62 protein-coding genes and 1 riboswitch (1 of these 63 cut by a window edge) are annotated in these 56,728 nt (G+C 53.5%); of the genes, 42 read left to right on the top strand and 20 right to left on the bottom strand.

Annotated elements, in window-relative coordinates:
* Together BLU70_RS02750 and BLU70_RS02745 are read right to left on the bottom strand one after the other, a co-directional pair.
* Positions 1-65: the 5' portion of a sporulation membrane protein YtrI gene (locus tag BLU70_RS02750; RefSeq protein WP_074691773.1), read on the bottom strand. The gene continues 388 nt to the left of window position 1, outside the view; the window shows 65 of its 453 coding nt (coding positions 1-65); it begins with the start codon at positions 63-65; its stop codon lies beyond the left edge, outside the window.
* Entirely contained in the window at positions 62-397 is a 336-nt protein-coding gene (locus BLU70_RS02745) for a YtrH family sporulation protein (RefSeq protein ID WP_040289790.1), read from the bottom strand. The genes BLU70_RS02750 and BLU70_RS02745 overlap by 4 nt, the downstream gene beginning before the upstream one ends.
* A gap of 158 nt (positions 398-555) precedes the next feature.
* Between BLU70_RS02745 and BLU70_RS02740 the strand changes: the two genes are divergently transcribed.
* The 3 genes from BLU70_RS02740 to BLU70_RS02730 all read left to right on the top strand — a co-directional run bounded on the left by BLU70_RS02740 (position 556) and on the right by BLU70_RS02730 (position 4,473).
* A complete protein-coding gene (locus BLU70_RS02740; protein WP_074691770.1) occupies positions 556-768 on the top strand; it encodes a hypothetical protein in 213 nt (70 codons plus the stop codon).
* 109 nt (positions 769-877) lie between these two features.
* Positions 878-3,769, top strand: a complete 2,892-nt coding sequence (locus BLU70_RS02735; protein ID WP_074691768.1) for a DEAD/DEAH box helicase — start codon at positions 878-880, stop codon at positions 3,767-3,769.
* A complete protein-coding gene (locus BLU70_RS02730) occupies positions 3,766-4,473 on the top strand; it encodes a hypothetical protein (protein WP_074691765.1) in 708 nt (235 codons plus the stop codon). The genes BLU70_RS02735 and BLU70_RS02730 overlap by 4 nt, the downstream gene beginning before the upstream one ends.
* Before the next feature lie 22 nt (positions 4,474-4,495).
* On the opposite strand, the gene BLU70_RS02725 is transcribed toward BLU70_RS02730, so the two are convergent.
* On the bottom strand, positions 4,496-4,696 hold the full coding sequence (locus tag BLU70_RS02725; RefSeq protein WP_074691762.1) for a hypothetical protein: 201 nt from the start codon (positions 4,694-4,696) through the stop codon (positions 4,496-4,498).
* Between the two features lie 173 nt (positions 4,697-4,869).
* Between BLU70_RS02725 and BLU70_RS02720 the strand changes: the two genes are divergently transcribed.
* The 7 genes from BLU70_RS02720 (at position 4,870) to BLU70_RS02690 (ending at position 12,343) form a co-directional block, all read left to right on the top strand.
* The gene (locus BLU70_RS02720; RefSeq protein ID WP_074691759.1) at positions 4,870-6,093 is read left to right on the top strand and encodes a DNA polymerase Y subunit UmuC family protein; all 1,224 of its coding nucleotides are present in this window, start codon (positions 4,870-4,872) and stop codon (positions 6,091-6,093) included.
* On the top strand, positions 6,090-6,332 hold the full coding sequence (locus tag BLU70_RS02715) for a hypothetical protein (protein ID WP_052012343.1): 243 nt from the start codon (positions 6,090-6,092) through the stop codon (positions 6,330-6,332). Before BLU70_RS02720 ends, BLU70_RS02715 begins: the two co-directional genes overlap by 4 nt.
* Positions 6,333-6,347: 15 nt before the next feature.
* Positions 6,348-9,452 (top strand): DNA polymerase III subunit alpha, encoded by a 3,105-nt coding sequence (locus BLU70_RS02710; protein WP_176780824.1) that lies wholly within the window; start codon positions 6,348-6,350, stop codon positions 9,450-9,452.
* A gap of 157 nt (positions 9,453-9,609) precedes the next feature.
* Entirely contained in the window at positions 9,610-10,737 is a 1,128-nt protein-coding gene (locus tag BLU70_RS02705; RefSeq protein WP_074691756.1) for a phospholipase D-like domain-containing protein, read from the top strand.
* Positions 10,722-11,285, top strand: a complete 564-nt coding sequence (locus BLU70_RS02700; RefSeq protein ID WP_074691753.1) for a phosphatase PAP2 family protein — start codon at positions 10,722-10,724, stop codon at positions 11,283-11,285. Before BLU70_RS02705 ends, BLU70_RS02700 begins: the two co-directional genes overlap by 16 nt.
* A gap of 187 nt (positions 11,286-11,472) precedes the next feature.
* Positions 11,473-11,832, top strand: a complete 360-nt coding sequence (locus BLU70_RS02695; protein WP_083341117.1) for a cupredoxin domain-containing protein — start codon at positions 11,473-11,475, stop codon at positions 11,830-11,832.
* A gap of 49 nt (positions 11,833-11,881) precedes the next feature.
* Positions 11,882-12,343: an OsmC family protein gene (locus BLU70_RS02690; protein ID WP_006447352.1), complete on the top strand. Its 462-nt coding sequence runs from the start codon at positions 11,882-11,884 to the stop codon at positions 12,341-12,343.
* Here the strand turns inward: BLU70_RS02690 and BLU70_RS02685 are convergent.
* The gene (locus BLU70_RS02685) at positions 12,340-12,684 is read right to left on the bottom strand and encodes a histidine triad nucleotide-binding protein (RefSeq protein WP_074691751.1); all 345 of its coding nucleotides are present in this window, start codon (positions 12,682-12,684) and stop codon (positions 12,340-12,342) included. The two genes, BLU70_RS02690 and BLU70_RS02685, sit on opposite strands and share 4 nt — an antisense overlap.
* A 112-nt stretch (positions 12,685-12,796) precedes the next feature.
* Between BLU70_RS02685 and BLU70_RS02680 the strand changes: the two genes are divergently transcribed.
* On the top strand, positions 12,797-13,711 hold the full coding sequence (locus tag BLU70_RS02680; RefSeq protein WP_244885094.1) for an aminotransferase class IV: 915 nt from the start codon (positions 12,797-12,799) through the stop codon (positions 13,709-13,711).
* A gap of 29 nt (positions 13,712-13,740) precedes the next feature.
* Entirely contained in the window at positions 13,741-14,046 is a 306-nt protein-coding gene (locus BLU70_RS02675) for a MazG-like family protein (RefSeq protein WP_074691746.1), read from the top strand.
* A gap of 39 nt (positions 14,047-14,085) precedes the next feature.
* Here the strand turns inward: BLU70_RS02675 and BLU70_RS02670 are convergent, their stop codons facing one another.
* Entirely contained in the window at positions 14,086-14,922 is an 837-nt protein-coding gene (locus tag BLU70_RS02670; RefSeq protein ID WP_244885093.1) for a deoxyribonuclease IV, read from the bottom strand.
* A 228-nt stretch (positions 14,923-15,150) separates the two neighbouring features.
* Between BLU70_RS02670 and BLU70_RS02665 the strand changes: the two genes are divergently transcribed.
* From BLU70_RS02665 to BLU70_RS02625, 9 genes are all read left to right on the top strand, one after another.
* Entirely contained in the window at positions 15,151-16,449 is a 1,299-nt protein-coding gene (locus BLU70_RS02665; RefSeq protein WP_074691740.1) for an MFS transporter, read from the top strand.
* A 93-nt stretch (positions 16,450-16,542) separates the two neighbouring features.
* A complete protein-coding gene (gene yfmF, locus BLU70_RS02660) occupies positions 16,543-17,826 on the top strand; it encodes an EF-P 5-aminopentanol modification-associated protein YfmF (RefSeq protein WP_074691737.1) in 1,284 nt (427 codons plus the stop codon).
* Positions 17,826-19,112 carry an EF-P 5-aminopentanol modification-associated protein YfmH gene (gene yfmH, locus BLU70_RS02655; RefSeq protein WP_244885092.1) on the top strand — a complete coding sequence of 429 codons (1,287 nt, stop codon included), beginning with the start codon at positions 17,826-17,828 and terminating at the stop codon, positions 19,110-19,112. The genes yfmF and yfmH overlap by 1 nt, the downstream gene beginning before the upstream one ends.
* Positions 19,113-19,157: 45 nt before the next feature.
* Positions 19,158-20,102, top strand: a complete 945-nt coding sequence (locus BLU70_RS02650; protein ID WP_083341116.1) for an MBL fold metallo-hydrolase — start codon at positions 19,158-19,160, stop codon at positions 20,100-20,102.
* A 107-nt stretch (positions 20,103-20,209) separates the two neighbouring features.
* Positions 20,210-21,283: a threonine synthase gene (gene thrC / locus BLU70_RS02645; RefSeq protein ID WP_040289775.1), complete on the top strand. Its 1,074-nt coding sequence runs from the start codon at positions 20,210-20,212 to the stop codon at positions 21,281-21,283.
* Entirely contained in the window at positions 21,280-22,263 is a 984-nt protein-coding gene (gene thrB / locus BLU70_RS02640) for a homoserine kinase (RefSeq protein WP_074691731.1), read from the top strand. Before thrC ends, thrB begins: the two co-directional genes overlap by 4 nt.
* 2 nt (positions 22,264-22,265) lie before the next feature.
* The gene (locus BLU70_RS02635) at positions 22,266-22,691 is read left to right on the top strand and encodes a hotdog fold thioesterase (RefSeq protein ID WP_074691727.1); all 426 of its coding nucleotides are present in this window, start codon (positions 22,266-22,268) and stop codon (positions 22,689-22,691) included.
* Positions 22,692-22,720: 29 nt separating this feature from the next.
* Positions 22,721-23,539, top strand: a complete 819-nt coding sequence (locus BLU70_RS02630) for an SDR family NAD(P)-dependent oxidoreductase (RefSeq protein ID WP_244885091.1) — start codon at positions 22,721-22,723, stop codon at positions 23,537-23,539.
* Between the two features lie 368 nt (positions 23,540-23,907).
* On the top strand, positions 23,908-24,996 hold the full coding sequence (locus tag BLU70_RS02625) for a Gfo/Idh/MocA family protein (protein ID WP_074691724.1): 1,089 nt from the start codon (positions 23,908-23,910) through the stop codon (positions 24,994-24,996).
* Between the two features lie 3 nt (positions 24,997-24,999).
* Here the strand turns inward: BLU70_RS02625 and BLU70_RS02620 are convergent, their stop codons facing one another.
* Both BLU70_RS02620 and BLU70_RS02615 read right to left on the bottom strand, forming a co-directional pair.
* Positions 25,000-25,749: a type 1 glutamine amidotransferase gene (locus BLU70_RS02620; RefSeq protein ID WP_074691720.1), complete on the bottom strand. Its 750-nt coding sequence runs from the start codon at positions 25,747-25,749 to the stop codon at positions 25,000-25,002.
* Entirely contained in the window at positions 25,709-27,079 is a 1,371-nt protein-coding gene (locus tag BLU70_RS02615) for a Mur ligase family protein (RefSeq protein ID WP_074691717.1), read from the bottom strand. The genes BLU70_RS02620 and BLU70_RS02615 overlap by 41 nt, the downstream gene beginning before the upstream one ends.
* A 142-nt stretch (positions 27,080-27,221) precedes the next feature.
* Between BLU70_RS02615 and BLU70_RS02610 the strand changes: the two genes are divergently transcribed.
* Both BLU70_RS02610 and thpR read left to right on the top strand, forming a co-directional pair.
* Positions 27,222-27,590: an arsenate reductase family protein gene (locus tag BLU70_RS02610; protein ID WP_244885090.1), complete on the top strand. Its 369-nt coding sequence runs from the start codon at positions 27,222-27,224 to the stop codon at positions 27,588-27,590.
* On the top strand, positions 27,591-28,184 hold the full coding sequence (gene thpR / locus BLU70_RS02605) for an RNA 2',3'-cyclic phosphodiesterase (RefSeq protein WP_074691711.1): 594 nt from the start codon (positions 27,591-27,593) through the stop codon (positions 28,182-28,184).
* On the opposite strand, the gene BLU70_RS02600 is transcribed toward thpR, so the two are convergent.
* The 3 genes from BLU70_RS02600 to BLU70_RS02590 are packed head-to-tail and all read right to left on the bottom strand — an operon-like array spanning position 28,139 to position 30,964.
* The gene (locus tag BLU70_RS02600; RefSeq protein WP_074691708.1) at positions 28,139-29,149 is read right to left on the bottom strand and encodes an MBL fold metallo-hydrolase; all 1,011 of its coding nucleotides are present in this window, start codon (positions 29,147-29,149) and stop codon (positions 28,139-28,141) included. The two genes, thpR and BLU70_RS02600, sit on opposite strands and share 46 nt — an antisense overlap.
* A gap of 12 nt (positions 29,150-29,161) precedes the next feature.
* On the bottom strand, positions 29,162-30,637 hold the full coding sequence (locus BLU70_RS02595) for an FtsW/RodA/SpoVE family cell cycle protein (protein ID WP_074691705.1): 1,476 nt from the start codon (positions 30,635-30,637) through the stop codon (positions 29,162-29,164).
* A gap of 54 nt (positions 30,638-30,691) precedes the next feature.
* Positions 30,692-30,964: a hypothetical protein gene (locus tag BLU70_RS02590; RefSeq protein WP_074692081.1), complete on the bottom strand. Its 273-nt coding sequence runs from the start codon at positions 30,962-30,964 to the stop codon at positions 30,692-30,694.
* A gap of 115 nt (positions 30,965-31,079) precedes the next feature.
* On the opposite strand from BLU70_RS02590, the gene BLU70_RS02585 reads away from it, so the two are divergent.
* Genes BLU70_RS02585 through BLU70_RS02575 form a run of 3 tightly spaced genes read left to right on the top strand, consistent with a single transcriptional unit; the run spans position 31,080 to position 34,326 of the window.
* On the top strand, positions 31,080-31,904 hold the full coding sequence (locus BLU70_RS02585) for a glycerophosphodiester phosphodiesterase family protein (protein WP_244885089.1): 825 nt from the start codon (positions 31,080-31,082) through the stop codon (positions 31,902-31,904).
* A gap of 47 nt (positions 31,905-31,951) precedes the next feature.
* On the top strand, positions 31,952-33,157 hold the full coding sequence (locus tag BLU70_RS02580; RefSeq protein WP_074691702.1) for an FtsW/RodA/SpoVE family cell cycle protein: 1,206 nt from the start codon (positions 31,952-31,954) through the stop codon (positions 33,155-33,157).
* The gene (locus BLU70_RS02575) at positions 33,154-34,326 is read left to right on the top strand and encodes an aminotransferase class I/II-fold pyridoxal phosphate-dependent enzyme (RefSeq protein WP_074691699.1); all 1,173 of its coding nucleotides are present in this window, start codon (positions 33,154-33,156) and stop codon (positions 34,324-34,326) included. Before BLU70_RS02580 ends, BLU70_RS02575 begins: the two co-directional genes overlap by 4 nt.
* A gap of 37 nt (positions 34,327-34,363) precedes the next feature.
* On the opposite strand, the gene BLU70_RS02570 is transcribed toward BLU70_RS02575, so the two are convergent.
* The gene (locus tag BLU70_RS02570) at positions 34,364-35,191 is read right to left on the bottom strand and encodes a hypothetical protein (RefSeq protein ID WP_074691696.1); all 828 of its coding nucleotides are present in this window, start codon (positions 35,189-35,191) and stop codon (positions 34,364-34,366) included.
* Positions 35,192-35,252: 61 nt separating this feature from the next.
* Complete coding sequence (locus tag BLU70_RS02565; protein WP_006447323.1) at positions 35,253-35,891, bottom strand: SpoIID/LytB domain-containing protein; 639 nt, start codon at positions 35,889-35,891, stop codon at positions 35,253-35,255.
* A gap of 140 nt (positions 35,892-36,031) precedes the next feature.
* Between BLU70_RS02565 and BLU70_RS02560 the strand changes: the two genes are divergently transcribed.
* The 5 genes from BLU70_RS02560 (at position 36,032) to BLU70_RS02540 (ending at position 40,230) form a co-directional block, all read left to right on the top strand.
* A complete protein-coding gene (locus BLU70_RS02560; protein ID WP_006447322.1) occupies positions 36,032-36,508 on the top strand; it encodes a YwhD family protein in 477 nt (158 codons plus the stop codon).
* A 30-nt stretch (positions 36,509-36,538) separates the two neighbouring features.
* The gene (locus tag BLU70_RS02555) at positions 36,539-37,999 is read left to right on the top strand and encodes an aminotransferase class I/II-fold pyridoxal phosphate-dependent enzyme (RefSeq protein ID WP_074691693.1); all 1,461 of its coding nucleotides are present in this window, start codon (positions 36,539-36,541) and stop codon (positions 37,997-37,999) included.
* 35 nt (positions 38,000-38,034) lie between these two features.
* Positions 38,035-38,502 (top strand): thioredoxin-dependent thiol peroxidase, encoded by a 468-nt coding sequence (gene bcp / locus BLU70_RS02550; RefSeq protein WP_006447320.1) that lies wholly within the window; start codon positions 38,035-38,037, stop codon positions 38,500-38,502.
* 59 nt (positions 38,503-38,561) lie between these two features.
* Positions 38,562-38,915 (top strand): HesB/IscA family protein, encoded by a 354-nt coding sequence (locus BLU70_RS02545; protein WP_006447319.1) that lies wholly within the window; start codon positions 38,562-38,564, stop codon positions 38,913-38,915.
* 82 nt (positions 38,916-38,997) lie between these two features.
* Positions 38,998-40,230, top strand: coding sequence for an HD domain-containing protein (locus BLU70_RS02540; RefSeq protein WP_244885088.1), 1,233 nt, complete (start codon positions 38,998-39,000; stop codon positions 40,228-40,230).
* Here the strand turns inward: BLU70_RS02540 and BLU70_RS02535 are convergent.
* Positions 40,215-40,808: a DedA family protein gene (locus BLU70_RS02535; protein ID WP_040289764.1), complete on the bottom strand. Its 594-nt coding sequence runs from the start codon at positions 40,806-40,808 to the stop codon at positions 40,215-40,217. The two genes, BLU70_RS02540 and BLU70_RS02535, sit on opposite strands and share 16 nt — an antisense overlap.
* Before the next feature lie 166 nt (positions 40,809-40,974).
* The gene (locus tag BLU70_RS02530; protein WP_052012339.1) at positions 40,975-41,310 is read right to left on the bottom strand and encodes a YunC family protein; all 336 of its coding nucleotides are present in this window, start codon (positions 41,308-41,310) and stop codon (positions 40,975-40,977) included.
* 146 nt (positions 41,311-41,456) lie between these two features.
* On the opposite strand from BLU70_RS02530, the gene BLU70_RS02525 reads away from it, so the two are divergent.
* The 4 genes from BLU70_RS02525 to BLU70_RS02510 all read left to right on the top strand — a co-directional run bounded on the left by BLU70_RS02525 (position 41,457) and on the right by BLU70_RS02510 (position 44,008).
* Complete coding sequence (locus tag BLU70_RS02525) at positions 41,457-42,539, top strand: M42 family metallopeptidase (RefSeq protein WP_006447315.1); 1,083 nt, start codon at positions 41,457-41,459, stop codon at positions 42,537-42,539.
* A 65-nt stretch (positions 42,540-42,604) separates the two neighbouring features.
* Positions 42,605-43,087, top strand: a complete 483-nt coding sequence (locus BLU70_RS02520) for a divergent PAP2 family protein (protein ID WP_040289763.1) — start codon at positions 42,605-42,607, stop codon at positions 43,085-43,087.
* 5 nt (positions 43,088-43,092) lie between these two features.
* Positions 43,093-43,596 carry an NUDIX domain-containing protein gene (locus BLU70_RS02515; RefSeq protein ID WP_244885087.1) on the top strand — a complete coding sequence of 168 codons (504 nt, stop codon included), beginning with the start codon at positions 43,093-43,095 and terminating at the stop codon, positions 43,594-43,596.
* A complete protein-coding gene (locus BLU70_RS02510) occupies positions 43,583-44,008 on the top strand; it encodes a DUF86 domain-containing protein (RefSeq protein ID WP_074691687.1) in 426 nt (141 codons plus the stop codon). Before BLU70_RS02515 ends, BLU70_RS02510 begins: the two co-directional genes overlap by 14 nt.
* A gap of 18 nt (positions 44,009-44,026) precedes the next feature.
* Here the strand turns inward: BLU70_RS02510 and BLU70_RS02505 are convergent, their stop codons facing one another.
* Together BLU70_RS02505 and BLU70_RS02500 are read right to left on the bottom strand one after the other, a co-directional pair.
* The gene (locus tag BLU70_RS02505; protein WP_237716470.1) at positions 44,027-44,578 is read right to left on the bottom strand and encodes a 3D domain-containing protein; all 552 of its coding nucleotides are present in this window, start codon (positions 44,576-44,578) and stop codon (positions 44,027-44,029) included.
* A gap of 88 nt (positions 44,579-44,666) precedes the next feature.
* The gene (locus tag BLU70_RS02500; protein WP_040289761.1) at positions 44,667-45,191 is read right to left on the bottom strand and encodes a C40 family peptidase; all 525 of its coding nucleotides are present in this window, start codon (positions 45,189-45,191) and stop codon (positions 44,667-44,669) included.
* Positions 45,191-45,333: riboswitch (cyclic di-AMP (ydaO/yuaA leader) on the bottom strand. Its footprint overlaps the gene before it by 1 nt.
* 189 nt (positions 45,334-45,522) lie before the next feature.
* Between BLU70_RS02500 and BLU70_RS02495 the strand changes: the two genes are divergently transcribed.
* Genes BLU70_RS02495 through BLU70_RS02470 form a run of 6 tightly spaced genes read left to right on the top strand, consistent with a single transcriptional unit; the run spans position 45,523 to position 50,882 of the window.
* The gene (locus tag BLU70_RS02495) at positions 45,523-45,915 is read left to right on the top strand and encodes a RidA family protein (RefSeq protein WP_074691684.1); all 393 of its coding nucleotides are present in this window, start codon (positions 45,523-45,525) and stop codon (positions 45,913-45,915) included.
* 2 nt (positions 45,916-45,917) lie between these two features.
* Complete coding sequence (locus tag BLU70_RS02490; protein WP_074691681.1) at positions 45,918-46,877, top strand: DODA-type extradiol aromatic ring-opening family dioxygenase; 960 nt, start codon at positions 45,918-45,920, stop codon at positions 46,875-46,877.
* A 16-nt stretch (positions 46,878-46,893) separates the two neighbouring features.
* The gene (locus tag BLU70_RS02485) at positions 46,894-47,724 is read left to right on the top strand and encodes an alpha/beta fold hydrolase (RefSeq protein WP_074691679.1); all 831 of its coding nucleotides are present in this window, start codon (positions 46,894-46,896) and stop codon (positions 47,722-47,724) included.
* Positions 47,721-48,986, top strand: coding sequence for an MFS transporter (locus BLU70_RS02480; RefSeq protein WP_074691676.1), 1,266 nt, complete (start codon positions 47,721-47,723; stop codon positions 48,984-48,986). Before BLU70_RS02485 ends, BLU70_RS02480 begins: the two co-directional genes overlap by 4 nt.
* Before the next feature lie 27 nt (positions 48,987-49,013).
* Positions 49,014-50,357 carry an aromatic ring-hydroxylating oxygenase subunit alpha gene (locus BLU70_RS02475; RefSeq protein ID WP_074691673.1) on the top strand — a complete coding sequence of 448 codons (1,344 nt, stop codon included), beginning with the start codon at positions 49,014-49,016 and terminating at the stop codon, positions 50,355-50,357.
* A gap of 33 nt (positions 50,358-50,390) precedes the next feature.
* On the top strand, positions 50,391-50,882 hold the full coding sequence (locus BLU70_RS02470) for an aromatic-ring-hydroxylating dioxygenase subunit beta (protein ID WP_074691670.1): 492 nt from the start codon (positions 50,391-50,393) through the stop codon (positions 50,880-50,882).
* A gap of 124 nt (positions 50,883-51,006) precedes the next feature.
* On the opposite strand, the gene BLU70_RS02465 is transcribed toward BLU70_RS02470, so the two are convergent.
* From BLU70_RS02465 to BLU70_RS02455, 3 genes are all read right to left on the bottom strand, one after another.
* Positions 51,007-51,909 carry a hypothetical protein gene (locus tag BLU70_RS02465; RefSeq protein ID WP_143027469.1) on the bottom strand — a complete coding sequence of 301 codons (903 nt, stop codon included), beginning with the start codon at positions 51,907-51,909 and terminating at the stop codon, positions 51,007-51,009.
* A 79-nt stretch (positions 51,910-51,988) separates the two neighbouring features.
* Complete coding sequence (locus BLU70_RS02460) at positions 51,989-53,857, bottom strand: transglutaminase domain-containing protein (protein WP_244885086.1); 1,869 nt, start codon at positions 53,855-53,857, stop codon at positions 51,989-51,991.
* A 293-nt stretch (positions 53,858-54,150) separates the two neighbouring features.
* Complete coding sequence (locus BLU70_RS02455) at positions 54,151-54,597, bottom strand: YfmQ family protein (protein ID WP_040289751.1); 447 nt, start codon at positions 54,595-54,597, stop codon at positions 54,151-54,153.
* A 436-nt stretch (positions 54,598-55,033) separates the two neighbouring features.
* Here BLU70_RS02455 and BLU70_RS02450 point away from each other — a divergent pair, with 436 nt between their 5' ends.
* Entirely contained in the window at positions 55,034-56,290 is a 1,257-nt protein-coding gene (locus tag BLU70_RS02450) for an MFS transporter (protein WP_143027468.1), read from the top strand.
* 172 nt (positions 56,291-56,462) lie between these two features.
* On the opposite strand, the gene BLU70_RS02445 is transcribed toward BLU70_RS02450, so the two are convergent.
* On the bottom strand, positions 56,463-56,728 hold a 266-nt coding region (locus BLU70_RS02445), incomplete at its 5' end, for an ATP-binding protein (RefSeq protein ID WP_176780823.1).

Genomic DNA, 56,728 nt, shown 5'->3' with positions numbered 1-56,728 from the left:
TAGGCCATAGCGGATGCCATGCCGGCGAGTGCGCCGATCGCGAGCGCTGCAAGTATGCGTTTCACGGTTGCTCACGCCCCGCTGTGAGCCAATGAATGAACATGTATCCCACGTGACAACCAAGAAAGGCCGCGACCAAATAGATGAATTGGCGCACCATAGGCCCTGGATGAAGGCCAAACACACCGCGGTCGATCACGCGCAACACGTCCATCGATCCTCCTAATGCCGCGACAATCGCCCATACCTTCAGATCAGAGGCAAGCGTGCTCATCGTCGTATTCGGATCGTGATGCGTCAAAAGTGCGGCAACGCCTCCGAGAAGCGAGCCCCCAATAACGAGCCCCATCGATACGAAAAAATCCAGAAGACAGTTGGCGGCAATACTGTTGAACAACGCGATCCCTCCTTGCGGCGAGTTGGTTTTTGCGCATGTCCAACGGCCTATTTCAATGTACGGATGGCCGGCGACCGATATGCTGGGCATCGATTGGGGAACCTTTGTAACGGATCCGCTATTGGCGGAGCTGAGTTCGCCCTTGAGGAGGCATTGTAATGACCGATTCACAAGAGCAAAAAAAGACGTTGGGTGTTCACCCGCGCCCCATCTACAATTCGGTGCAGTCTGAGCGCGGGCCGGACGACGTATTGGAAGAGGCAGAAAACGTCTCTCCGCATCGTATGGGGCCGTCGGTTCCTGGAGATGACGCGACGCTTGTTGCGAGCGACAACCCAGATGACTTCGACTTCGAAGGCGACCATGTGTAATTGTGCTTTCAGGGTAGCGTGGTCGCCCTGTGATGCGCTGTTTTCGCCATCCTCCGGCAGGTGTTATGATGGTGGAACAGGGTTTTGAAGTCTGGGAAGCGGTGAGAAGATGCAGGGTGAAGGCGTCAATGCGAAACTCGGGCTTCCGGCGGCGGTAGAGGTTGCCCTTGCCGGTGGCACATCGGGTGAGAGCCCCGCAGACCGTTGGTTGATCGCTGTACGCGAGTTGGCTTCACACATTGTTGGTTCGGGCGACGTGTTGGCGATTGCAGTGCCTGTCGAAAACGGGCCGGCGGCAAATGTGCGCCTTTTGCGCCAGTGGGCGCTCGCCGCGGCCGATGTGATGGTGGCCGCGGGCGATGGAACATTTGTGGCCAAGTGGGCACCGGCTTGGTCGCTGGAGCCGCTCTTAGCGGCGCGCTTTCGCCTTTTATCGGTGGCGGAGACCGAGCCGAAGATATGCAATATGTTCAGCGAAATAGATGAGATCGATTGGCTGTTTGTCGAGCTTGTGGATGCCATTGCCCGTACCCGCCTTGAGCGGGTCGAGGATTCGGCGGCGGCGCCTGATCGACCCTATCGGGTGATGTATCGAGGCGAGTCAGAGGTCATGGCGGCTTGGCTTCGAGCGCTGATTGCGAAGGAATCGACGTTTGTCGCAGACGGCTGGCTTGTCGCGAAGACTGTGCGTGGCGGGCTTGCACAGTCGGGGTGGGCGGCGATGGAATGGGCGGATCGCAGCGGTAGGCCGTTTTATGAAGTGGCCTTTGCGCTGCAAGCGCCGCCGCCTGACACCCCGACTGCCGATTGGGTATTGGAGTTTTGCGTGCGCCACCGATTTTCCGGGAAGCTTGTACCGCTGTCAGATTGGTGGCGACAGACGGCGCGCAGATGGCGGATTGAAGGCGACGTATTAGTGGCTCCGGATGCGTGGATTCTGCCAAAACTGCGGGAGGCTGCGCGTCACTGTCCGCAGATTGCAGACGCTTTAGGACGCCCGGCGCCCTCGTATGTCGAGATTCCTGTCGATGACGTCTATCCACTACTTGTTCAGTCTATCCCGTCGCTTGTGGCGGCAGGTTTTTATGTCGAGACGCCAAAGGTGGAACAGGCAGGAGATATTCGCGTACGTGTCCTGGTTCGGCAGGCGCGTGGTGGACGTGACAAGCGAGCCGTTGCATCGGCTGGCCAGCAGTGGCTCGATGCGCAGCAATTGGTGGACTTTGATTGGTCAATCGTCGTCCAGGATCGCGAGTTGTCGCAACAAGATTTTGCACAGATGGTCGCTGAACAGACGCCGTTCATCCGCGTCGAAGGATCGTGGCGGTTGGTGCCAATTGCGGATATTTTGCGGGAATTGGAGAGGCTCGGTCTGCGGTCGGACCATAAGGCGACCGTCCTTGATTTGTCGCGTACCATTGCGCTCGCGCAGGAATCGCAGGATCTTGCGCTTGATGTCGAATTCGCGACAGAGGCAGCTGAGGTCAAGCGTGTGGTTGACGTGTTTACGCATGCCCTGCACGTCCCTGCGGTCGAACCGCCGTATGGACTGCGTGGGCAATTGCGTCACTATCAGGCGCATGGGTTTTCCTGGTTGATGCATTTGCGCGAGATCGGCTGTGGTGCCTGCTTGGCGGATGACATGGGCTTGGGTAAAACGGTACAGCTGCTTGCATATCTACTCAAGCTCAAGGAGGAAAAAGCGGCACAAGGCGTGCATTTGTTAGTGTGTCCTACTTCGCTTCTGGCCAATTGGCGCGCCGAGTTGGAACGATTCACACCCGGTTTACGGGTATATGTGCATCATGGCGCACTGCGCGATTTGGATGCGGCTTTAGCGGCCGGCAAGGTCGATGTGGTCATGACGACCTATGCGACCTTGGTGCGCGATCTTGACTCATTTTTGACTCGGTTGTTTGACGTGATCGCAATCGACGAGGCACAGAACATCAAAAATGCGGGTACCAAGCAGGCGCAGGCCTTGCGAATGCTTAAAGGGCGGCATAAAGTCGCGCTGACAGGTACGCCAGTGGAAAATCGGCTGGAAGAACTGTGGGCCTTGATGGATTTTTTAAATCCAGGTTATCTAGGAACTTTGGCTTGGTTCCGCCGAACGTTTGCCGATCTCGCTTCTGGTGACAAGGACAGCGCGTCCGATATTGCACGCCTGCAGGCTTTGTTGCGTCCTGTTTTGTTGCGGCGGCGAAAGACCGATCCAGATATTCAAACCGAATTGCCCGAGAAATGGGAAGTCGACGAACGTGCGTACTTGACGGCCGAGCAAGCGGCTATGTATCAAGCGTTTGTCGATCAGCTATTCACCGGGATCGGTGCGGGGGCTAAGGCCATGTCGCGACGCGGTATGATCCTTTCGACATTGGTGCGGTTGAAGCAGGTATGTGATCATCCCTGTCTCATCTCCGGTGGAGCACCTTCGTTGCGGCGTAGCGGAAAACTGAGACAGCTTATGGATCTGTTGCGGATTGTCGTTGAAGATGGCGAATGTGCCTTGGTTTTTACGCAGTTTCGCGATATGGGCGAGATTTTGTGCGACACGATGGAAGCGGAGTTTGGCGTGCGCCCGCAGTTTTTGCATGGGGGGTTAACTGCCCGCAGCCGTGGCGAAATCGTCGAATCGTTTCAAAATGGGCGCGATCCGTCGCCGATTTTGGTTCTATCGTTGCGCGCCGGCGGCGTCGGTCTCAATTTGACGCGGGCCAATCACGTATTTCATTACGATCGCTGGTGGAATCCTGCAGTCGAGGATCAGGCTACTGACAGGGCATATCGGATCGGCCAGACCAAAGACGTTCAGGTGCACAAAATGATCTGTGCAGGCACGTTGGAAGAGCGGATCGATCAGATGATTTTGAGTAAACGCGAGCTGTCAGAAGCAATTGTCTCGTCATCGCAGGAGTGGGTGACTGAACTGGACGACGATTCGTTGCGCGAGTTGTTTGCATTGACACCGCAGACCGTCTTTGAGGAGGACGATGTGTGAAAAAAAGCGTGTTAGAGCCGTTTTGGCGCCCAGTGTGGAATGCGGTGGACAAGGCGCGCGTGCGCAAGGCAAGGCAGGAGGCTAAAGCCGGTGCTGTCGTCCACGTCGAGTTGGTACGCGGCGAAATTTGGGCTCAAGTGCGCGCCAGTGGCCCGCGGCGCAGTTGCCAGGTGGCACTGCCGCTTTTGGCTCATTATGAGGAACATATTGAGGCTGTTGCGAAATGGCTGGCCATGCGGCCTGACTGGATGGCCGCCCACTTTGCCGGGGAGTGGGATCCAGAATATGTGGCGTTTCTCAAGTCGAATCGACTCGATGTACTGCCTGATGATTCCGTTGTGGATAAGTTGCGGTGGGGTGCCAAGTGCACGTGTGATGATTCCGATCCGCTGTGTGTACATGTCCTGACAGCTTTGCTTCATCTCATTTGGGAGGCAGACGAACATCCCTTGCGGGTATTTCGATTTGTTGGGCTGGACGAAGAGCTGTTGCTCGACGCCGCTCATGGCTGGACGGCCCGTTGGGTTCGCAGTACGAAAGCAGATTCGCGCGGGGCGGGGGCTACGGATCCAACTACGGATCCAATTGAACAAGTGACGGACGCGGTGAGTGCGTGGAATGTTGCCATTTGGTTGAAGGGAGCCGGCACAAATCCGGTGGGGCGACTCGTGCCGCATTTTCGAACTGGTGACAGGATGGAGTAGGCAGATTGTCGACATGTGGCAGCTACTGTGCCTGCGCCTGATTGGAAGGCATCGACTGTTCGGTTGTGTCTTTAGCATTCGTCCATATTTCCCTGGGCGATTCAGGCGCATGTTGTACCTCGTCACTTTGCGTCTGTTCGCTGTTCGTGGTGACGACTTGGCGCGACAACAATCCTATTAGAAATGCGAATAAAACGAATGTCATGACGAAACCGATCCCCATGTCAGCCATCCTCCCTGGTCGCCGTTTCAGGCGGACATCTACAAACGATTAGACGATCATAAAGACATTTTTGTTGCAAAATGATATTCCTTCATTTGGAGCGAACGTGTGTTTGTATATCTTGTTGCCTTTGCATATAATCTAACCAGAACATATGTTCTGGTGGTGAGGCCGTGAAATTTACGCTCTACGGTGAAGGACAAGGGCTTTCGGTCGATTTGGATAGGCCGTTTGTGACGGTTGCCCAAAATCGTGTTGCGGATGTATCGATTTCAGCTAAAAAAGCAGGCGTGCAAGTCGGATGTTCTGTGGCGCAGGCGAAGGCACTGATACCAGGCGTACATGTGGTTGAGTCAGTTGGCGAATCACGAGCGCTGACATCCGTTTACCAAGTGCTTTGGGACGCTTCGCCATTTGTCAAAACACTCCCTCAGCAATTCGCATTTTTTGTCCAATTGCCGTCCGGGCATCCACCGCTTACCGAAGTTCGCTCCATCTGCCGGCGGTTTGACGACGTGTTGAGCTGTGAGCAGCGAGTGCGAGTTGGCTTGGCAGAGCATCCGTTTGCCGCAGAGGCATTGGTGTGCTGGAGCCGAATTGAACGTGTACCCAACGCTTTGTACTACCGAGTTGGTCGTCAGCAGCTTTTGATTTCACCAGCGATTGCACGAATGTTAGAGGGAAGTGAACCTATCTTCGACTGGACGCGCGGTTTGCCGATTGCCGTTGTCTCGGCAATTCCAGAGCCCTGTCGCAACGAACTTATCCATCTTGGTGTGCATCGTTTGCAGGATTTGGATGAGATTGCGGATGAAATGCTCGTTTCTCGCTTTGGCACAGAGGCACTATCTTGGCGTCGGATCGGCAAAAGGATTCGTTATGGCCTGATTGTTGCCGATGCACCACCTGGTGAGCACTTGGCGATATGGCGCTCTCCACTTGGCGAACCGATGCCCGAAAGCGGCTGGGACAGCGTTTTAGAATTGCTTGCTGCACAGCTTTGTCAAAGGGTCGTTCATTCTGATTCAGGCATCAGGCGGATTGCGCTTCGGTGGCAGACGGATGCAGGGAGTGGGGAGTGGGTGAAAACGTTCAAACGGCCTGTATATCAGGCGCATACTGTCGTGGAACAGTTACAGGGCTGGCGTGATCATGCCTTAGGGTGTTGGCTTGAGGAGATGGAACTCGAAGCCGTCGATGTACAGTTGTTGCCGACGGTACAGTCAGGATTTTTGCTGTTTGGTGAGGGAGACGAACCTGCACGCGTCGCTGCAAAAGCCAAGTTGCAATCCGTGCGAGAGCAATTGGTTCACAAATTCCAGAAAATTCAAATCGGTTTGGTTCCGGACTTTCGTGAGCTTCGTTTGGCTGCTGTATTGCGGGGAATGCCTGGGTGAGTCGAATTGTCCGCAGACCCATCGCAGTCTCTCGCTGGTGCGACGGGGAGCCACTTGCGTTTCAGGATCAAGAGGTTGTGCGCGTGATTGTCGACGTGATCGATCGATGGTTTGAGATGGGGTGTTGGTGGCTGGGTGAGGGTGAGCGAAAAATGATGCGCGTTTGGACGGAGGATGGAGGCTTAATGGATTTAGAAGAAGATGCGGGACAGTGGTTTATCTACAAAGTGTGGGATTAAAGAAGGTAGGTACCTATGGTGTTTATTCATCTGCACTGCCATTCGCCGTATTCATTTCTAAGTGGCGCCTCTTCAATTGAATCACTTGTGGCACAGGCTGCACTGTACCGCATGCCAGCTCTTGCGCTCACAGATCACAACACTATCGCCGGTTTGCCGGAGTTTCATAGGTGGGCGGGGATTTATGGTATCAAACCGATCTCTGGAGCCGAACTGACCATGGAAGATGGATCACATCTCACCGTTCTTGTGGAAACCAGGCAAGGTTTTCGCCATTTATGTGAATTGCTTACCATCATGCATGCTCAAGAAGGCGGTCGTACGCAACCGCGATTGGCAGAGGCGGATTTGTTTCGATTATCCGAAGGGTTAATTGTGTTATCCGGTTGCCGCCATGGGCAATTACAACAAGCCTTGTCCAAACAGGAATATGCGCGGGCGCGCCATTGGGTCGAGCGCTATCGCGAGATATTCAGAGATCGGTTGTATTTGGAGCTTGTTGCTGACGGTTATCCTGGTTATGCATCGCGCATGCGGCTACTTTCCGAGTTATCAAGTTGTACAGGAGTCCCGTTGGTGGCTACAAGTGATGTTCATGCTGCCAATAAACAATTATTCCCTGTTTACGATGTGTTGCGTTGCATGGCACTCGGCTGTGATGTTTATACACCGCATCCAGGGCGCCCTCTCAACCGAATGGGATGGTTGCATGACGCCGACGAAGCCATCTTACGATTTGCTGGATTTCCAGAGGCGATTGCACGGACAATAGAAATTGCGGATCGCTGCACGGCTGTTTTTCCCATAGACAAAACGCTTTTTCCGACATATAGAACGGAAGATGGACGTGGCGGGTATCCATTCTTAGAACAACTCGTATTTGCGGGGGCGAGGGAACGTTATGGATGTCTCGATGGTACCACGACGGCGCGATTGCAGCATGAGTTAGATATCATTCGCGAACTGGGTTATGTCGATTACTTTCTTGTTGTCTGGGATATTGTTCGCTTCGCGAGAAGCCGCGGGATTCGCTGTGCTGGACGCGGTTCCGCGGCCGACTCTGCCGTCGCGTACTGCTTGTATATTACAGATGTTGACGCGGTGGGCAGGGGGCTGTTGTTCGAGCGCTTTATGTCGCTTGAGCGGGCGGAGCGCCCAGATATCGATATCGACTTTGCCAGCGATCGGCGCGATGAGGTAATCGACTATGTATACCACCAGTATGGGCGGGAGCGAGTGGCTCGCGTTGCAACGTATCAGACGTTTCGTGGGAGGTCGGCAGTGCGGGAAATTGGGGCTGCACTCGCGTTGCCAGAGGATCTGCTCGCCGCATTGGCCAAGCGCGTTCCTTGGTCGACACATGCCGATCAATTAGAAGATGCATTGGGACGCGTCCCGGAGCTACGGATGTTTCAAGAATATCGTGAGAGGCTCACCTGGTTGTTTGCGATCGCCCGTCACATTGCCGGATTCCCTCGTCATTTTGGCATGCACAGCGGTGGAATTGCCATCAGTAGCAGTCCTTTATTCGAAGTCACGAGTTTACAACCCTCGGCTTCAGGCCATTGGATTACACCATACGATAAGCGAATGTTGGAAGATGTAGGTCTTGTGAAACTGGATTTGCTATCGCTGCGCACCATGTCCGCTATAGAAGGGGCAATTCGCGAGAGTTCTAAATTCGGGCGGATCGATTATGACGCCATTCCACTCGAAGATGAAGCCACCTTTTCCATGATCCAACGTGGGGATACCATTGGCGTGTTCCAGCTCGAAAGTCCGGCACAGCGCGCGTTACAGGCCCGTTTAGGTGCAACGGGGCTCGAGGACATCGTGGCGAGCGTCGCGTTGATTCGTCCAGGCCCCATTCTCGGCAATATGGTCGATCCGTTTATTGCACGACGCCAGGGACGTGAACCCGTGACTTATCTTCATCCAAAACTGGAGCCCATTTTGGGGAAGACGTACGGCGTCGTGCTGTTTCAAGAGCAGGTGATTGAGATTGCCACCGCAATTGCCGGATTTACGCCAGGGGAAGCAGATGAGTTACGGCGTGTTATGAGTCATGCGCGCAATTATACTGAGATGAAAAAAATCGGCGAATTGTTCATGGAAAAGGCGTTGCAAAATGGTATTGCAGAATCGGTGGCCGCCACGATCTTTTCTTACATCCAAAGTTACGCTAGTTATGGTTTTTGCGAAGCGCACGCGGCTGCGTTTGCGACCACTGCGTACAAGACAGCGTATCTTGTCCAGCATTATCCGGCACTATTTTATGCATCCATCTTAAACCAATTGCCCATGGGGTATTATCCAGTGCACGTCATTTGTGCTGAAGCGAAGCGGCGTGGTATCCATATTCTGCCCATCGACATCAATGAAAGTATGTGGGATTGCACGGTGCCCTCAGAGTCCGAAATTCGGCTCGGGATGCGTTTAATATCAAGATTTCCTGAAACAGTGGCAACCGCTGTAAACGAGGAGCGAACCCGTGGGGGACCTTTTCGATCCGTCGTCGATTTGATTCTCCGTGTGCCACAGGCGGATCGATTGCATATTGAACATCTGGTGCGCGTCGGTGCGTTGGATCGCGTCGAGGAGGCAGATCGAAACGAATTGATTTGGCAGCTTCCACAATGGTTTGCTCAACGTCAGTCGGGAGCGCTACCCTTGATCCATTCGTCCGCGCATCTAGCGAAACAGCCACGTACGGCTATGCGGCCAGCTTCGCTCGCGCAACGCCTTGCCGATGAATACGCACTTGTCGGCGTTGGCATGAGTGGGCATTGGCTCGACTTGTATCGCTGTGATTTGCAGCAGCTTCATTACAACACCATAGCAGAAGCACTTTCCATGCCAGACGGTGAGCGTGTGATAGTCGCTGGTTTGGCGATCCGCCCTCATCGCCCGCCGACCAAAAGCGGGCGCACGGTTGTCTTTTTTACGTTGGAAGACGAAACCGGTATGTTGGATGCGACAATGTTTGAATCTGTCTATCGTACGGAGGGTGCGGTAGTATTCACGCCATATGGGCGGTTGCTTGGCGCTTCAGGTGTTATGCAAAGGCGAGGGGGAGCACGAGGACAACTTTTAGTTGAACACATCTGGGGACTCTCGTAATGGAGCCAAGGGCCAGCGTCCTGCGAGAGTCCATTTGGCGTAATATTCACTACATGATAGTGGATTTCTTATTTTGTATGTATATTCTATCGAAAACAGGTGTTGGCCTTTTTCAGGGGAATTCATCATCCATCCGTTTTGGATGGAGGGATTGTCCATGAATGAATTTCTTCGGCCCGCATGTCGCGAACTTAGTGAAGGATGTCGCGCAGAAACTTGGCATACTCGACGCATCCCGGCAAAACGACATGGGTTGGCATTAGGTATGATTTTCATCAGCCTCGGCTTAAGCGGCTGTGGCATCCTACCGTTCGGAAACAACCAAATGTTACAAGAAACGCTTCCGAAGCCTGCATACGCTCGCAACGGAATGGAACTACTGTGGGGGCCGGACATCAAGCAGAAAGCTTTGCAGATGATTCGAGCCAGTCGACGTGAGGTTCATCTCGACATCTACGAGTTATCGGATCCAGATATTCTACAAGCCCTCGCAGATGCGCATCGCCGAGGTGTAGACGTCCGTGCCGTCGTCGACAGCACCGAATCGCATTCAACCACCATAGCCGTACCCACGCTTCAAAAGGCCGGTATTCCAGTCGAGCAGATCCAGATCAAGCAGGGGATTGATCACGTCAAAATGTTAATTGCGGATCAAGATGTGCTGATCGGTGGTATGAACTACGGGCAGGACAGTTGGAATAACAATGACGCATCCGTATACCTTCCAGGCCAGAGTCAAAAATTTGAGGAGCTTTTCGAGTGGGACTTCGCACGTGCTGGCGGTCAGGTCGTAGCGACGCCGAGTTTTCCACAGCCCCTACTCGTCGATAGCCGTATCGGCGAGGCGGTGATCGATGCTATTGGGCAAGCGCATAGCGAAATCGATCTCGAAGCATTCGATTTATCGGATACTGACGTTATTTCCGCTTTACATAGCGCCCTTGCGCGCGGAGTACAGGTGTCGGTTCTTGTCGATCCTTCCCAAACTTATAACCGCAAAGCCGTATCGGAGTTGCAGAGCGCCGGCGCTTTGATACGATATTACCGTCCCTACCAGGGAGAATTGATGCACGCGAAGATCCTCGACATCGACAGTGGGCGAATTTTTATGATTGGGAGTGCCAACTTTAGTCATCAGGCTTACACGTACAACCATGAAGCAGATCTTTGGTTAACGAACGTGCCAACGTTTTCCCACGCGCTTACAGAGGATCTGCACGTCCAGCTTGCTCGAGGAACTGACTATCCGATGGCAGAGAAGGAGAGACAATGGGACGAGTCATGACCTTATGGGGGCACATTGAGCAAATTGACACGAAGGTCATGGTGTGGATCGAAGCCAAATGGGGCCGTTCTCATGCGTTTGACTCCACGATGATGGCAAGTGCCAAATACACACCGTTCATTATCCTTATGATTCTTGTCGTTGCTTCTACGGGTTTCGCTTTTCCTGGTCTGCGAATCACCGCTGTATTGAGTGTCGCTAGTGCGATTGTAGCTGCCGTCACGGTGCGAGCCTTGCACGAGCCGGTAAGTCGGCTTGTTAGTCGCCCACGACCTTTCGACAAGGAACCATGGCAGCCATTGTTATGGCATGAACCGGGTGATTCGTTTCCTAGCAATCATGCGGCCGGAGGTTTCGCACTTGCCATTGGCGCGTATCACCTTGGTCCCTATTTTCCACTATTGCTCGGTTTGGCAATTTGGCTGGCTTTCGCTCGAGTTTATTGCGGATTGCACCATATCAGTGATGTTGTCGTCGGGGCAATTGGTGGATCCACAGCAGGAATCACATGTGCATATCTGCAATGCGCATTATTTCACTTACCGTAACTCCAAGCCACCTCAATGAGTATCGCATTTACGTCAAGAGTTCGTCTGACAACAGCACGATCATCGGTTGTTGATATCGAAGCAAATGAGGCCTGTCGTGAACCCATCCGCAATTCGTATAATAGGGAATAATTTGGTCGATGATTCGTCAACCTACTTTTGACATATCAAAAGTTGGAGGAAGACGATGCAGGCATTTTATCGAACAATGCTTATGACGGCGGCTACACTAGGGGTTATGGGTTGGCTAAATGTCATGTCAGCGAGTCCCATTCACGTCACCTTGCGCGATGGACAAATCGTACCGAATGAAATTGATGTCGATAAGGGAACGACCGTACAAATTACTGTTCGGAATGAAGGAACACAGGTTCACAATTTTGTCATACCTGATTTCTACATCTTCACACAGAACCTCAATCCTGGTGAATCTGTCGACGTGTCATTTGTTCCCGACAAAACAGGGCATTTCCGATATTACTCGGATCGTCAGGGCATACCGGAACCAGGTATGCAAGGCACGATGACTGTCGATGGGGAACCGTGACGAGGCAACTGTACCGCTGATACAATAGAGTGCGGGAGGGGACGAAAGCATGGAGATGAAGGTCACGAGCAAGTGGCTTGGGCAACGCCACTTTCAAGCTGATGGGCCATCCGGCAACACCATTTATATGGATGCCCGCAAGGAAGAAGGCGGTACGGGCCAGGGCAATCGACCCATGGAACTATTGTTGATGGGATTGGTGGGGTGCACAGGTATCGATATTGCAATGATTTTAGAGCGGATGCGCGTCCCCCTCGAAGGGCTGGAAATTGAGGCTGTGGGCGAACGGCGCGAAGAATATCCTCAGGCCTTTACGCGCATTCATCTAACATATCGCATGACAGGAGAAGTGCCTGCGGCTAAGGCTTGGCGAGCCATTCGCCTCAGTGAAGAGAAGTACTGTTCCGCGATTGCATCCGTACGCGCTGAAGTGATTCCCCATCTCGTGTTGAACGATTCAGATATTCCACCTCTTGATGTGATTGGACAGGCGGACGGCCAGCCAGATTAACCTGGCGGCCATCCCAATTGTCGTCCACCCAGAACATGGTAATGTAGGTGCGGTACAGTTTGTTGACCGTGACGGCCGACATTCGTTACAACGCGGTATCCTGTTTCTGCAATCCCTGCGTTGGCAGCGATTTGAGGAATGACGGCATGTAGATGACCAAGGATTGCCGTATCCGAATCCGTCACAGATTGTGCGGACGAAATATGGCGCTTAGGGATAATCAAAATATGTATCGGCGCCTGTGGGCGAATGTCCTGAAATGCATAGACGAAATCGTCCTCATACACTTTTTGGGATGGAATTTCCCCGGCGACAATCTGGCAAAACAAGCAGTTCTCCAAAATGGCTACCCCCTTTCATCATCGTCATATATCAATTATACATCGAATCTTTCGTCATCACGATCATGCGATGGTATAATGATGAAAATCAGCGTTGGAAGAGGGATGTTGCGTGCCTATTGTTGGCTACTACAACGGTGAGTTTGTGACACCGGACAGCGGGATCGTACCATTGGACGAACGTGGACATCAGTTTGGCGATGGCGTGTATGAAGTCATTCGCTGCTATAACGGTCGTCCGTTCTTGCTTGATTGGCATCTGGATCGCCTCTGGATGAGCCTACAAGCCCTTCGCATTGTCCCTCCGTTTACAAAAGACGAATGCGCGTCATTGATTGAAAGACTCATCGCCGAGAGCAGGGAGCCAGAGTCCGCCATTTACCTTCAGGTTACACGCGGTTCGGCTGTTCGCAACCACCTGTTTCCGGAACCGACGGTCAAGGCTAACGTGAGTGCCACAGTACGACCGGTTACATCGCAAACATCCAAGGCACCGGGAACCCTCCTGATGATGGCCGATGAGCGGTGGGCGAACGCTTGGATCAAGACCATTAACTTGTTGCCCAATATCTTGGCGAAGCAGACGGCACACGATATGGGTGCAGACGAAGCGTTGCTGGTACGCGACGGAGCCATGATCGAGTCGGCAAGTTCGAACCTTTGGTTTGTTCGCGACAACCAGCTGATAACGGCTCCTGCGGATCGCTACATCTTAAATGGTATCACCCGCCGTTTTGTGATGGAGCTTGCCAACCAGTTGGGAATTGTTGTGCGCGAGAGCAAATTGCCAGTCGAAGAATTGACTAAGGTCGACGGCATATTTATTACTGGTACACTGACCGAAGTGTTTCCGATTCAACGCGTGGTGACTCACCCTGACTTGCCTTATGCCTCATTGCCTGCAGTCAAGGGTTCAGAGCCGCTTGCTGCTGATAAGTGTCAAGTGGCGTGGGAGGCACGTGATCTTTCGCTCGTCGGGCGTTTGCAATCTGCCTTTGCTGATGCCATTGCGACATTTTCAAGATGAGATGTGTGACGGACTGGGAGACGAGTTGTTTGGAACGAAAGACTATTTCACTGCCGAGATTGGGTAGGTTAACCCCAACGCTCGAATCGACAATGTTGAAAATCACAGAAGAGGTCGGCGAGCTCGCCCAGGCCATCGGCAAGTTTCGGGGCTTGTCGGGTGAGCAGGATATTAAGCCGGACGAAGAAGTCGTACGAGCCATAGTCAGCGAACTGCTGGATGTTGCACAGACGGCTACTTCCATGATGTTCGTGATCGAGGACTTATACGGAATTGACATGGAGGCTGAGATGGAAAAACACATCGAGAAGCTGAAGCAGAAAGGCTATTTGTAGGTAAAGGCCGCTTTGCGGTTTTCAAGCGGCCTTTGGCTCTCAGTTCCGGTCTAGTAAAAAATCAATTTCTTCTTTGTATTTTCCGTTTGGGGTCTCCAGAATTTGCGGGATGCCGCGCAGTTGTGGGTGGTGGACGATGCGCTTAATGGCTTCTGCGCCTAGTGTTCCTTCACCCACATTGGCATGCCGGTCCTTACGCGATCCAAATGGATTCTTCGAGTCGTTAATGTGAACCACTTTTAAACGGTCGATTCCGATCACGCGGTCAAATGCCTCAAGAAAGCCGTCGAAGTCATTCACCACATCATAACCGTAGGAATAGTTGTGGCAGGTATCGATACAGACGGCGAGTTTGTCCTGGTGTTGAACACGATCGATGATGGAAGCAATCTCCTCGAGGCTGTTCCCGACTTTCGATCCGTCGCCCGCCATCGTTTCGAGGCAGATCCACAATTTTTCATTCCCCGTGAGAATTTCATTAAGAGCGTCGGCAATCTGTTGAATTGCAAAATCTTTTCCTTCTCCCACATGTGAACCGGGGTGCATGACAATGTAGCGCAGGCCCAGATATTCAACGCGTTGGATTTCCTCGCGCAGTACGTCGATGCCGTAGCTTCGTGTTTCAGTTTTTGGACTTGCGAGATTTACCAAATACGACAGGTGTACGACCGGATCGACAATGCTATGGCGTTGCATCAGCAGAACGGCTTCATCGCGATGAAATTGTTCAATTGGACGGGCTTTTCCACCGCGGTTGCTCCGCGTGTAAATCATAAATGTATTCGCCCCGTACGAAATGGTCTCCTCGACCGCAGCCAGCAATCCTGTTTTTGCGATGGATACGTTCGCACCGAGCAGGATATCGTCGTAGTTCATCTGATTCTGTGTCCCTCCGCATTTTACCTGTGTCGCATCCATCGTAACACAGGCGATTGTCCATCTGCATGCGGTGCCTCACATCATTCCACTGGGTTTGACTCATACTACAACTCCGCAGGCAGCGTGTTGCTGTCGTTAACAAATTCGCGTAGACCACAACTCGTGCCACAGTCCGTGTCGCGGGCGTCCGGAAGACGCAGATGTGCCGCAGCAAGGGGGATTGCCATGCATCGCCAGCCGTTTTCACTGCCGACCATGGCTTGGTGGCTGCTCGTCGTCAGCGGCTTCTTTCATTTGTCCATCGGCTTGTCCAACACATTCGTCAACATCTTTCTCTTTAAGGTCGACCACTCGTTTGCCGCCATTGCATGGTATAACTTATTGGTATTCATATCTTTGCCATTTACATTTGTGCTCGCTGCATGGATGTCGCGCAAGACGTCGACGGCGATGGCATTGCGGATCGGTATCATTCTACATGCCGTTTTTTACGCCGTTACCTTGATGGTTGGTGAGCAAGCCGCGCATATTCCCGAATTGCTTGGTCTTTTGACAGGTGTTGCGGAGGGTTTCTACTGGCTCGCATTTGATGTTTTAAGTATCGAGTATACCGACAAAAAGGGGCACGAACCGTTTTTCGGGATTTTTGGCGTGCTGACCTCGGTTGCCAACGTTGTTGCGCCGCCAGTTGCTGGTCTTTTAATCAGCCGTGAGGACGCATTTTTTGGCGGTCTTACGGGATATCACGTGGTGTTTGGCATTTCGTTCGTCTTATTCATCGCGGCAACTTTGCTAAGCTTCCGCCTACATAGCCAGGCGCTTCCAGACCTGCGATTGTTGTCAGGTTTTCGCGCTTTACAACGACGGCCTTGGCGCAGAATTTTAATTGCCTCGTCGTTGTACGGTATCCGTGAAGGCGTGTTTATGTTCTTGATTGGATTGCTTGTCTATGTTGCGACAGGCAGTGAAATGAAGTTAGGTGAGTTTTTGCTGTTACAGGGAGCCTTGTCGTTTGCCGCATTTTTCTTTGCTGGTCGCTTCTCGGGGCGTTTTCGTTGGCGATTGCTCGTTGCCGGTGCCATTGGTATGGCTTGTGCCGCTTGTCTGTTTTTATTGCCGATCCGCCCTTGGACCATCATTTTGTACGGTTGCGTCACTTCGGCAACGTTGCCGTTTTTCCTGGTGCCGCTGCAGGGTTACGTTTATGATGCGATGGATGATATCGCGGGGCACGATGTGCCAAGCACGACGCACATCGTTGTGCGCGAGTGGTTTGAAAATGCCGGACGGATCGTTGGGACCATTCTATTTATTTCCATTTGTCGCCATTCATCACCACAGGCTGTTCGAGGGTTAAGCATCTTATCGTTTGGTCTTGGCTTGGTGCAATTGGCGACGGTGGCCCTGGTCTGGCAGGTAGAACGACGCGTGTTCCGGCGGCGTTCTGGCACGTTTGCTGCCTCGCTTGGCGAAGATGAACAGAGTGAATCGCTGGCGAAACGACGGGCGCGGCCGACTTCCTAGTTGCTTATAGGCATAGACGTGCACTGTTTTCGTCATGCAAGACGTTCCAGTGGGGTATAATACGGAAGATGAGCGGGCGATGGGAGTGATTGTGTGGAGTCGTTTCAAACGCTATCCGCTGGGCGTTGCCACGTACACATACTGCCTCATGCCGGATTTCGTACCAAAGAAGTAAGCATACGTCTACATGTTCGCATGGATAGACAGCACGTGACCCCTTATGCGTTATTGCCACATATGTGGATGAATGGCACCGATAAGTTGCCTTCGACCCGCAGCTTGACGACTGCATGCGATAATCTTTACGGAGCCAGCGTGCGAACCTCGCTAGGCAAGCGTGGAGGATATCATATCCTTGAGCTTAGTGCAAGTATTCCGGACGTTTCGTTTGTCGCGGAAGACTCCTTGGTAGAACGAGCGCTCGATCTGCTTTGTGATGTGCTCTTTGATCACACTGAGGGACATGGCTGCTTTGATGATGCTCTTGTACGTCGGGAACTCGACTTGCACCGTCGGCGAATCGAAGCGGCGCGCGATGAAAAAATGAGCTTCGCCTTGCAGCGATGCTTTTCCATCGCCTGTGAAGGTACACCGGCGGCACTGCCGCGCCTCGGCTTTGTGGAGGATTTACCAAAACTAAACGCCAGTCAATTGTTCGGAGCCTATGAAGAACTCTTGCAAAATGCCGAAGCGCACGCTTATATTGTGGGTCCGTTCGACGACCTGCACTCGGTTGGAGCGGCACTGTTGCAACGGTTGACCGAAAAAATGATAGGTGGATCGGCAGTGCCTATCGAACGGGAAGTGCTTCCACGACCGGAGAGCCGTTCTGTTCGCGAGGTCACCGAGTATGATGACATCCATCAAAGTCAACTCGATCTCGCATATATAACCGGTATTGGTTACGCAGACCCAGAGTATCCAGCGCTATTGATGATGAATGGTGTGTTCGGCGGTTTTGCACACTCCAAACTGTTCATTCATGTTCGCGAGCGTCATTCTCTGGCCTACACTGTCTGGTCGCACGTAGATCAGGTAACAGGAATGCTCGCGGTGATGACAGGCATTAGCCCAGAAAAGCGTGAACAGGCTTTGACCATCATCGAACAACAACTGAACGATCTGCGCGACGGGAAAATTGCCGACGAGGAGTTAAAATACACATACCGAAGTCTGCGCAATCAACATACCGTCTTGTTGGATCAACCGGCGGCACTTGCGAATTGGCACCATCAAGGGATTATGTGTGGACGCCAGCGTGACATCAATGAACTTTTGACCGATCTCGAACGCGTCACGCGCGATGATATTACAAAAGTCGCACAGGCTATTGCAATGAGCACGTTGTACTTCCTCACGCGAAAGGATGAGGCATGATGAGCAAGCAGGCCGATCTCCTTAAGCTTACGGTTACAGAACACAAGCTCGCCAACGGCCTTGAGGTCTGCCTCATGCCAAAACCAAACTTTCACCAGACATTTGCCATGTTTGCGACCAAATACGGCTCTATAGACAATGAGTTTGTCATAGACGGCAAACGGCGTCGGGTGCCGGACGGTATCGCTCATTTTCTGGAACACAAGATGTTTGAGGACGAGCATGTCGACGTCTTCGCCCAGTTCGCCGCGCATGGCGCCTCCGTCAATGCGTTTACGACCTTTGACGAGACGGCGTACTATTTCTCCTGTACCTCCGACGTCAAGGACAATCTGAACATCTTGCTTGATTTTGTTCAGCGAATTTATCTAACAGACGAGAACGTCGAAAAAGAAAAAGGCATTATCGCGCAAGAAATCCGTATGGGGGATGATAACCCGGATCGGCGTGCGTTTATGGAATTGTTGGCAGCCATGTATCAGGAACATCCCGTCAGGATTGACATTGCGGGCAGTGTAGAGTCGATTTACGAAATTACAAAGTCCGATTTGCTCGATTGCTATAGCACGTTTTATCATCCGTCGAACATGGTTCTCGTCGTTGTCGGTGGATTCGATGCTAAGGAAATGCTGGAGTGGATCGAGCAGAATCAATCGCAGAAGACGTTTGGTAAGGCACCGGTCATCGAACGAGTCTATCCGTCGGAGCCAGAAAAGCCAGGGTCGCCTCGACACGAAGTTCGTCTAAACGTCACGCAGCCCCGTTGCCTGATCGGCTGGAAAGAGCCACATGGAACATCCAACGGGCGGGATTTGCTGCATCAAGAGATGTTGACGGGTGTGTTGCTCGATGTTTTATTTGGGAAGACGAGTTCTATTTACACAGAGCTACTGGATGCAGGGCTCATCGACAAAGGATTTTCGTGGGAATATGAACTGACCGAGCATTACGGCTATACAGTGGTGGGAGGGAATTCACCCGATCCGTATGCGTTGGCAGATCGGATCGCTCGCTACGTGTCTCATATCCGCAACAGGGGCATCGACGCGGATGCTTTTGAACGCGCACGCAAAAAGGCGATTGGTCGATTTATTATGAGTCTTGATCAAAACGCGTACTTGGCAAAGACGTACCTCACCTATCGCCTGCGCGGTGCTTCATTTTTAGATACGGTAGACGCATTGACGAGTTTGTCCTTGGCGGACGCCAACCGGCGGCTCGACGAACATTTGCGCGAGGAAAGTCGCGTCGTAAGCCTCATTCTCTCCAACCAGGCGACGGGTTAAGTCGCCTGGTTGCAGGTGCCGTAAGAGGTCGGAGGAACGGACATCGTGTGGATCATCATTGGGATCGCTTGTTTTATTTTGTTGATAGTATGTGTGTTCTATATACTCTATCGGCGAACGACGTCCACATGGCCAAAGCCAGAAAGACGCCCGGCAGGAAGGCGTCCGCAGCCGGAGCATTGGGGAGCAGAAGGTCTGTACGCAACTTGGATCGGCCATTCCACGGTGTTGATGCAAATTGACGGCATCCGCATTTTGACCGACCCGGTCTTTTCCCGGCGAGTTGGCGTGCGTATCCTCGGGCTGACCTTCGGCCCGAAACGCCATGTCGATCCGGCTCTTGAACCGAGCGCCTGTACACCTGTTGACGTGGTGCTACTCTCCCATGCGCATATGGATCATTTGGATCACCCGAGTTTGCGGAAAGTTATATCGACGAAGACGGTCGTTGTTACGGCCGAGGGGACTTCGTGGTTGGTTCGTCGCCACCATCCGTTGCGCATTCACGAATTGGCTCCATCGGAGTCGGTGGTGCTCGAGTGTGGCCTTGAGATAAAAGCACAAGCGGTGAAACACTGGGGAAGCCGTTATCCTTGGAATCAGCACATGGGATATCAGGGCTACGTGATTCGTCGCCATGCGTGGTCGGTATTTTTTGCTGGCGATACGGCTCGCACCGACTTCACGAGCGTTCGCAAGTTCGAGCCGCAATTGGCGCTCATTCCAATCGGCGCATATGCGCCGTATCCGTTTGAAAATGCTCATTGTACACCGGAGCAAGCGTGGGACATGTTCGTCGAGACGCAAGCGCAACGGTTGCTGCCGATTCACCATGACACGTTTGTCCTATCGCAGGAGCCGGTGGACGAGCCCATGCGGCGGCTGTTGGCCATCGCATCGTCGCGCGAACAGGTATGGGATGGCCCGCATGGGACGACCTATTATGCAAGGCGGCCTATCGATATTCAAGAAAATCAAACAATCAATTGACGGGAAGTCTGTTTTCTATGAAAATTCGGTTGAACCGTGCGTAGGACTCAACCCACCACGTCGATGGCTGGAACAGGAATTTGTTTTGCAAAAGGAGAACATTGATCATGGATGGACAAACATATCGCGGGTGGCCAGGACTACTGGCACAGTATCGGTCGTTTCTACCTGTAACTGAGTCGACGCCGCGTTTAACTTTGCACGAAGGCAATACACCCTTGATTTACGCCGAGGTATTGAGCGAGCAGCTCGACTGCCATGTCTATTTGAAATTTGAAGGGGCCAACCCAACCGGATCGTTTAAAGACAGAGGAATGGTAATGGCTGTAGCAAAGGCAAAAGAAGCCGGTAAACAGACCGTGATCTGCGCCAGCACGGGCAATACATCGGCTTCTGCGGCTGCCTATGCTGCTCGCGCAGGCCTGCAGGCTGTCATCCTCATCCCACACGGTTATGTGGCGCTGGGCAAATTGGCGCAGGCGGTGCAGTATGGTGCGAGGATTGTGGCGATTCGTGGCAACTTTGATCGCGCTCTCGAAATCGTCCGCGAGGTGGCGGAACCGCTCGGCATGGAAATTGTCAACTCCATCAACCCCTATCGCTTGCTGGGCCAACAAACGGCTGCTTTTGAAATATGCGACGTGCTTGGGCGCGCTCCAGATGCGCTGTACATTCCCGTTGGCAATGCGGGCAACATCAGCGCCTACTGGATGGGCTTTGAGGCCTATTACCATGCTGGTCACGTGCAATCGAAGCCGCGCATGTTCGGTTTTGAGGCGGAAGGTGCGGCAGCCATTGTTCGCGGCGAGCCAATTACCAGCCCTGAGACGTTTGCGACGGCCATTCGCATTGGCAATCCAGCCTCCTGGGACAAGGCGGTGCATGCGGCCGACACGTCAGGTGGCGCGATCGACTTTGTTACCGACGATGAAATCGCGAGTGCGTATCGCCTGATCGCAAGGGAAGGCGTCTTTGCTGAGCCGGCGTCGGCCGCCAGTGTCGCTGGACTGATGAAGCGGCATCGGCAAGGTTCCCTCACGCCGGGAGAAACTATCGTCTGCGTGCTGACCGGAAATGGTCTTAAAGATCCCGATAGCGCGATCCGCTTGGCCGGTGATACGGCAGAAGTGGTGGATGGAGATCTCCAGTCTGTCATGGCAGCTCTCGGAGGCACACGATGAACTCGTCATCCATGAGCCTGACGCTATCCGTGCGCGTACCCGCGACTTCGGCAAACCTCGGTCCGGGGTTTGATTGCCTTGGGCTTGCTTTACAGCTATATAATTCGTTTACGATCACTCTTGATCGTCCCTTTGCCATCCATGTGACCGGAGAGTCTGCCGATTCGCTTCCCAAAACGGCGGACAACGTCGTGATGCGATCCTTGCGCGGCGCTCTGGCGGCTGCCGGTGTCGCGCTTGATGACCTGCCGTCATTTGCACTTCATCTCGATAATCAGATTCCCGTGTCGTCTGGCTTAGGATCAAGTGCGTCGGCCATCGTGGGTGGACTTGTCCTAGCCAACGGATTACTTGCTCGGTTTGTACCGAAGAGCGTTTTGACGCGGGAACGGCTTCTGGAGTTGGCGACGGAAATGGAAGGCCACCCAGATAACGTGGCTCCGGCGCTGTGTGGCGGTGGTGTGCTTGCGTTCCACGATCGCGCTGGTCTACGTACGACGGCGGTGCCGATTCCAGACAATCTACGTTTCGTCGCGGCTACGCCCGACTTTGCACTGAGCACTGAGATGGCAAGGCGCGTCTTGCCCGACGCGTATCGGCGTGCCGACGCGATCGAAAATGTCGCACAGTGCGCAAGGCTCATGCTTGCACTCGCCAAACCGGATCTCGACTTGTTGCGAGGAGGCATTGTCGATACGTTTCACGAGCCGTACCGCAAACGCCTAGTACCGGGAGCCGACGAAGTCGAACGGGCGGCAATTGCCGCGGGAGCTTATGCCGTGACACTCAGTGGCGCAGGCCCTACCTTGTTGGCTTGGTGCAAACCTGAAGTCGCAACAGCGGTTGCAGACGAGATGACTTTGGCTTGGCGGAATGTCGGAATACCGTGCCGCGCATTGGTCTTGAAACCCGTGTATGGAGAAACGTTGCCGCAGTGGGGTATGGAAGAAAATGATGCAATCCCAGTGAATGAGGTGTAAGCATGGATATACGCGACGCATTGCCAAACACATTAATGGAGCATCTGGGAATGGAGGTTGTGGAGGCATCGCCGGATCGCGTTGTCATGACGATGCCTGTGGACGCACGCACGCATCAGCCGATGGGCCTATTGCATGGCGGTGCCAGTGTAGCGCTGGCAGAGTCTGCTGCAAGTCTTGCTGCTGCGTTGAATCTCAACTCACCAGACAAGGCAGCTGTCGGTATGGAAATCAATGCGAATCATATTCGTTCCGTTCGTGAAGGGACCGTCACGGCAACTGCAACACCTTTGCATCGTGGTGCCACATCGATGGTGTGGGACGTGCGGATCGTCGATGAACGGAATCGGCTTGTCTGTGTTTCTCGTTGCACGGTTGCGGTTGTGCAGAATCGTTTACGACAGGAAGACGGGAAGCCGCAGGAGTAAGTGGCAGGACGGATTGGGAGGCTTCATTCATGGACGGGCATCTTGCTGGCATATCACAAGAGGATCGGCGTTTGTTGCAGGGAACAGCACAGTTTGCACTCGCTGGCAAGCGCGTCGTTGTGACAGGAGCGAGCCGTGGCATCGGGCGTGCCTTGGCTATCGGTCTTGCGGCTTGTGGCGCCGATGTGGCTTTGGTCGGACGAGATCGTCAAGCGTTGGCGGAAGTGCAGGAGGTCATTGCGCGGTTTTCCGATGGGCGTGTGGAGTCCTATGCGTGTGATCTGCGCAATGTGAATAGCATTGGGGCCATGGCGGAGGCTGTTCTTGCCGATGGGGCGGTGGATGTGCTAATCAACAACGCTGGTGTCAACATACGGGAGTCCGCGTTTGACGTGACACCGGAGTCGTGGCAAACCATCATTGACACGGACCTACGAGGTGCATTTTTTACTGCCCAGGCATTTGGTAAACACATGGTCGAGCGGCGCATCGGAAGTATCGTCAATATCTCCTCGGTTGGGGGGCATGTAGCTCTGCGTACGGGCGTGGTCTATGCGGCTGCCAAAGCGGGGCTGCAGCAAATGACCAAAGTGCTTGCGATGGAGTGGGGAAAGTATCAGGTGCGTGTCAATGCCGTCGGTCCTTGGTATTTTCGCACGCCGTTAACCGCCAAGTTGCTCGATCAGCCCGAATACCTGGCTGACATTTTGGCGCGAACGCCGTTAGGCAGGGTCGGAGAACTGCACGAATTGGTCGGGCCTGTCGTGTTCTTTGCATCGGATGCATCGACTTATGTCACGGGGCAGACGTTATTTGTGGACGGCGGCATGACGATTTTCGGATTTTGAATGTAGGACCAAGTTTTTGTTGAAAAAAGCGTCCCTGTCTTCGGCCTTGGGGTAAACCATGGTTCGAGGTACAGGGTGTTTTTTTGTTTTGAGCGAATGCGGGGCACGCTCAGCACGATCAAATACTGGTTGCTGGGCACATTCCGCACTTGGCAGGTAATTCGGACGATTTCGCCGAACAAGGATGTAACTGGGAGAGTGAAAGCGGCTTTGCACATGAAACCAGGCTGTTCATCATATCGATGCATTGCAGTGGATGAAGGGTATACCGTCGGAGACTCATGACCTCAATGTTGCAAGAAATTCAGGTCTGTCGAGCGATTCACCAGCAACGACATAACGACAGTATAATCATGAGGTGATTTGGAATGACAAATCGAGCGGATGGAAGTAACTACGCACCAGAGGGGCGTCCACAACCCGTATGCAAACCAGGTGACTTTCGTATCGCAGCCGTCGGGCTCGATCACGGACATATATTTGGCATGTGTCGAGGACTCGTCGAGGCCGGCGCAGAGCTTATATGGGTGTATGATCCGGATCCCGCGAAAATGAAAAGCCTTCTCGATGCGTTTCCGGGTTCCCGTCCTGCTTCGTCTGAGGAACAGGTGTTAAACGATCCGAACATCCAGCTCATTGCAAGTTCACGCATTCCAGCGGAACGTGCGGCATTTGGCATTCAGGTCATGCAACATCAAAAAGATTATTTTGTGGATAAGGCTCCGCTCACGACACTTGAGCAACTGGAACAGGTTCGCCAGGCCGTTGAACAAACGGGACAAAAATATGCCGTGTATTACAGTGAACGCCTGCACGTGGAAAGCGCCGTATATGCGGGTAGGCTGATTCAGGTGGGTGAAATTGGCAAGGTAGTTCAAGTGATGGGGATGGGGCCGCATCGATTAAATGCTCCTTCCAGGCCGGAATGGTTCTTTCATCGCGATCTATATGGAGGTATTCTTTGCGACATTGGCAGTCATCAGTTAGAACAGTTTTTATATTACACCGGCGCGAAAGATGCGACGATTACCGCAAGCAGGGTCGCGAATTATGCGCATACAGATTATCCTGATTTCGAAGATTTTGGAGATGTGAATGTCGTCGGCGATAATGGGGCGTGTGGCTACTTTCGCGTCGATTGGTTCACACCTGATGGCTTAGGAACGTGGGGCGATGGTCGCATGTTTATCCTTGGCACCGATGGCTACATCGAGATGCGCAAGTATACGGACGTTGCCCGTGAACATGAGGGAGATCACGTCTATCTTGTCAATCATAGCGGTGAGTATCACATTGCTACTCACGGCAAAGTAGGCTATCCGTTCTTCGGTGAACTCATCCTTGATTGTCTAAATCGCACAGAGCACGCTATGACACAGGAACATGCACTGAAGGCCGCGGAATTGGCTGTGCGGGCACAGATTTTGGCGACACAAGGGAAGGCCGCACACGCATAATCGTTATCCCAACGCGGCCTCCACCTCCGGCATGCGAAGTTTTACAAATGAACGCCTTGCTTCTTCCTCCATACGGTCATCGAGGGGATCGAGTGTATCGTCAATGCCGGCATATTGGAGCATGGTCCGTAAAATGGCATCCGCCAGACGCGGGTTCTTGGGCAGCAATGGACCATGAATATACGTACCCCATATGTTACGGTAACGGATTCCCTCGAGGCCACTCACGCCGTCGTTGCCGTGGCCGTGAATAACCGAGCCAAGGGGGGTACCTTGGTGAATGGTTCGGCCACCGTGATTTTCAAACCCCATCACGACGCCGGCTTCCTCCGTGAGGATTGCGACATTGCCGATTAAGCGGGGCTGGCCCGCGCTGTAATTGGTCACCATATCAATCAATTCAAGCCCAGGTATCTTTTCACCACTGGGTACCTGGTAGTAGGCACCGAGCAATTGATATCCCCCACAGATGGCGAGTAAAGGAAGGCCATCCTCGACAGCATGGCGCAACTCTGTGCGATGGTTTGCCAAGTAGCCCGCAACCAGCATCTGTTCCCTATCCGATCCGCCCCCGAGCAAAACGAGATCATATGCCCCGAAGCGAGGTGTGTCCGCATGCGTGATTTCATCGACGATCACGTCGTAGCCACGCCACTGCAATCGCTGTGTGAGCGTGAGGATATTACCCCGATCCGCATATAAATTCAACAAATCAGGAAACAGATGTCCTATACGCAAGGGTCTGTGACTCATCGTTTCTCACCTTCTCACTTAACGTGTGCACCGCCGGGTGCAATAACGTATACGTCGATAGGACATAGACAGCCGACTGTGCCGCAGTTGCCTCCGAAACGGCTTTATCCATGGCATCGTCCATCTGCTCAATCACGCCAATTTTATTTGTGTCAATACCCGCATATTTCAAACGCAGCGCCATGTCGTGTGCTCGCAGACCGCTTGTAATAATTCGCTCCACGTGCTCATCTTCTGCCAGTTGTTCAAAGTCAGCGTCCCACAGCCACGAAACATCGCGCCCATCAGCGGCGAGATCGTTAATGCCGATGACGACCCATTTGCGCCGCGGATCGCTCGTCACGGTTTCGATCACGCTGTCACAACCTGTTGGGTTCTTGATCAAGTTCAGTGTGACAGGCACACCTACGTCAAATGACTGCATGCGTCCGGCTGGAGGCGAGTACGATGCAAGACCCGCATGAATCGGATCGGCCCAAAGTCCAAGAACGCGGGCCGCGCTTACCGCGGCAAGCACGTTATATGCATTGTACAGACCTTGAACAGGTAACGTCAGTTCGAGTTCAGGCACAAGATCTTCCGCAAGTGTCAGGGTATGTCCTCGGTACGTCCCCAAAAACTCAGGATGTGGTCGAACAAAATCGCAGGCAGGACACCGGTACAGACCGAGTTGGCCATACCAGAATCCTTCATAGCTCAGCTCATGCCCGCACTGCAAGCAAAATTGACCATCGCGCATCTGCTTACGCGCCGATACCTTCGCAGTTGCGCGATCCATGCCATAATAAAACGTTTTGCGGCTGGCACGCAGGCCAAGGTGACGACAAAGCGGATCATCTCCGTTGAGAACGAGGCATGCTTGAGTCTTGCGAATGGCGGAAAACAGTTTTTCAACAGTCGTATCAAGTTCACCGTACCGATCGAGTTGGTCACGGAACACGTTGGTGACGACGATCACGACGACTGGCAAGCTATCCGCGATCAACGGAAATGTGGCTTCGTCCACTTCCAGAACGGCTGTTTTGGCGCGTATACGCCCTGTCCACGACGATTCGCGTAAACACGCGCTCACAATGCCCTGGATGAGGTTGGCTCCCTTGTGATTGGTGATGATATTTTCTTTTTGGCTGATCATGGAAGCCAGTAGCGATGTGGTTGTCGTCTTCCCGTTTGTTCCGGTCACGATGATGACTCGCTCTAACTGGCGTCCAAAACGCCGCAATAGGTTGGGGGAGAAGCGCAACGCAATTTTTCCCGGGAAACTGGTGGCGTCATGACCACGTAGGCGCAAAAGCCAAGCGACCAGCTTGCCTACCCAGATGGCGAGCATGAGGCGGATCGTCCTTTCTTATGCGGGCCGAGATGGTCTAGGCACCGCTCTCAACATCACTGTGGATTATACTATACGTGAGACATGGTACGCTTGTCTGGTCTCGAAAAAAGTCGAAATAGGGCAAGTGCGGGAGGAGTCGGTGAGTTTGTTGCAACTCTATGGGTATGCTCGTTGTTCGACTTGTCGCGAAGCAAAACGCACGTTGACGGAAGCGGGAGCCGATGTCCAGTTTCATGATATCGTCGCGTCGCCGCCGGATGCGACTACGATTCGGCGCTGGTTACAATGCTCAGGCCGTCCCATTGAAGATTTTGTGAACACACGTGGCACGGTGTATCGGCAACGCGACTTGAAACGGGCTCAGTTCAGCGAAGACGAGTGGATTATGGAGCTGACCCGCGACGGCAGATTATTAAAGCGGCCCATTCTTGAAACGCCAGACGGCGAGGTATACGTCGGTTACCATGAAGGAGCTTATCGGCGAATCGCCATGGGAGGAGGCGATTGAGTGAGTGCCCGCCTGTTTTTTGGACTTGAGTTACCCGTGGAATGGAAAAGAAGTTTGCGTACGCAAGTGGACCTCCTGCGCGAGTCTTACGTTCGCACGGCTGCATGGTCGAATCCAGACCTGGTCCATATCACCGTTTTGTTCCTCGGCATGGTTGACGAATCCGATCGCGCATCGTTAACCGAGGCTGGTCACGCCGCGGCCTCCCAATTGAAGCCGCTCCGCATTACTACGGGAAACTACGGCGAATTCTCAGGAAATCGAATTTTTTGGTTGGGACTCGACCGTCAGGCATCGGATTGGGACGAGTTGATGCGACTTGGCGAGTTGGTTCGGCAAGCGGTGACCGAACGGGTTCGATTGGATCTAGATGAGAAGCGATTTCGACCACATATCACGCTGGCGCGCAAGTTGGCTAAGTGGGTGGACGTAAAGAGACTACCGCCGCCCACCCGCCTATCGACTGTCGTGACAGAACTGTGCCTCTTCGAGTCGTTGCGCGAGGATGGGCGGTTGGTATATCCCGTGCGCGAGCGCTTTCCGCTTGGTCAATGGGGTGAGGAGCCATCCGAAGCGCCGGTTGCCGGCGTCTGACCTGATGCCTCGGCATTCAGTTTGCGCCTGCGGCGCCGCTCGTAATGGAGCAGGCCCATTGCGTTAATTGCGAAGTCGTCTGCGATGGCTTCCAGATTAAATTCGTGGTGGCCAAGCTCCGTGAGTCTTTGCTCCATGAGATCGCTGAGTTCGCCGACAAGTCCTGTAATCGATTCGTCCTCGTCGTAGCGCCGATTGATGATGGCCGCAAAAGCCCTACATAGCCGTTCCGTTTCGTCCAAGGCTTCGGCCTTGGGCGTTGCACCAAAATGGGTGTGCAAAATGGTGCTTTCCGGCCGTTGCCGGAAAAGGGCCATGGTGCGTGAGACCGCATCCGGGTCGAAATCGACTGGGGATGTGGACGGCATCACAAAGTCGAACGAAAAGCCGGTAAACTCCTTGCGGAAGCGTAGGCCTGCCGCATCGCCGGCGATGATGATGTCGGAACTTGGGTCGACAATGGAGAAATGGTGGCTTGCATGACCCGGCGTATCGAAGAACGTGAGTTCATGTTTACCGGTTGAAATGACGGATTCATGTTCCTGGATCTGAATTTGCTCTGCGGCGACCGGCTGGACGGGGCCAAACAGATCAAGAATGCGCTTACCATAAACGTCTGACGCACCCTGAAATAGGCGGCTGGGATCGGCCATGTGGCGAGCACCACGCGGATGTACGAGCAATTTGGCTTGTGGCGCCTTGGCCATGAATTGCCCGGCGCCTCCAGCGTGATCGAGATGCACATGAGTAACAGCGACATAGGCGAGATCGGTTGGACGAAGTCCGATGGCGTTAAGACCCGCAAGCAGGGCCGCGTGGGAGTTGGCGGCACCGGTTTCAATCAGAATCGGGTATGTGTCGCAGATGACATACGCTCCGGTTCGAAAAGGTCGGCCTTGTTCCAAAAGGTCGATGAGCCAAACATCTGGGGCCATTTGCTGTGGGGCAGGGAAGGATGTCTTCATCGTTTGAGCCTCCTATCGCTTATCACGGTGTCGCTTGCTCTGAGTCGATTGTACATCGCGACCGCTTTGCCGCCCACGTCGATTCGTTGTCAACTCCTGTTGGGCACGCCACGACAACGATAAGTTCCGTTGCGGTCGCGTCGGGGCTCCCACGTCTTGCTGGCGGCTTTGTGCGCTTGGCTTGCGGCCGCGGCGGGACGTTAATCGCGCGACTGGAGCTGGACGTTGCAGAGGTGGAAACTTGGCATCGGAAGGATCCGACTGCGAACGCTCTGCACGAAATTCTTCGACCGAGATGATATCCGCAATCGTGTCCTCCTCGGGCATGACAAGCCCTGTTTCGCGCGATACACTCATCAAAATACCTGCGGCGAGTAAATTGATGGCCACATCTGTACCACCGTAACTGATAAATGGCAATGGAATGCCTGTGACTGGCAACATCCATGTCACAGCTCCCAAGTTGATGGCAGCCTGAACGATGATAGTGCTCGTCAGGCCGATGGCGAGTAACGAGCCGAAACGATCACGCGCGTAGCGGGCAATGTGGAACCCGCGCCAGATGAGCACGGCAAAAATAGCGAGCAGGCCGATGTCGCCAAGCCATCCCCACTCTTCCGTGAACACCGCGAAAATGAAGTCGGTGTACGATTCTGGCAGATATCCTGTCGAAGCAATGCTCGACGCGAAGCCGCGGCCTGTCCACCCGCCGTTTGCAATGGCGGTTAGTCCTTGGACCAGTTGGTAGCCGGAGGTCTGTGCATGTTGAAACGGATGTAAAAACGCCGTTAAGCGACTGGAGCGATACGAGGCCATATGTACGCCAAGTAGACCCAGACCAAAGCTGATGAACAACGTAATCGCAAGCGGTTTAATGCGCAAACCGGATGCGAACAACAAAACCGTGGCGCTCAGAAAAAGCGTCATGGCTGTACCCATATCGGGTTCTGCAAAAACAAGAAGGGTGAGCAGAAACGTAATCACGAGTGCTGGACGTAGCGCGCGTTTATTGTCGTGAAGAACCGGCAGTTTTTTTGTCAGTAAAAAAGACAGGTACAACACGATGGCGATGACGGCGAGTTCCGACGGCTGCAAGTGAAAGCTGCTTGTGCCAATCCAGCGGGAGGCTCCTAAACTGCGGTGGCCAATTCCAGGAACCATCACAAGCAAAAGCAAGGCAATACTGGCGAGTAAACATTTGGCCGCATGTCGGTACCAGAAGTGATACGGGATATAGGTACACGCGGCAAATGCCACGAGTCCGAGGCAAGCAGCTACTAACTGGCGGACGGCGAAGTGACCGGGACTTAGGCCGAGGTGCAAGTCATACACCATGCTGGCTGAATAAATGGTCACTACGCCGATGCCGGTCAGCATGAGGACCGTAATCATGAGGATATAGTCAGGCTGATGTCGTTCGGTCCGCACGTTCGCACCCCACTCCGTAACTGAAGACAACTCGTCTTTCAATTCGACGTGGGTTGCCATATCCCTGCATCCAAAATGCAGTATGACAAACGAAAAGCTTAACTGGTTCGGCGGTTACCACCAGTGCATGCCGATCGCCGTGATGCCGAGGATGGCGGCGAGCGGGATCGCAAAATGCCAACCGCTACCCGGGCCGCCTGGCCCCATCGGCATTTGGCGGAACGGCTCGGATTGCTCGTAGGCGACGAGCGAGGTGGGCGTGCGGACACTGCCGAGAATCAGGTGGTGCTTGCTCAAATGGACGACTATGCCCTGAAACGTCCCGAACGGCGTGTGGCAATGGACGTGCTGACCAATGTATTTGCGAATGTCGTGGTGCGTAAGCATAGGTGAACGCCTCCTTTGTCACTGCCTAGGGTATGGGGCGCGTATCCCGAATGACCCGGCGAATGCACAGATTGTCCGTTTTTCGGGAACATTTGGCTTGCTGCGGGGTGATGCCATGCGGACGTCTGATCGGTTGGCGCAGCGGTGGGAGAATGGGCACAATGTTCGATGTAAGGTCATTGCGCATCGGGGCGCGAGTCTACACAGGCCGGCCAATACCCTGGATGCTTTTCGGTTAGCGCTTGATATGGGTGCAGATGTCTTAGAAACGGACGTTCACTGGACGCGCGATGGCGTGCTCGTCGTTTCCCACGATGAAGTCGTGGATACAGTTAGCAACGGTCAAGGTCGGATCGCCGATATGACCTATGCAGAATTGTTGCGGCTCGATTTTGGCTATCGATTTTCACCCGATGGAGGTAAGACCTTTCCATTTCGCGGCCAAGGCGTTCGGATACCAACATTTCTGGAATTGTTGAAGGGCTTCCCGAATTGTACAATCAACGTCGACATCAAACCGCGGGATGCACGCATCAGCGAGTTTTTGCGAGTGGTCGACGCGGTTGGGGCGCTTGAGCGGATTATCTTGGCTTCGTTTCACCACGCGACGCTTTTGGAGGCGCGATCGCGCTGCCCTAGGCTACGGACAAGCGCATCCGTGCGCGAAGTGGCTTCTTTTCTACTCGCTTCCCGCATGGGCATTAGACGTACAAAGCACAGACTACCGTATGTGGCTTTGCAGGTGCCCCGAGAGCGGTACGGGATAACCGTGGTAGATCAAACATTTGTCGATCGCGCCCACGCCGCTGGCGTCGAGGTGCATGTGTGGACGATCGACGATCCCGATGAAATGCGCCGCTTGATCGATCTTGGCGTCGATGGCATTGTCACAAATTCGCCGCAGACTTTGCAGAGCGTCCTGCTGGAAAGCGGGGCGTAATCGTGCCATGATGGGGATGTTTGATTTTGACGGGAGGAGGACGGCGCGTGGAATCGTTACGAAGAAATATGAAGTACATCGACCTCTCCGTGATCGGTGTGTTGATTCTGCTCGCCGTGTACGCCTGTATGGCGATCAACGCGACGACTAGGGGCAACCACAACCCGCTCATCCCGAGTCACGTGATGAGCAAGCAGATCATGTGGGAGATTGTTGGGATGATTGCCCTTATCGGCGGGATGTTGTTCGATTATCGGCTGCTTCGGCGCGTGCACTGGTGGGTATATGGCATTTCGATGGTGCTCTTGGTAGCCGTTTTCGCGTTTCCAGCCGTACAGGGTGCGCACTCGTGGATTCGGTTGCACTCGCTGTCCATTCAGCCGTCCGAGTTGGCAAAGTTGGCTTTAATCATCTGGCTGGCGAGCTATATGGCGAATGTGGAAGAGTCGGAAGTTCCCGATTATCGCTTGCGTAAGCAATGGATCATTCTTCCGATTTTTTTAGTGCCATTCGCATTGACGTACAAAGAGCCAGCGCTTGGACAAGCACTGGTGATGATCGCCATCGTGTTAACTATGTACACGGTGTTTGCACGGCGTGCGCAATTTCTGATGATTATGGGCTTTGTCGTGGTCATCGTCGGCGCCTGTATTTTGGCGACGACCATCTATACGCAGCAGACGCTGGGGCTCATTCAAAATGTGCTCATCAAACATCACCTTTTAAAAGCCTACCAGTCGTACCGCATTCTGACGTGGCTCAACCCGAGCTTTAGCCAAGACCAGTATGGATACAACATTCATATGACGCAAACAGCGATTGGCAGTGGACAATTGTTTGGCGAAGGCTACGGGAAAGGTGTCCTGACGAGCGGCGGCTGGGTGCCAAATCAGTGGACCGACTATATCTTCTCGGCGATTGGAGAGGAATTCGGCTTCGTTGGTTCGGCGATTTTGGTGTTGCTCTTTCTTTTGCTTTGCTATCGTTTGATCCGCATTGCCCAAACGACGATGGATCCGTTTGGCATGTACATGGCCATTGGTGTGGTGGGCATGTTTTCGTTTCAGGTATTTGAAAACATTGGAGCGGACATGTATCTGAGTCCGTCGACGGGTATCACATTGCCATTTATCAGTTACGGTGGCACATCGCTTGCCATCGACTATCTTGCGGTAGGGCTCATTCTCAGCGTCGGTTTGCGCCGTCGCAAGATTCGTTTTCAAACCATTGAACACAAGGGGCGCTCGTTGTGAAGTTTGTCGTAGCGGATCGCATCTCGCGTCTACCATCGCAGTTTTTTTCAGGACTCACGCGCCAGGTTGCGGCCGTTCAGGCCGCCGGGCACGATGTCATCAATCTTGGTCAGGGAAATCCTGACCTGCCGACGCCACCACACATTGTCGAAGCTCTTCGCCGTGCTGTGCTCGATCCGGTGACGCACAAATACCCACCCTTTCGCGGCTTACCGAAACTCAAGGAAGCTGTTGCCGCGTTTTATCAGCGCACGTATGGGGTGGCGGTAGATCCGGAGACGGAAGTGGCCGTGATTGTCGGTGGCAAAACGGGACTCGTCGAATTGGCCGAATTATATCTGAATCCTGGGGATGTTGCGCTCGTTCCGGATCCAGGATATCCGGATTATCTTAGTGGCATTGCGCTTGCTGGCGGCGTGCCTTATCCCATGCCGCTGCTTGCTGAACGTTCCTTTTTGCCGGATTTAGACGCTGTTCCTGAACAAGTCTGGGATCGTACGCGGCTTTGGTATCTCAACTACCCGAACAATCCGACGGGAGCCGGCGCGACACCTGAATTTTTTCAACATGTCATCGCTAAGGCGAGCGAGCATAGAACGCTTGTGGTGCATGACTTTGCCTATGGTGCCATCGGCTATGACGGCAAGCGGCCGCCGTCTTTCATGGCGCAGCCAGGGGCGAAGGAAGTCGGTATTGAAATTTACACGCTTAGCAAAACGTTCAACATGGCCGGTTGGCGCGTGGCGTTTGCCGTGGGAAATCGGGACGTGATCGAACATATCAATCTCATTCAAGATCACTACTACGTGTCGATTTTTGCGGCGGTGCAGGAGGCTGCGGCAGAAGCATTGACTGGGCCGACTGATTGCATCGACGAGTTGGTGAATGCGTATCAAGTGCGCCGTGACGCGTTCGTGCAGAGTGCGCATGAGCACGGCCTCTATGTGCCACGGCCAGATGGCTCATTCTTTTGTTGGGTGCCGATTCCAAATGGCATGAATTCCGTTGCGTTCTCCGAGGCCCTGTTATCTCAGGCGCATGTAGCCGTCGCACCTGGAGCAGGATTTGGCGATCACGGTGAGGGATATGTGCGCGTCGGCTTGCTGGCTCCGCCGGATCGCCTGGCAGAAGCGGCTCGGAGAATGGCCATGTTCGCCCGGCCATCTTAGTATCCACGCATCATACAGCGAAAAGGCCCGAACCCCGTCAGGGGCGTTCCGGGCCTTCGCCAATTTGGGATTGTTGCCTAAACTTATCCGCGAGTTGAATCAGCCAAAGATGGTGATACGGCTCCTGGTAGAGTACGGGCTCGATCCGCCTGTCGCCCGGCCCGATCTTGTACATCCACACCGTCGCTTCCTGACGAATGTTCTCGTGCATCCGGATACCTAGGTGGATCGAGTCGCGATAGCCGTTCTTATACGCAATGACGCCCAGTTGCCCATGCAGCTCGGCGACCATTGGCCGGTACTTGGGATTGCGGAAAATGGGTGCATCAAACCATGGCGTGTCGCCGTTTTTGTCGGTGCGAAACCGCTGCTCGGTCTCGATGACGACCACTTCCGCACCTTCGAGTGGTTGTTTCGTGCGCCCGTCGATCACATGAATGCGCAATTTGCTCGTTTTGCGCGTGTATCCCCACGATTCGGGGCCGGCGGGCGTGGCTTGACCGGCAGCAGGCGGCTGGTTTCCTGGCGCCGGAGTTGCCGTTCCTGACGGATTGGACTGTTGTGGCGTCGAAGTGCCTGGTGGCTTGGCGCTGTTGTTGGTGCCAGGCTGCACCGGATTCGTGCGCGGAGGTGTCGGAACTGCCTGATTCGGCCTCGGTTTTGCAGGGGCTACAGGCGTGCGGTTGCCTGTCGCGTTGTTGTTGGCGACAGTATCTTGAATTTGCCCCATCGTGGCCACAGCACCGCGCAGGCTTTGTGCATGATGGTTACTCGACGAACTGTCGTCCACCGGGATCGCCATCGCGATCACGCCAGCAGCAGCACATGCGAGCAGAACAGAGCGAGCGGATGGAAAACGCTTCATAGCAGGATCTCCTCGATAGTTTAGAGTCGTATTCTTCAAGAGCCAATGGTGGCTCTAGGTACTACGATTGAAGCTTCATCAGTGCCCGATTCTGGTAATAGAACTGCAAAATCTGTACGTAATTTTGTCCTCGTTCGGCCCAGTACTCGGTTCCCCATTGTGCCATTTTCTGTGCGTTGCGGTATTGCCAATTTGGATCGTTCTGATAACCGGCTGAATAATTGAGTTCGATGATTTCTCCATTGGGTCGCGTATACGCCACGTTTTGAATAGCCGCAAATGCCGCATTTGTGGTTGGCTGCGACGACAGGTCCTGAAAATGTTGGAAATTTGTCGTGTTATCGACGTCAAACGTGAAACCGTCTATCGTCACAGGATGCAGATGGTGGTACCATGCAAACATTTTGACTGCCATTGCACCCGCTTTTAATGCTTCAGGACGCCAACTTGGGAACCACTCGTTGGGCAATACATCTTCGCAGTACGTCACAAACGGGACGGCTTGGACGTAGATAATGCGGCCACGCGGATCTGGTTCGCCGCTCGCGTTGTTTTCCCGAATCGCCACGCGCATGACGGAAGGCATGCTCGTGTTGTAAATCGTCTGAGCGGCTTCCACATTGGGTGCCGCGATCACGCCAGGCATCGCGAGCATGAAGCCGATGGCCGCGACTTTTGTTCGACGGCGTAATGTCTTCATGGCTGTTCCCCTCATTCAATGGTCATTTGCCTTTACTTTGCCCATCGCGGCACATGCCATGCATCGATATACGTGTGACAGAGGAGCAGGTGAAGGGTAGAATAGGAAGGCAGTACGTTCGAGGACGGGAGGGCAACAGGATGCAAAAACTAGGTCTTACAGGCACGTCAAAACATCAGACGGATGATCAAATGAAAGGTATTTCCGCTGTCCTGATGGACGGCGATGAGGTATTTGTGGACAATGGTGCAATTCATGCGAAAAGCAGAATTGAATTAGGCATTCAGTTTGTCAAGTCGCTTACAGAAGTGCCGAATCCGCGCCGAGTCATCGGCTTGTGGGTCACCTTAAAGCGCTTTGCGGACGGTATGGGATATTCAGGTGCCATGCCATTTGAACTTTGGATTGACGCCGACGCGAAATTGGGATACAAGAAACTCGCGGAACAGGTTAATAGCATGGACAAGGCGGTGCGTGGCACCGTTGATCTCAGCCAGCTCACGGATGCCGAAATCGAGGCATTTGCATCATTTTTACGCCAGACGCGCGCTGACCTGTGGGAGCATGCTGCAGAAGGGTTTCGTAGCGCGTTTGCGCGCGCTGAAAGCGGGACATAACCGACCCGAGAGAAGGAGGATACCTAGCCGTTGAACCAGAATGAAACGCCGCTTTTTGACGCCCTGCTTCGCCATGCGGCGCGCCAGCCGGTGCAGTTTCACATCCCGGGGCACAAGCGGGGAAGGGGTATGGACAATCGGTTTCGATCGTTTGTTGGGGACAATGCACTTTCCCTGGATTTAATTAATATTGCGCCACTTGACGATTTGCATCACCCCACAGGCGCCATCAAACATGCACAGGAACTTGCTGCGGAGGCGTTTGGGGCGGACTACACCTATTTTTCCGTGCAAGGGACATCGACGGCCATCATGACGATGGTGCTGGCAACGGTTGGGCCTGGCGAGAAGATCTTGGTGCCGCGCAATGTGCACAAGTCCGTACTCACCGCCATCATTCTCGCTGATGCGCACCCCATCTTCCTGCACCCAGAGGTGGATCGGGAATTTGGTATCTCGCACGGATTATCCGTGGAAACGGTCGCGGATGCCCTGCATCGCCATCCGGACGCACGGGCGTTGGTTGTCATCAATCCTACCTACTTTGGCATTGCGGCCGATCTCGCTCGCATCGTCGAGATTGCGCACAGTGTGGGCGTACCCGTTTTGGTCGACGAAGCGCATGGCGTGCACACCGGGTTTCATCCGGAATTGCCGCTTTCCGCGATGGAGGCTGGCGCGGACATGGCGGCGACGAGCGTGCACAAACTGGGCGGCTCGATGACAGGCTCGAGTGTGTTGAACGTGCGCGAAGGGATGATCGATCCGCGGCACGTGCAGGTGGTCCTCAGTATGCTCACGACGACGTCAACTTCGTACCTGCTATTGGCATCTCTTGACGTTGCGCGCAAGGAATTGGCGATGTTCGGGCGAGATCGTATCGGTTATGCCATTGCCTTGGCCAACCGGGCGCGGGCGGAGATCGAACAAATCCCAGGGCTTACGTGCATGGACAAGCGGCAGCTTGGTGGAAGCGCCACGTATGCGCTCGATCCGACGAAGTTGACGATTTCCGTGAAAGACCTGGGCCTGACGGGCTACGATGTGGAGCGCATCCTGCGCGAAGACTACAATATAGAGGTCGAGCTCAGCGATTTATATAACATTCTTTGCATTGTTTCGTGGGGCGACAGCGAGGACGATGTAGCCGCACTGGTGACGGCGTTGCGGGAGATTGCGGGGCGCTTCCGTCCGCGTGAGATGAAGGAGCATGCCCCGGTTACGTTGCCGTCGATGCCCGAACTTCGGATGACACCGCGGTCGGCTTTTTACGCGCCCACGGAAATGGTTCCTTTGCAGGAGTCTGTCGGCCGCACCATGGCGGAGATGGTCATGGTGTATCCGCCAGGAATTCCTATCTTGCTACCGGGCGAGATCATCACGCAGGACAACATCGACTATATCGAAGCGAATCTGCGCGCCGGGTTGCCTGTACAGGGACCGGATGACCCGGAAATTCGCATGATCAAAGTAGTCAAACAGGATTCGTAAAGGATTTCCAGTGCGGGACAAGAGGAGGACAACAGATGGCACTGCAGGTGGGCGAACAGGCGCCGGATTTTCAAGCCGTCGCAGACAATGGCGAACAAATAACACTGGGCGATCTGCGTGGACAAGTTGTGGTGCTGTACTTCTATCCGAAGGACGATACGCCCGGATGTACTGTCGAAGCATGTGCTTTTCGCGACTTACAGTCACAGTTTGCCGATCTTGGCGCAGCCATTTATGGCGTGTCCCGCGACGATGTGAAGTCGCACGGCAAATTTCGTGACAAATTTCAGTTAAACTTTCCGCTACTTGCCGATACGGACAGCCAAATTTGTGAGAAGTATGGCGTTTTGAAGGAGAAGAACATGTTTGGTAAGAAGTCGATTGGCATTGAGCGGACTACCTTCGTAATCGATCGCGATGGCAGCATTGCGGCCATTTTTCCGAAAGTCAAGGTGGATGGTCACGCCGACGCGGTCCTCGAGGTGGTGCGTAGCCTCGGCTAATTCAGCCTGTCTTTTCGCGCCGATACGCGTATAATAGAAGGGTGAGGAGGCGAACCACTGTGATCACGTTGACCGAAAGCGCGGCGGAGCGCGTGCGGGCGCTCATTTCTGAGCAGGCTTCCGACGAAGACGCGTTGCGTCTCTATACCAAGCCGGGTGGTTGCACGGGTTTCAGCTACGGCATGGCTTTAGATGTACAGAAAGAGGGAGACCAAGTCTTCACTCAACACGGCGTCAAGGTCGTCGTGGATCCAGAGAGCTTGGAGTTGATCGACGGCTCGGAAGTGGATTATGTCGACGACCTGACAGGTCAAGGCTTTAAGATTAACAACCCGAATGCGACCTCGATGTGTGGATGTGGCTCGAGCTTTCGAACGGCGACACACGCTGGCCAACCGGGTTCATGCGATTGAATATACGTTTGGCTGACCGGGCCGCGAAGGCGACTCGGTCAGCCTTTTTGATAAGCAGGTGAGTTCGCTGTTTGAGAAGGTTTTGAAAGATCCGGTACATGACGAGATCCTGTTTGACGATTCACTGCTGTGGGATTTGGTGAATGTTCCCGCGGTCCAGCGTTTGCGGCGTATTCGCCAGTTGGGTACGTCGTATCTAACGTTCCATGGGGCCGAGCACACTCGGTTTGCTCATTCTCTTGGCGCGTACGAAACGATGCGCCGCGTCTTGTATCATCTACAACGCGAGTGTGGCTGGCCAAAGGATCGCCGCGACGAGCGCCTAGCACTCTCCGCTGCCCTTTTGCACGATGTCGGGCATGGTCCGTTTTCCCACACGTTTGAATCGGTACTCGGCATTCACCATGAAGAATGGACATATCGTATCATTCTCGAAGACTACGAACTGCGAAAGACGCTGGATGGCGTCGATAGCGACTTTGCTCTGGATCTAGTGTCCATTCTTCGCAAGGAAGGGCGTTTTCCAGCGATTGAGGCCCTCATCTCGAGCCAACTCGACGTCGACCGCATGGATTACATGTTGCGTGATGCACAAGCCACGGGAGTTTCGTACGGACGCTTCGAATTGGCGAGGCTTATTCGCTCGCTGACGATGACTGACGGGCGCATTTATGTGAAATCGTCCAGTCTACATACCGTCGAGCAATATTTGCTGGCGCGTTACTTCATGTACGTGCAAGTTTACTTACATCCTGTAACGGTTGGCAGTGATGTGTTGGTCGAGAAAATTCTTACGCGCGTGCGGGATTTAATGAGCGAGGAAAGTCGGGTTGAGGTGCCGGATGCCTTGGCGCGGGTACTCGCTCCTGCCGGGACGGATGTCGCGGCCTATGTGCGGCTTGACGAGGCGGTGCTCGTCTATGCATTCCATTTGTGGTCCGAGGCAGACGATGCGATTCTACGGGATCTCTCAGCGCGTTTCTTGCATCGCAAGCTGTTTGCACCCGTGGTGCGGGAGGATCCCTCGCAGATCGATCTCGCGGCTTTGCGCACTACTGCGAAGGCAATGGGTTTTCATCCTGATTATTACGTTTCGCAACGCCAGTGTATCATTCCCGGATACGACGTTTTAGGGCAAGGTATCACACTCATCGGCGCAAATGGGGATATGGTCGACTTAAGTCAGGCATCGAAATTGATCCGTACATTGGTTCCCAGTCGCGAGAATCGGTTGTTTCTACCTAAAGAAATGCTGGAAGAGAGCGCGGGATCGCTCGGACGCCGCGCCCGTTCCATCGTTTATTCGAGACCCTGACCCGACTTACGGCGCATCCAAAAGGCGATGACGGCGATGACAAGAATGACGGCGCCGACATACGTGAACGGTTTGACGTGATCGGCAAACACTTGCCAATTCTTGTTGAGTTGGTATCCCGCATAGAGCATGCCAAGATTCCAAATGGCTGATCCAATTAGGGAAAACACAATAAAGCGCCCCATGCGCATGCGTGCAAACCCTGCTGGTAGCGAGACAAACGTCCGGACCGCAGGCACCATGCGTCCAAAAAAGACGGTTACTTCGCCAAAGCGGTTAAACCAGTGTTCGGCCTTGTCCAAGTGGCGGGCGTTCAAACCGATATAGCGGCCGTACCGAAGCACAAATGGCCGCCCGCCGTAGTCGCCAATGGCATAAGCAATCAGGGAACCGACAAGGTTGGCTATCGTGCCAACAATGAGCGCTGGCCAAAAGCCAATGAGATGGCGAAATGCCAAAAAGCCGGCGAGAGGCATGACAACCTCAGAAGGAATTGGAATGCAACAACTTTCGAGCGCCATCAAGACAAAAATGGCTAGCAAACCGTGCTGCACGATAAAGAGGTGAAGATGCGACACCACAATCCCCCGTTCTGTTCTACGCTGGAATCCAAACCGCACCAGAGGCTCCAGTAGGGATCCATCGCTGTTATCGTAACGTTTTTTCTTTCGAAAGAAAACGACGAAACGAATGGGGGAAAAGTTCAAAGGTATCTCAACAACGGAGTCGCTTCACGCAGAACGGTTATCCGTTCTGCGTGGACTGTTGTTGTTCGGCGGCGCCCATCAGCCGCAAAGCTTCGCGAATTGGCATTCCGCAGACGATGCCAAGTGTTTCCGCCTCTTGCGTACAGCTTTCTACGGTGCCGTCCAACAACTCGGATATGGTCTTTACGCCAGTTGCGCGCACGGCGACGATACCGCGGCTTGCAAGTTGTGTGCGCAAAAGCGCGATATCCAATGCTCCACACATCGCGTATCCAATCGAGTTACTGATTACAAGCAAGTTTGTCTTTGGCAGGGCGACGTGTGTCGCCGTAAACGGATATTCGCCGATCCACACGGGCTGAAGATGCACCATCCTGCATTCTCCTTTGAACATAGATTGCGTATCGCTTCAGCGTATTCCGCGAAGCACATGGGTGCCAATCGGGATGGCGGATCGCAGATGTGGACTGTGGTAACATATACGTGATGTCTTAGGCATCGAGAAGGAGGCATACATACATGGCGACACATATCGACGTTTTGCGTGAACTGTGTGATGCGTATGGCATCTCCGGGTACGAGTCGGGTGTGCGTAAGTTGTTCGAACAACACTTGGCACCCTTGTCGGAACAAGTCCTTCGTGATCGCTCTGGCGGGATCGTGGGCGTCAAAACGGGTGATGCTACAGGCCCGAAAGTTCTGGTTGCCGGGCACCTGGACGAAATCGGATTCATGGTAACGCACATCACGCCGGAAGGCTTTTTGAAGTTCCAGACCATCGGAGGCTGGTGGTCGCAGGTCGTGTTGTCCCAGCGCGTGATTGTCCAAACGCGCAAAGGCAATTTGCTGGGTGTGACGGGTTCGAAGCCTCCACACATCCTGCCTGCCGAAGAACGCAAGAAGGTCGTCGAACTCAAGGATGTTTTTATCGACATCGGTGCGACGAGCAAAGAGCACGCAGAAGAATTGGGCGTGCGTCCGGGTGACGCGATTGTGCCTTATTCGCCGTTTACGCAAATGGGCAATCCTAAGATGTATATGTCGAAGGCTCTTGACAATCGATTGGGCTGCGCGACGGCGATTGGCGTTCTGAAAGAACTGCAGGGCCAATCTCATCCGAATACGCTGTATGCGGGTGCAACTGTACAGGAAGAAGTGGGTCTGCGCGGGGCTCGCACGTTGGCGCACCTGGTCAATCCAGATATTGCAATCTCGGTGGATGTTGGTATCGCTGGCGATACACCCGGCATTGATGGTGACCAGCGGGGGCAATTGGCCGATGCGGGCAAGGGTCCCTTGTTGATGATCTACGACGGTTCGATGATTCCAAACAACCGATTCCGCGATTTTGTGCTCGATACGGCGGCGACGGAGAAGATCCCGGTGCAAGTGGAGAGCATGAGTGGAGGTGGAACAGACGCGGGGGCGTTCCACTTGCACGGCATTGGCGTCCCAAGTGTCAACATCGGCTTTGCGACGCGGTACATTCACAGCCACAACGCCATCGTGCACGAGGATGACTACTTCCAGGCTATCCAATTGATCACGGCCCTGGTCAAGGCACTCGATAAAAGTGTGGTCAAGGAAATTCAAGAATGGTAAAGTGATGGTGGGTACAAGCGGGCGCCGTTTTTCGGCGCCCTGCCTATCAAGGAGGGCCGCTGTTGATGTCAGACGTTCCGCACTTCCTATTGGGGCTGTGGGCCAATACTGCGCTGATGGCGGCTATCTGTGCCATCGTCTTTACACAGATATTGAAAGTTCCCATTCATTATCTTACGACGCGCGCCTGGGATATACATAAGCTACTGGACGCGGGCGGCATGCCAAGTTCACATGCTGCCGGCGTTGTCGCGTTGGCGAGCGCTTTGTGGTTTGTCGTGGGTCCCTCATCCCCGGTCTTCGCGACTGCGGTTGTCTTTGCCGCCATCGTGTTGTACGACGCCGGTGGCATTCGTCGACATGCTGGCGAGCACGCAGTGCTTCTCAATCGAATTGCAATGGAATTTTCTCAACGTGGGGAGTCGGCTGCAACCGTTCAAGAGGAAGGTGAGCGCCTTAAGGAGATCTTAGGTCATGAACCGAGCGAAATCATCGTCGGGGCTTTCTTGGGTCTCGCGATTGGAATTGCCTTTGGGAAATGGTGGTGACCGCGGTGCATTCGAGTGCTTGGCAACCTGCTCGCCATCTGCATACGGATATCGAGCGTAGGGCAGCTCACACCCCGCATTCGGTCATCGTTTTCGCATTTGCCTTTGACAGTCTCGTCTGGGTTCGCCATCCCCTACGCGGTTGGGAGTTACCCGGCGGCAAAGTGGAGCCGGGCGAGACGCCGGAGCAGGCGGCCCACCGCGAGGCTTGGGAAGAGGCTGGACTCAAATTGGAACACCTCGCATGGCTGGCCGAATATACCATTGTGTTGCCAACAGGCACAGAAGGCTTCAAATGGGTGTATACAGCCGATGTTTACGACGTAGCTGCAAGACCTCAGGGTTCTGAAATTGTGGACGTGTGGATACCACGACCAGCCATCAATCCCGCAGATGTGAAAACGTGCGAGACTGTGAGTCCAGTGATGAAGGACGACATGTTTTCGAATTTATTTCCCATTGCTCGTCAGAGATGGTTAGAAAGGAGGAGGGCGAATGTTCCTCACTGATGCTCACAAGGAACAAATTGAGACGTGGTTAGCGGGGCTTTCCGAACGAGTAGCGTGGTTGCAGACGCTATCCCAGCAAAGTGACGCTTGGGAGCACGATTTGACTTGGCGCCTTGCCGCCGAGCGCGCATTGCATACAAGCGTCGAGTACGTGACAGATATCTCGTCGCTTATCATCGATGCTTTGGTCATGCGCGACCCCGGCGGCTACGCCGACATTGTGAAGGTCTTGGTCGAAGAACAGGTTGTCGACGCACAATGGTTCGATTCGTTCACGGGCATCTTCGACCTACGCACGAAGTTGCTTCGCGATCACGCACAGGTCACACCGACCGAGATTCGCCAAGCGGTCGTGCGTTACGCAAACCAATTTTCCCCCTTTATCGACGCGATCCGTGCATACATCAAGTGATACAGCTCACAGTGTGAATCACACGTCTGTGAGATTGTCCGGGATATAAACCGTGACCTTGCACTGCTTCACTCCAAACTGCAAGGCATTTCTCCTGGATGGCATCAGCACGTCGATGTGACGTCCGCGAATGGCGCCGCCGGTATCCTCGGCGATGCGCCAGCCCACCCCCTCGATGTAAAGTAGGCTCCCATACGGAATCACAGTGGGATCGACGGCAACCGTTCGGCCCGTTTTCGCAAAAGTGCCGGTTGCGGTGATGCCAAAGCCAGGATCCCCGGGATCTTTACCCGTCGAAATGCGATCCAAGTTGTATGCCGTGATCGTAAAAAGATCGCTTTCCTTGCGATATTTGCGGATGTCATAATCACGGCCAAACACGGTGATGGCACTTGGCTGTGTGGACATGTCTGTCCGTTGGTACACATGGTGCGGTCGTACGCAGTCACCTGCGGTAGCTGGCGCTTCGCCCCACCATAGGGATGTACTCACAACCGCCGCAATGCAAAAGCCAGATAAGTGGTAACTGTTCATGTCTGTAATATGTATCGCAAGCGGCGAAACATACATCGCAAAAGTACATTCGCGCACCGAAAGGCAAAGGGCTGCAGGCAGTCGATACCTGCAACCCTTTGCGGGAAACTATGGGATTCGTAGATTAGTACATTTTCCTTACAGCTGTAAGGTGGTTGCCCCAATACGATCCCGGTTTGACGCTCAGGAAGCCAACCTTTCCGAGCCCTCCGCCGCACTGAATCATCTCGCCATTGCCGGCGTAAATGCCAACGTGCTTACCATACTCGAAAATGAGCAGATCGCCTGGTTGCAAGTTTGACTTGGGTTCCCTGATTCCCACTTCGTAATACTGCATGCGGGACGACGTGGTGAACTTATAGCCAAGCGCGTGATGGTAAACGTACTCGACAAAGTTGGAACAATCAAACCCGTACTGCCCTCGGTCTTCGTTATGCCCCCAAATGTACGGGGTACCAAGTTTGCTTTCTGCCACTCTGAGAACAGCGTTGGTTTTTGCCTGATACGAGGCGCTTTCGCTGGCCAACGGACGAATGTTGTGATCGATCGAAACTCCTGGCGGCAGGTTGACACTTGCCATAGCTATCGTCGATCCCAGTGCAAGCGTGGTTATGGTTGCAGCGACGGTGGAGATTGCCTTCTTGAACATCAAATTCCTCCTAAAGCCTCCGAGGTTAGTTGACGGGTTCGGTGGAAGAACAGTCCCTACGCCCCGGCGATGCCGGACGGCGATTCACCCCATGTATTGCAGTCCCCCGTACCTGAAATTCAGGATTCGGCTGTTTTTGTGAGTTGTACGTAAAAGGTTATCACGGCGGTAAACCCAATTCCTTATGAGATCAATGGTGCAATTGGCAATCTACTCACGCTACTAGATGATTGTTGACAATATTGTCGGTTCATATCGTGATCGAAACGGGCATAGATTGGGGGCAAGGGAGCATGTGACAGGTGGATTCGTCGTTAGGGAGTGTTGGTATATGCGGCGCAAAAGTATTGAAATCGAAGGTGTTACGCACGGTCAGACGCCAATCCCGCAAGGGGCCAGGCTAGGGCCATTCGTCTTTTCCTCAGCGATTGCCGGTGTCGATCCCACGACAAAACAAATTCCGCCCGACCCATCGCGACAGGTGGAGTTGGCATTTCAAAACGTCGCCGCCTTTATGCGCAATGCTGGAGGCACGCCCGATGACATCATCAAGATGACGGTCTACGTCGATGATGACGACATGCGAGCCCTGGTCAATGAGGAGTGGATCAAGATGTTTCCTGACCCGGCATCCAGACCGGCACGACACGCGATTTGCGGGCCGTTGCGACAGGGTGCACGCGTTCAACTAGAAATCATCGCGGTCATCGCGCAGGAGGTTTAAAGATGGCGAAAATCGTCTTAGGTGTTGGTTCTTCTCACAGCCCGCAAGTAAGTAGTCCGTCCGAGGTGTGGCCCTTGCATGCCCAGCGGGATCGCGAAAATCCGGACACACAGTATGAACAGCGCGAGTTCCAGTACGCGAACGTCCTGGCACCACAACTCCGGCCGGAGGTTTGGCAACGCAAGTACGAGCAGTGCCAAATGGCAATCGACCACTTACAATCGGTGATTGCACAAGTGAGCCCTGATGTCATTGTCGTCATCGGAGACGACCAAGAGGAACTGTTTTGGGACGAGGTGAAGCCCGCGTTCGCCGTGTACTGGGGAGACGAAATCGTCGACTTACCGCACCGCTTGGAAGACTTACATCCTTCTCTTCGCCCTGTGATCTGGGCCTGGCACACGACGGATGAGCCTGTGCGCTACCGGACCGAAAGCAACTTGGGCAAGCACATCCTGCTCTGCATGACAGAAGAGAGGTTTGACGTTGCACAAAGCAGAACGCAACTGCGGGATCGGTCTTTGGGACACGCGTACACGTTTGTGAAACGGAGGTTGGTGCCACAAGACATCCCAATGGTACCGGTCTTTATTAACTGCTTCTTTCAACCGAATCAACCGACTCCGGCGCGTTGTTATGAGTTCGGTCAGGCGCTGCGGAGGGCAATCGAATCATGGGATGCCGATCTGCGCGTGGCTGTGATCGGATCGGGAGGCTTGAGCCATTTCAAGTTGGATGAATCTTTAGATGAACTGGTCATCCGGGGACTCCAAAGTAAAGATGCAAGCATTTTGAAAGCGCTTCCCAGGGATCGTCTGGAGGGAGCTTCGGGAGAAATTCTGAATTGGATCGCTGCTGCAGGAGCCGTCGAACACTTGCAGCTTGAGTATCTCGAATATGTGTCTGGCTATCGGTCACCAGCCGGTACGGGTGTGGGTATGACGTTTGCCATCTGGAGATAAGAGGTGACATGGTTACATGAATGACATCCGTACCATTGAGCGCAGGACTGTTGAGCTGAGTCACGGCAAGACAGTCGTTTGGGAGGCGGGCACGGGGGACCCGGTGGTGCTATTGCACGGTGTTCGATTTTGGGAAGGGGGGGATTATTGGATTTCCACGATTCAGGCACTGTCCGCACAGTTTCACGTGTACGCGCCCGATCTGATGGGGTGGGGCGATGGGGAGAGGCTGTTTGTCGAATATTCGTTCGCATACCTTGTCGATTTCGTACGAGAACTGCAGGATGCGCTGGGAATTACATCTGCTCACATCGTGGGTCACTCGATGGGCGGTTGGGTCGCGGCCCTGCTCGCGTATGAAAGCCCCGAGCGAGTTCGCACGCTTACACTGGTGGCGAGTGGTGGCATGTCCACTTCCACGCCGCACATGATGAAGCACGTGCAGGTGCCTACTCGTGAAGAGCTTGTGCAGTATGCCCGGGGGATTGGGCAGATGCATGAGAGCGAAATCAAAGAGGCCGTAGAAAGATGGCTCGCGCGTGTCGAACGGCCCGATGCAGTGGCTGTATACACGCTCATCATGCGGCACATGACGCATCCGATACACCGAGCCCGATATAATCTCCGCCGAAGATTGCGATTCATCAAGGCACCGACGCTCATCGTCTGGGGGGAGTTTGATTTGGTCAATAGCATCGAATTTGGCAAGGAAATGTATCAGGCATTACCTGCCGCACATATGGTCGTCCTACCCTGCGGCCACGACTGTGTAAAGGAACAGCCTGATGCCTTTCACCAGGCACTCATCCCGTTTTTACGGGAGTACGCGAAGGGGGATGGACCATGAAGTCCAAATCATCGTTCTGGACGTATCAGAATGGCATTATTGTGATGATGTTTTTTGCCTTCGGTCTTGTCTTTATGGATCGCCAGAGCATTACGTTTCTTGAGCCTTTCATTATCCCCGCGCTGCACTTGAATAACGCGCAGATTGGTATGTTCGCTTCTGCGCTGTCCGTTTGCTGGGGCGTGTCTGCGTGGTTTTTCTCCAGCTATTCCGATCTCATCGGCCATCGCAAACCTATTCTCGTCATCTTCATGGTCATTTTTGCCCTGACATCTGTGCTATCGGGCGTCGTCGGGTCGTTTTTGGCGATGTTTTTCGTCCGCGCTCTGATGGGGCTCTCCGAGGGGCCTGTGTTTCCCATCGGCGCAACAGCGGTCAAATCCGTCTCGACGCCTAGTCGACAGGGCTTTAACATCGGCTTTGTGCAAAGCGCCAGTGGTTTGCTTGGCAGCGCGATCGCGCCGCTCGTCGTCGTCGGATTGGCCAACGCGTTCAATTGGCGTGTCGCCTTTTATCTATTGGCGATCCCGGCACTTATTCTCACGCTGATAGTGGCGAAATACATGCGCGAACCGCAAATTCGGTATGAAGATACACAGGCAGAAGTGCATCGTTTGCGCTGGTCCGACTACAAGGTGATCTTCCGCAATCGGAATACGTGGTTGTGCCTGATTTGTTCTATTGGTTTTATCACATGGTTGATTACATTTGCGACCTTTGCCCCTGTACTTATGACCGAGGTTGACCACATCAGCACGACACAAATGAGCTGGGCCATGAGTGCATTCGGATTCGGATCGTGGATTTGGGGATTCGTCGTCCCCTTCATCTCCGATCGCATCGGCCGCAAACCGGCATTGATCGCCTCTGGCCTTTTAGCGACATTGGCGCCACTCGTGCTTGCGGAGGTGCACACGGGAATCGGCGTGCTGATTGTCCTTCTGTTTGTGCTTGCCATCGGTCAAGGCTTTTCTCCTGTCGTGATGTCCATCATTCCTAGTGAGTCTGTGCCGGCCGTGTTTGCGGCATCGACCATCGGATTGATGATGATGATTGGCGAAATTTTTGGTGGTACTGTCGTGCCTACACTTGCGGGGGTCGCAGCCGATCACTTCGGATTGACAATGCCGATGTTCATTGCAGCAGCGGGATCGTTCCTTGTTTTCTTGATTGGCTTTGGCGTTCGTGAAACAGCGCCACGCAAGGTTGGTCAGACGCGTCGCGGGGAAAACCAAGCCAATGTATCGACGCCTTCCATTTAATAACGCTTACAATAGGCGGTGAAGGATATGAAGTATGGCAAACTTGACCGATCGCTTCTCGAAAACGTGCGTGCGAAAGTGCAGCGCGGTTTGTTGCCACAATGGGCGTTTACCGATCCGGATGTGTTTCAAGCAGAACTCGAGCGCATTTTCGCAAAGACGTGGAATTTCCTCGGGCACGAATCTGAGGTCGCACGTCCGGGGGACTATGTCACTCGCTGGATTGCGCGTGATCCCGTCTTGTTGGTTCGTGATGCAGAAGGCAAAGTGCAAGCTTATCTCAATTCCTGCACACATCGTGGGACGAAACTGTGTACAGCCGACTTTGGCAACAAAAAAGCCTTCACCTGTCCGTACCACGGCTGGACGTTCAATCTTGCGGGAGAGCTGACCGGCATTGTCGCAGGAAATAAAGTTTATGGCAAGGAGATGGATCGCAGTCAATGGTCATTGCGCAAGATCCCACGGGTTGAAAGTTATCAAGGTATGATATTTGGATCGCTGAACGAGCATGTAGAGCCTCTCGAAACATTTCTAGGGGACATGAAGTGGTATTTTGATTTGATGCTGGGTCGTAGCGATCACGGCATGGAGGTACGCGGCATTCCTCAGAGATGGATTATCCACACCAACTGGAAAATTAGTGCTGATAACTTTGGAGGAGATCCGTATCATACGGCGATGACGCATCGCTCCACCGTTGAATTGGGGATCAGCCCAAAAGACCCGATGTATGCAAGCTACGGATATCAAATCGTCTTGGATAACGGGCACGGTATCAACATCGTTACGCGCCGCAAAGACATGAATGTGCCTCCGTTTCAGGGACTTCCACAAGCCATGTGGCCAATGTTTGAACGAAACCTCGATCCGGTGCAACTAGACGTCTTTCGCAATACGATGATTACGGTCGGTAACTGTTTTCCAAACCTGTCATTCGTCAGTCCGATGCATGGGACAGGAGGGCCGGATGAGCCGTTGACATCGTTTGTCAATTTTCGGGTGTGGAGGCCGCTCACGCCGACTTCGATTGAAGTGACATCGTGGTTGATGGTAGATAAGGATGCCCCCGAAGCGTTCAAAGAAGCATCCTACCTCAGCTACGTTGGTTCCTTTGGCCCAGCAGGCACATTGGAGCAGGATGATGCGGAAATCTGGACGCGCGTCGCCGAGGCTAGCCAGGGCTGGATGACGCAGGACAAAGACGTTCATTACAACAATGTCCTCAACTATTTAATGGGTTTAGACAGAGTTGAACCGGATCCATCATGGCCGGGGCCGGGCGTGGCGTATCCAACGTGTTATTTAGACGCCATTTCGCGGGCCTTTTACGAGCGCTGGATCGAATGTTTACTCGATGACGCGATTTGAGCTCGATATCTGCACGTCAAAGAGGTGGAGCATATGCACTATGATGACATTTGTAGATTCTTGTATACCGAGGCTTCACTACTCGATGCACGCAAGTATGAGGAGTGGCTGGATCTGCTGGATGACAATATCCGCTATCGGATGCCATTGCGTGCAACGCGGGACTTCAAAGACCCTTGTGACATTGTGAATGATATGACGTTTTTTGACGAGACAAAGCAAAGTCTCCGCACTCGGGTGGAACGACTTCGTACAACCTCCGCATGGGCAGAGAATCCCCATACCCGCACGCGTCACGTGGTCACCAATATCCTCGTGACTGGGGAGAATGGCCCGGATGAGGCGACCGTGCAAAGTTATGTGTTAATCCTTCGCAGTATTCGTGACAAGGCTGATGTCGAGCAGCTATTCGGGGAGCGAATCGACGTGATTCGCCGTGTGGATGGATCGCTAAAACTAATGGAACGAACCGTTCATCCAGATCAAACGGTTTTATCCATGCTTAACTTGAGTATCTTTGTGTAATCTGCACGCTGCTTTTTCTCGCGACCAAAACTCACTGCCCACCCGTGTCGGTGGGCGTTTTTACGTGGCGCAGAGAGTAGAAAAAGATGAACCCCGCTGCAGGGCGGCGGGGTTCATTAGGCACTTATGCCTGGGCATTGGTCGAAGTGGTGTCGGAAGATGATGTCGTCGGTTGAGCTCCTTGAATATGAGCGCCTTGCGGGAAGGTCCCATTCACCCAATTGGTAATCCACGAATCAAGGTGCGATTGGATATTGGTCTCTTGCGACGCTGTCAACTTTCCCTGGGAGACAGCCGCATTCAAGTCGGACTGAATCGTCGTTTCCAAATCGGAAACCAGCGTAGATACTGTGACATCCTGTGCCGACGCGACATCGGCCAGTGTCTTGCCCGCTTTTAGGTCGCTCTCCAGCACCGACGTACTCAGATTCAGGTCTTGAGCCGCAGTCGAAATGAGGCTTCCTTCAAGGGCAAACTTGGCACCCCATCCTTCGCGGTGGAATCTGACGGGATGGTTTGGCAACTTGCCATTGACCCAATCGCTTATCCATGCATCGAGATGAGATGTAAGCTTCGTCTCCTGTGCACTCGAAAGTTTCCCATCGGCAACCTCGGTCTTTAGCTGTGTTTGCACGCTTGCATTCAAGTCCGCTGTCAACGTAGATGCTGAAACACCTTGCGCCGACGCGATGTCAGCCAGTGACTTGCCTGATTGCAAGTCATTTTGCAGTGTCTCAGTGCTTATATTGAGATCTTTAGCGGCTGTTGCAAGCAAGAGTTGACGCAGTTCCAATGGATCCCGACGCTTTTCGGCTTGTCGGTTGCTGGACGCACTTTGGGAACCAGCCTGGGTCGATGCGAACACAGCGTGGTGAGATGAGTGTGACACAGATGCGAATACAGCCGTCGAACCAAGTCCAAGCGTGACTGCGGTTGCTAGGGTGCCTAGAATGGTTTTGCGTGTGAAGTGATACGCCATGTCTGTTACCACCTCGATACCGTAATTAGGAGCTTCGTGGCTCGACATGAACATAACACCTAAGTATTGAATTTTGATCGAAGTAGGCAAAAGTATTCCTTGGCATCCATGTACATGACCATGGGGGTTAAGACGAGACGTCGCTTAGACTTCCACTTCCTTGAAACGCATCAAGGGTCTGGCGCATGGCGTCGCTTGGTGAGTTCGCGTACACAGGATTGCCGATGTCGTTCACGATGTGTGCAATCTCGCTACCAGGCTGACCATTTAACCACACCGTCGTTGCATGCGTAATGCGAATACCAGGCGCGTTTGGCACTTCGATCGCGCTGTTTTGCACGACGGCAGCATCTCGGAAGTAGGAATAGACGCCGATCCCGAAGACCTGGTTTGACGTGACATTGGCCGCGACTTTGTACGAGGCGTAACCGTTTACGGTTCCATTGTGGCTCATCCACGCGGCCTGATTCGGCACATCGTAGGGATCCTCGGATTGGTAGAAGTAGACACGTCCGCCGTTTCCGTTCCATACGGTTTGATATTGTTCGTGATGTTCATTAAACAAGCCATACATGGTCACGTCATCGCCATTGACAACCAATCCGTTGGCATCCACATTTTGATTCCAGCCAACTCCTGTGCCGTGATCGGCCCGCCATAGCCAAATGTCGTCGCCGATAACATGATTACTGTTGATGACTAGGGAAGCATCGGTCGTCCCGGGGCGCGCTCCACCGACACGGAAGGTCAGGTCGTATAGTATGGTGGGATCACTTGCGTAGTCAAAGTGCGGCGATTGAAATGCTGCCTGACCATGATCTGACCCAATGGTCATCAGGGCCGGGGTGCGTATTGCGTCAGCATCGATGATGAGGCCAGCAATGCGGACGCCTCCAACGTCGGCGACGGACATGGCCTGTTGTCCGTTAGCTGCAACCAGAGTCGGAAAGCCAAGGCCCATCACAATCGTGTCTGGATGGGTGATCCGGATGGTATTCGTAATTTGATAGGTACCTGGTGTGAAAATGAGGTTTTTACCTTGATCGAGTGCACGGTTAATCAGAGCGACCGGTGTACTTGGGAATGCAATGAAGAATTGATCGATAGGAATCGAACGCCCCGGCGTCGCACCATTCTCCCAACTCACACCTTGGCGATTTGTCTGCAAGGCGGGTACAAAGACGTTAAACTTCCCTTGATTGTCCATGTACAGGTACGGCTTTTCAGCGATCACGGGCGTCTGCTGAACAACCGTATATGGCTCTGCAGGCCATGTTCCGCTCGGTGGATTCGTGTCACCAACGAAAACCATATTCCATACGCCGTTACTCCAGTTGCCGTACTGATTGTTGCGCGACAACCACTGCTGCTGAGACGCAGGAACGACTTTGCCATCGACCATGGAGTCAGCCATAAAACCTCCGCTTGCATAGCCAGCTCCCCATGACGATGTGAAATCGAATAAATCTAGGTTTCCTTCGACATGCACTCGGCGAATTGGGGCTTCTTGTGAGACGGCCCATTGCATTCCTTGCGGATCCCACTTGACGCCGTTATCGGTGACGCCAGCGGTTGGATCGACCGTGAGGTTTTCGACTGAGCGCCAGAAGTTGTCTGTGGCGTTGCCATCATTGTACTGTGCGTTGGCGTTGATGTTGCCGTCAATGGTGACGTCTCCAGGATTCTGGCCTAGTCCGGCAACCTGTGTGTAAAATCCTTCTTTAACGTCGACTTGATAATTACCCGGCTTAAAGAGCAATGCGTATCCCTGGCTACCGAATTCATTGGTCTCCTGCTGACTGAAGATTGTATCTGCAACTTGCTGAATACTGGAACTCGGCATAGAAGGATCGAACACATACACGTTAGGGCCGAAGATTGTATGATTGGCGTTAGATGTTGGCACAGCGGGTGTATCGGCGCTGACCACGGTCAATCCAGGACTGCACACAAGGGACACGCATCCAATTGCACTGAGCCACCTTCGAATTTGCATGGGCAAACCCATCCCCCTGGTTCTCATGGTTTGTAAAGAGGTGAAGATATGAACAGCACGTTCACGCAGACGTAGACAGATGCCTTACACCACCTCCGCGCCGGCACAGATAGCTAAAACGTTAAAGCAATGGCCTAGCGATTGTATGAGGATGTTCAAGATCATGCATAAGCGGTTGCGTGAAGTTTAGAACCACTGTAGGCAGTAGGGGGACGGTGGGGATGAGAGGCGAGCCGTATACACGCAGCGCAGTAAGTACCTGCTAGCCATGCAAATCTTGGCTCGCGGGATATTCAAGTGACCCACCAAGCATCGCGAATACACGATTGCAGGACGAGTTCCAGAATTTCTGAGGACACCCGATAGGTTATCTGTCTCTTTCCTTTGTGCCGAACCAGTTGAATCATCCCGTCACCATACAGGTAAGCAGTAAACTCATACATGCGTTTACCTTGCTTTACACGAATAAAAATTGGGTTTTTGTTCAAGGCAGGGATTGTGCCATACTCGAACAGAAAATCTGCGTTATTAAACGCCACAATGAACCGATCTCGATCCCGACCGCGCAGTTCCGTGCCGTATACGTTAACAGATGAAATCTGCGGATTTTCAAGCTTAGGATGTATCTCGAATTTTGAAATCAACTTATTCATCAACAAGCTGGGCGGAGTCAGCAGAAAGGCGCCCAGCGGCAAGACGACAGCAGATGCGTAAACAAGCCAATGCGGTATAGGCGGCAACGCGGATTCCCCCTCACCAAATGCCAGCTCCAGCTTAAATATTATAGCTCGTTGCGCCTCAACTCTTATACACTTCAGGGCGGGTTTATTTGGATAATTGTCGAAAACGCATGGGTATTGCATATGGATTTGATTTGGCACTGAACCGATTTGTCAGGATGGCTAGACTGGGTTCAGAGGCTGAGGACATCGTGCTACTTCGTTAGGTCGGCCTTTTTGTCTAGGTAAGGCTGTCCATGTGCGCGATCGCGATAAAGGTCGGGTGGTCTTCCCGCCTTGCTCAACGGATGAGTTGGGAATGAATATTACGAATTCAGCGCAGGAAGGGATGTATTGAAATGCACAGAATTTGTTTGTGAGCGTGCCATAATGGTACAGTTAGAACTTATCACGGTAGCCGTGTGCACTCCAAATAGGGCGGAAGGGGGTACGTCTGTTGTTGCGATGGAATTGGTTTATGGATACGAGTCCGTTGCGCGAGTCCCCAGCGTTTCGTCGACTCTGGTTGGGGACGGGTATATCCACCTTCGGCGGTTATATGACCACCTTTGCGGTAACGCTTCAACTGTACAACCTCACACATAGTTCGCTAGCCATTGGTTTGGCGGGATTGTGCAGCGGAATTCCTACAATGGCTTTCGGTTTGCTCGGCGGTAGCATCGGTGATTCGATGGATCGACGGAAACTTGTTCTCGCCGCGACGAGCGGGCAAACGGCAGTATCCGCACTCTTTGCGGCGCAAGCGTTTATCGGAGTGAAGTTGCAGTGGATTCTCTACATTCTATTGATTGCGCAGTCGCTATTCGGGGCAATCAACGCACCGGCACGCCGGACATTTTTGCCCCGTATTTTACCTAAACACCGGATACAGGCCGGTGCCGCATTAAACACCGCGTTCACTCGTTTTGCCGAAGTGGCCGGGCCGTCTTTGGCCGGCATTTTGGCTTCGCTATGGGGATTTCAAGTATGTTATGCCATCGACACAATCAGCTTTGCTGCGGCGCTTTATGGGGTCGCTCGTTTACCTGCGATGCCTCCGGAAGGGGGAGCCATCCCCAGCAGCTTGCGGTCTATTGGTGAAGGCCTGCGCTTCGTTGTCACGCAACCCGTTTTGTTGGGGGCCTTTTTGGCTGACCTCAATGTGACCGTGCTTGGGGCTATCACACCCCTGTTGCCAGCGCTCAATGCGGCCCGCTTCGAGGGGCGGCCAGATACCCTGGGATTTCTCATGGCTGCGACAGGCATTGGCGGGCTCATGTCTCTCATCGTATCCGGCCCGCTTCGTCATCTCTCGCGCGAGGGTCGTGGCATTTTATTTGCCTGTGCGTTTTGGAGTATGAGCGTGATGGGGGTTGGACTCGTTAAGAGTTTATGGTTAACGCTGCTTTTGCTTGCCATCGCTGGCGCCGCAGACACCATACTTGTTGTGTTGCGTTCGACGCTTGTCCAAGTAAGCACGCCGGATTCATATCGGGGTCGTGTCAGCGGTATGGACTATGTCGTGGGGACGGGGGCGCCAAGGCTAGGCAATGTCCGAGCGGGCTTCATCGGAGCTATCCTGCCTCCTGGTGTATCCGTTTTTGTCAGCGGGCTTTCCTCACTGGTTGCGACCGTCATCCTAGCATTATCGGTACCGGCGTTTTCTGCTTACACAGCACAAACCGCCTTTGAGGTTGAGCACGAATCTGTATAAAGTGTATATAAGTTAGATGGATTGAAATATCTACATCTACCTATGTAAAGGAATACGTTTCAAGACGTGGATGGTAATAAGCACGGTAAATGTCAACGTTATCAGTGTATTTTGTCAAGCAAAAATCCCCGAAAAAATCGTGTGTTTTTCCCCATCCATGCGACGGGGATTTTTAACGCTGTTTCATCAACGCATGCTTCATGCGATAGCTTTTTCCCTCGAACACCAGTAGGTGTCCATGGTGCGCCAGGCGGTCAATCATGGCTGCGGCCATCTGGTCATCTGTGAATACGGAACCCCACTTTGAAAATTCGAGGTTCGTTGTAATCACTAGGCTACGGCTTTCGTAACTGTCCGCAACCACGCGGAACAGCAACTGCGATCCCTCACGATCCACCGGTACGTAGCCCCATTCGTCCAGGATCAACAAGTCAGCAC

Source organism: Alicyclobacillus hesperidum (genome assembly GCF_900107035.1).
In the GTDB taxonomy this organism is placed as follows: Bacteria; Bacillota; Bacilli; order Alicyclobacillales; family Alicyclobacillaceae; genus Alicyclobacillus; species Alicyclobacillus hesperidum.
The sequence above is the reverse complement of the archived record's forward strand: the minus strand, read 5'-3'. Positions and strand labels throughout refer to the sequence as shown.

Excerpts from the sequence above, each read along its gene's own strand:
- BLU70_RS02735 (WP_074691768.1), top strand. The coding sequence starts at position 878 with ATGCAGGGTGAAGGCGTCAATGCGAAACTCGGGCTTCCGGCGGCGGTA.
- BLU70_RS02470 (WP_074691670.1), top strand. The coding sequence starts at position 50,391 with ATGCACTATGATGACATTTGTAGATTCTTGTATACCGAGGCTTCACTA.
- BLU70_RS02705 (WP_074691756.1), top strand. The coding sequence starts at position 9,610 with ATGAATGAATTTCTTCGGCCCGCATGTCGCGAACTTAGTGAAGGATGT.
- BLU70_RS02465 (WP_143027469.1), bottom strand. The coding sequence starts at position 51,909 with ATGTCGAGCCACGAAGCTCCTAATTACGGTATCGAGGTGGTAACAGAC.
- BLU70_RS02590 (WP_074692081.1), bottom strand. The coding sequence starts at position 30,964 with ATGCTTACGCACCACGACATTCGCAAATACATTGGTCAGCACGTCCAT.
- BLU70_RS02505 (WP_237716470.1), bottom strand. The coding sequence starts at position 44,578 with ATGTATGTTTCGCCGCTTGCGATACATATTACAGACATGAACAGTTAC.
- thrC (WP_040289775.1), top strand. The coding sequence starts at position 20,210 with ATGGATGGACAAACATATCGCGGGTGGCCAGGACTACTGGCACAGTAT.
- BLU70_RS02520 (WP_040289763.1), top strand. The coding sequence starts at position 42,605 with ATGTCAGACGTTCCGCACTTCCTATTGGGGCTGTGGGCCAATACTGCG.
- thrB (WP_074691731.1), top strand. The coding sequence starts at position 21,280 with ATGAACTCGTCATCCATGAGCCTGACGCTATCCGTGCGCGTACCCGCG.
- BLU70_RS02740 (WP_074691770.1), top strand. The coding sequence starts at position 556 with ATGACCGATTCACAAGAGCAAAAAAAGACGTTGGGTGTTCACCCGCGC.
- BLU70_RS02695 (WP_083341117.1), top strand. The coding sequence starts at position 11,473 with ATGCAGGCATTTTATCGAACAATGCTTATGACGGCGGCTACACTAGGG.
- BLU70_RS02500 (WP_040289761.1), bottom strand. The coding sequence starts at position 45,191 with ATGTTCAAGAAGGCAATCTCCACCGTCGCTGCAACCATAACCACGCTT.
- BLU70_RS02665 (WP_074691740.1), top strand. The coding sequence starts at position 15,151 with ATGCATCGCCAGCCGTTTTCACTGCCGACCATGGCTTGGTGGCTGCTC.
- BLU70_RS02560 (WP_006447322.1), top strand. The coding sequence starts at position 36,032 with ATGCAAAAACTAGGTCTTACAGGCACGTCAAAACATCAGACGGATGAT.
- BLU70_RS02475 (WP_074691673.1), top strand. The coding sequence starts at position 49,014 with ATGAAGTATGGCAAACTTGACCGATCGCTTCTCGAAAACGTGCGTGCG.
- BLU70_RS02635 (WP_074691727.1), top strand. The coding sequence starts at position 22,266 with ATGGATATACGCGACGCATTGCCAAACACATTAATGGAGCATCTGGGA.
- BLU70_RS02595 (WP_074691705.1), bottom strand. The coding sequence starts at position 30,637 with ATGGCAACCCACGTCGAATTGAAAGACGAGTTGTCTTCAGTTACGGAG.
- BLU70_RS02480 (WP_074691676.1), top strand. The coding sequence starts at position 47,721 with ATGAAGTCCAAATCATCGTTCTGGACGTATCAGAATGGCATTATTGTG.
- BLU70_RS02615 (WP_074691717.1), bottom strand. The coding sequence starts at position 27,079 with ATGCTCGCCATCTGGGTAGGCAAGCTGGTCGCTTGGCTTTTGCGCCTA.
- BLU70_RS02710 (WP_176780824.1), top strand. The coding sequence starts at position 6,348 with ATGGTGTTTATTCATCTGCACTGCCATTCGCCGTATTCATTTCTAAGT.
- BLU70_RS02630 (WP_244885091.1), top strand. The coding sequence starts at position 22,721 with ATGGACGGGCATCTTGCTGGCATATCACAAGAGGATCGGCGTTTGTTG.
- yfmH (WP_244885092.1), top strand. The coding sequence starts at position 17,826 with ATGAGCAAGCAGGCCGATCTCCTTAAGCTTACGGTTACAGAACACAAG.
- BLU70_RS02600 (WP_074691708.1), bottom strand. The coding sequence starts at position 29,149 with ATGAAGACATCCTTCCCTGCCCCACAGCAAATGGCCCCAGATGTTTGG.
- BLU70_RS02625 (WP_074691724.1), top strand. The coding sequence starts at position 23,908 with ATGACAAATCGAGCGGATGGAAGTAACTACGCACCAGAGGGGCGTCCA.
- BLU70_RS02565 (WP_006447323.1), bottom strand. The coding sequence starts at position 35,891 with ATGAAGACATTACGCCGTCGAACAAAAGTCGCGGCCATCGGCTTCATG.
- BLU70_RS02460 (WP_244885086.1), bottom strand. The coding sequence starts at position 53,857 with ATGCAAATTCGAAGGTGGCTCAGTGCAATTGGATGCGTGTCCCTTGTG.
- BLU70_RS02530 (WP_052012339.1), bottom strand. The coding sequence starts at position 41,310 with ATGGTGCATCTTCAGCCCGTGTGGATCGGCGAATATCCGTTTACGGCG.
- BLU70_RS02490 (WP_074691681.1), top strand. The coding sequence starts at position 45,918 with ATGGCGAAAATCGTCTTAGGTGTTGGTTCTTCTCACAGCCCGCAAGTA.
- BLU70_RS02725 (WP_074691762.1), bottom strand. The coding sequence starts at position 4,696 with ATGGGGATCGGTTTCGTCATGACATTCGTTTTATTCGCATTTCTAATA.
- BLU70_RS02525 (WP_006447315.1), top strand. The coding sequence starts at position 41,457 with ATGGCGACACATATCGACGTTTTGCGTGAACTGTGTGATGCGTATGGC.
- BLU70_RS02570 (WP_074691696.1), bottom strand. The coding sequence starts at position 35,191 with ATGAAGCGTTTTCCATCCGCTCGCTCTGTTCTGCTCGCATGTGCTGCT.
- BLU70_RS02585 (WP_244885089.1), top strand. The coding sequence starts at position 31,080 with ATGCGGACGTCTGATCGGTTGGCGCAGCGGTGGGAGAATGGGCACAAT.
- BLU70_RS02620 (WP_074691720.1), bottom strand. The coding sequence starts at position 25,749 with ATGAGTCACAGACCCTTGCGTATAGGACATCTGTTTCCTGATTTGTTG.
- BLU70_RS02485 (WP_074691679.1), top strand. The coding sequence starts at position 46,894 with ATGAATGACATCCGTACCATTGAGCGCAGGACTGTTGAGCTGAGTCAC.
- bcp (WP_006447320.1), top strand. The coding sequence starts at position 38,035 with ATGGCACTGCAGGTGGGCGAACAGGCGCCGGATTTTCAAGCCGTCGCA.
- BLU70_RS02690 (WP_006447352.1), top strand. The coding sequence starts at position 11,882 with ATGGAGATGAAGGTCACGAGCAAGTGGCTTGGGCAACGCCACTTTCAA.
- BLU70_RS02495 (WP_074691684.1), top strand. The coding sequence starts at position 45,523 with ATGCGGCGCAAAAGTATTGAAATCGAAGGTGTTACGCACGGTCAGACG.
- BLU70_RS02700 (WP_074691753.1), top strand. The coding sequence starts at position 10,722 with ATGGGACGAGTCATGACCTTATGGGGGCACATTGAGCAAATTGACACG.
- BLU70_RS02670 (WP_244885093.1), bottom strand. The coding sequence starts at position 14,922 with ATGAACTACGACGATATCCTGCTCGGTGCGAACGTATCCATCGCAAAA.
- BLU70_RS02510 (WP_074691687.1), top strand. The coding sequence starts at position 43,583 with ATGTTCCTCACTGATGCTCACAAGGAACAAATTGAGACGTGGTTAGCG.